This is a genomic window from Agathobaculum sp. TL06, assembly GCF_054658635.1.
This window is the reverse complement of the sequence record NZ_BAAGGY010000004.1, coordinates 110,110-163,982: the sequence shown is the minus strand read 5'-3', so window position 1 is coordinate 163,982 and position 53,873 is coordinate 110,110. Positions and strand designations below refer to the sequence as shown.

Below are 53,873 nucleotides of genomic sequence, written 5' to 3'. Positions count from 1 at the left end.
TCGCGGAGGCGGCGAAGCGGCTGTATGCGTTGGTGCTGGACATCGCGGGCGGCAGACCCTCCAAAACCGAGCTGCTGGGCTACCGTGAAATCGCCATCTTCAAAAACGGCGTTACGCTGTAAATAAACACGGCCGGCGCTTTTGCCGCCGGCCGGACTGTCGAAAGCGGATTGCAACGGGAGGAGGAAGGTGCTATACTGGTAAACACCATGTAGGGAAACATGAGGAGAGGAAGCGGTGTTTATGCCAGAAACCATCAAAATCCTGCATTTCAGCCCAACCGGCGGGACTCGGCGCGCGGCGCTGCTGCTCGCAAAGGGGATCGCACCCAACGTGCGGGAGTATGATCTCTGTGATCCGCAGGCTGAGCCGTCGGCATTTCATCCGGACGACGTGGCACTGGTTGTCGGCCCTGCTTACGGCGGGCGGCTGCCGGCCCTGATGACCGAACGGCTGAAAAAATGGCAGGGCAACGGCGCGCGGGCGGTGGCGGCCGCGGTGTACGGTGGCAGGGCCTATGAGGACACGCTGATCGAGCTGAGCGATCTGCTGCGCGGGCAGGGATTCCGCGTTATGGCAGCGGCTGCGCTGCTGGCGGAGCATTCGATCGTACATATTGCCGCCGGACGTCCGGACGAACAGGACGCGCGGCAGCTCGGCGCGTTCGGCAGGCAGATCGCGGCGAAGCTGGACCACGGCCCGCAGGAGGAGCCTGCCGTGCCGGGTAGCCACCCCTATAAGGAGTGGAGCGGCATGCCCGCCGCGCCGCAGGTGTCGGAAGCCTGCACCGGCTGCGGCCTGTGCGCGGAAAAATGTCCCGCACGGGCGATCCCGACCGGACAGCCGGATACGACCGACCCGTCGCGCTGCATCCTGTGCATGCGCTGTGTCGCCATCTGCCCGCAGCAGGCCCGCGCCCTGCCTGCCCCGATGCTGGAAGCGCTGCGGAGAAAGCTGGCGCCGTTTGACGCAGAGCAGCGTGAGAACGAGCTTTTTCTGTAAAAAAACACGGCTGACCCAAACGGTCAGCCGTGTTTTTGGTTGGGTTGGCATGATTCGCCGGCCGCCGCCGCGTCAAAGCAGGGCGGCAGCAGATTGGTCATGCTTCGCAGGCTGATGCCCAGGGTGGAAAGATTGTGCAGCATGGCCGACGCGGCCGGCATGAGCACGCCCGCCGCGCCCAGGACGATCAGCATGCCGTTGAAGCCGATCACGAACCGGTAATTGGCGTGGATGCGGCGCATCAGCCCCTGCGCGACCCGCCGCAGCGCGACCAGCTCGAACAGGCTGTCCGCCGCGATGGTGACGTCCGCGATCTCACGCGCGATCGCCGCGCCATCGCTGATTGCAATGCCCACGCTGGCGGCGGACAGGGCGGGCGAATCGTTGATACCGTCGCCCAGCATGATGACCGTGCGGCCGGCGGCGCGTTCGGCCTCTACAAAATGCGCCTTGTCCTCGGGCAGGACCTCTGCGCGGTAATCGTCCACCCCGACCTGCGCCGCAATCGCGGCCGCGGTGCGCTCGCTGTCACCGGTCAGCATGACGGTGCGCCGGATGCCGCGCGCGCGCAGCGCCTGTATCGCGGCCTTTGCCTCGTCGCGGAGTGGGTCCGCGATGCAGATAACCGCCGCCAGTTCGCCGCCGATGGCGAGATACAGGTGGGAGAATTCCGCGGGAAGCGCGTCAAACGCCGCCTGCTCTCCGGCGGGGATTACGGTTTTTTCATCCTCAAAGACAAAGTGCGCGCTGCCGATGATGACCTTTTCCCCGTCCACCGTGCTGGAGATACCGTGCGCGACCAGATATTCGACCTGGGAGTGCATTTCCTCGTGGGCGAGCCGGCGCTCCCTGGCGGCGCGCACGACCGCGTTGGCCATGGAATGCGGGAAATGCTCCTCCAGGCAGGCGGCGACGCGCAGCATTTCGGCCTCGCTGCGCCCGCCGAACGGAATGACCCGCGCGACAACCGGACAGGCGTGGGTCAGCGTGCCGGTTTTGTCAAACACAATCGTATCCGCGCCTGCGACCGCTTCCAGAAATTTGCCGCCCTTGACCGTGATATGGTAGGCGCTTGCCTCGCGCATGGCGGACAGCACCGCCAGCGGCATCGCAAGCTTGAGCGCGCAGGAGAAGTCCACCATCAGGACGGACAGCGCGCGCGTGACGTTTCGCGTCAGCAGGAAGCTGAGCGCGCTGCCGGCGAGCGTATAGGGGACCAGGCGGTCGGCCAGACGGGAGGCTCTGCTTTCCGCCGTGGATTTGAGCCGTTCGGACTGCTCGATCATGGAGACGATCTTGTCATAGCGGCTTTCGCCGGAATGCTGGGTGACGCGTAATACGCATTCGCCCTCCTCGACGACCGTTCCGGCGTAAACGGCCGTACCCGGGCGCTTGGCGACCGGCATGGATTCGCCGGTCAGGGACGCCTGGTTAACCATGACCTCGCCCTCGACGATCGTTCCGTCAATCGGGATCACGCCGCCCATGCGGACCGCAATGCAGTCGCCCGCGCCGATCTGACCGAGTGGGATGAGGGTTTCGGTATCGCCGTCCTTGCGCCAGACGCGGTCCACGCCCAGCGCCATGCAGCGGGCCAGGTCGTCAACCGACTTTTTGTGCGTCCACTCCTCCAGCAGCTCGCCCAGCTCGAGCAGGAACATAACCGAGCCGGCCGTGCCGAAGTCGCGGCGGGCGATCGAGATGCCGATGGAAAGCGCGTCGAGCAGTTCAACGTGCATGCGGCGGCGCAGCAGGCAGCGCAGGCCGCGCCGCAGGAAGGGAAAGGAAACCCAGCAGATCCGCGCGATTTGAAGCGGGGAGGGCAGGAACAGGCTGCAGGCCGCTTTGACCAGCACCTTGCCGACCAGCTTTTCCTGATACTGCCGGTTGAGCATGCGGCTGCTGTGCAGGGGGGCGAGCGCCGCGACGCGCGGGTCCTGATAGGAGAAGCGGCCGATCGCCTCCAGCACGGCTGCGCGGCCGCCCTGATAGCGGATCACGGCGCAGCGGGTGCGTTCATGGACTGCGGCCTGCGCCACCCCCGCGCAGGACTGCAGATAGGCTTCCAGCAGGTCGGCCTGCTCCGGCGTCATCCGCTTTTGGGCAAGACGGACGCGCAGGCGCCCGCTGCTTTCGTGTAAAATGGTTGCTTTCATTGCTTGACCTCCAAAACGGGAAAAAGAGGGCCGCCTATGCGCCCCTCTTTGACAAACGGGTTGTAATCAGCCCTGGGTTTCCGCGGCGGTATCCGCAACGGCCTCTTCCTGCGCCGTGCGGGCCTGGTTGATATCCTGCGCGGAGGCCAGGATGTCGGCCGCGTTCTCCTGCACGGTGTTGACCGTGGTCATGACCGATTCCTTCACCCGCAGCGCGGCGGCGGTGGCATGGGTATAAACGTTTTTGGCGTCCTTGCTGGACAGCAGTTTGATACCGGCCGAACCGAACAGCGCGCCGCCGACAAACAGGGCGATATCCTTGCAGTATTTCTTCATAAATGCTTCCTCCTTATCACTTGCGCCTGTAGCCTGTAATCATGACCATGACCATGCAGATCACAGCGCCCCAGGCCCAAAACCGATGTTGTTTCAAGGCGAACACCTCCTGGATGGGTCGTTTCCCGTTAGGGATAAGCATAGCATATCCGTTCGGCAAATTCCACCGGATTTGGACGGGGATAAACGGTTTTAGACATTTTTCTCGGCCGCAATGCGGCGGTAGCGGGAGGGGGGAAGATGGTACAGGCGGCGAAACGCCACGCCGAACTGGCTGACGCTGCCGTATCCCACGGCAACCGAAACCTGCATCACGGACAGGGAGGAGGAGAGCAAAAGCTCGGCCGCGCGCTGCAGCCGCTGCTGCTGGAGGTATTGGTGGAGCGGCTGGCCGTATAGCTGCCGGAAGCAGCTCTTGAGCGAGGTGGGGGAGATATGGAACTGCTGCGCAAGGCGGCTGATCGTCAGATGCTCCGCGAGGTGCTCCAGCATATAGGCATGAACCTGCTGCACGACGTCCGTCAGGTATTGATCGTAGTAGTCTGCGGCTGCCGGAGAGACCAGCGGGCTTTGGCGGCACAGAAGATACAGCAGTTCCACCGCCTTGAGTGTGCAGTACTGCCCGCGATCGGAAGCGGGCAGGTCCCTGAGCGCGGAGAACACCGCGTTGCCCCAGGCGCTGCCGCGCACCGCCGCGCAGTCGTGATGCGCTGCCATCAGCACGCCGACCTGGCGGGTGTCTAACGTCAGGCCGCCAAACAGGGCGCAAAGCTCCCGCAGGCTGTGCCGGGCCTCACAGCCGACGACCGAGACAAGGACGCCCGCAAAACGGCTGTCCGCAAACTGGACGGACCGAACCTGCGCGGGATCGGAAAGCAGCAGGATCTCCCGCGGTTTGAGCCTGACCTGCCGGCCGTCCGCCAAAGAAAGCAGCAGCCCGCCGCGGCAGCAGTACAGCGTTTCAAAGTGCGGATGTGTGGGGCGGGCGGAAAAGCATTCCGGCGGCGCGCAGTCAAAATCGCAGACGCGTACGCCGGACATGGGGGCGGTCCAGCGGATATGGCCGGACGAAAGTCCGGCATTCGATAATTGTTCCAACAGCGCTTCCAGCATGCCGATCCTCCACAGAAAAGTTCGCGGTGGCTAACTATTGGTTAGCTAAAACTAACTTACAGTCAGAATTATACGCCAAAACAGCGGGGCTTGTCAAGGATTGGATAATACAAAAAGCGGACGCCCCGATCGGGGCGTCCGTCTGGCCGTCTGGCTGCTTACAGGGTAAGGGAGGGAGCGGCGTAAACGCGCGCCTGCAGCTCGCTGTTGAGCATGTAGAGCGCCTTGGCGTCGCTGCCGAACAGCTCCATCTTGGTGATGAGGTCGGAGGAATTTTTTTCCTCCTCGCCCTGCTCCTTGACGAACCAGTCAAGGAACTGAACAGTGCGGAAATCGTTTGCCGACTGGGCGGCTCCATAAATGGTGTTGATTAGTGCGGTGACGTACTGTTCGTGCTCGTATGCGACCTGCAGCGGGTCCATCAGCGTGGAGAACGCCTTGTCCGGCTTGGCGATCGCTTCCAGCGTGACCTTCTGGTTATTGTTGTGCAGGTACTGATAGATCAGCATGGCGTGGTCCTGCTCCTCCCTGGCCTGGATTTCGTACCAGTTTGCAAAACCGTCTAGCCCTTTGTCGGAGTAGAAGTTGGCGATGTCAAGATACAGATAGGCGGAATAAAATTCCTTGTTGATTTGGTCGTTGAGCAATTCGGAAACCTTGCGATCCATTTTAAGTAACCTCCTCAGAGCGGGGATGGAATAAACCATCTCAAATATTAATTGATATTATATATCAATTATAACACATCCGCACCCGCTGTCAAGAGAAAAAACGGAAATACTGGCGCGGGAAAGAGAAGCATGAATTTATTTTACGAAATAAGAAAAATGTGGTATACTAAAAAAACAAGAAAAATGGAACGAGGGGAAATATGAAAGAAATACTCAAAAAATGGAATGACATCAGCCTGGTCAAACGGATTATCTGCGGTTTGGCGGTCGGCATCCTCCTCGGGGTGGTCGCGCCGCAGCTGACGGCGCTCTCCCTGCTGGGCGACCTGTTTGTCGGCGCGCTGAAGGCGGTCGCGCCGCTGCTGGTCCTGTTTCTGGTCATGGGCGCGCTGTCCAACCACAAAGAGGGCAAGCAGACCAACATGAAAAGCATCATCGGTCTGTATCTGCTGGGTACGTTCCTGGCAGGCTGCGTGGCGGTTGTGGCGAGCTTCCTGTTCCCGATCTCGCTTACGCTGGCGGAAAGCGCTTCCGATGTGGCGCCCCCGGGCGGTATCGGCGAGGTGCTGCACACTTTGATGATGAATCTGGTTTCCAACCCGATCAGCGCCCTGGCGGACGCCAACTATATCGGCATTCTGGCCTGGGCGGTGTTGCTCGGCATTGCGCTGCGCAAGGCTTCGGACGGCACCAAGCGTGCGATCGGCAATATTGCGGATGCGATTTCGCAGATCGTCCGGTGGATCATTAACTGTGCGCCGTTCGGCGTAATGGGCCTGGTTTTCACCACGATCTCCGAGCAGGGAATCGATGCCCTGCTCAGCTACGGCAAGCTGATCCTGCTGCTGGTCGGCAGCATGGCGTTCGTGGCGTTTATCGTCAACCCGATCATCACCTTTATCGGCATCCGCAAAAACCCCTATCCGCTGGTGCTGAAGTGCCTGAAGGACAGCGGCATCACCGCTTTCTTTACGCGCAGCTCGGCCGCGAATATTCCGGTCAACATGAAGCTGTGCGAGGAGCTGGGGCTGGACCGCGATACCTATGCGGTATCCATCCCGCTGGGCTCCACGATCAACATGGGCGGCGCGGCAGTCACGATCTCCATACTCGCGCTTGCCGCGGCGAACACCATGGGCATAGAGGTGGATTTGGCGTCCGCAATCGTGCTGAGCGTGCTCTCCGCGGTCAGCGCGTGCGGCGCATCCGGCGTGGCGGGCGGCTCGCTGCTGCTGGTCCCGCTGGCCTGCAGCCTGTTCGGCATCCCGAACGATATCGCGATGCAGGTAGTGGGCGTCGGTTTTATCGTCGGCGTGATCCAGGATTCCTGCGAGACCGCGATCAATTCCTCGACCGATGTGCTGTATACCGCGGTCGCGGAGTATGCCCAAAAGCGCAAGCTGCAGAAAAACTAAAGACAAGCCGGAAAGGGCCTGCTTTGCACAAGCAGGCCCTTTTTTGGCGAAAAACGATGAAAGGGTCAACCTCCTCACGATACTATGGAGCCTGCAAGCAGAAAAGGAATGACGATATAGAAATATCCTGATATAATGTGTGTAAATAGGAATTATGGAGGGGATAAAATGCTTGAAAATATGCCATCTCAATCAATTATGGCTGAATTGCTCGGACAATCTCTGTTTGAAGTCTGGCAAGCGTTATGCCTGACTATTGAAGAAAAATACGAAATGGAACGGGTATGGAATACTGGCGGTAAAAAGTGGGTCTACGAGTATAAATATCGCAGGGGCGGGAAAACGCTTTGCTGTTTATATGCAAAAAGCAACTGCGTAGGCTTCCTGATTATCTTTGGAAAAGAGGAAAGAGCAAAGTTCGAGGCGATAAGAGGTTCTCTTTCTAACGCTGTTTGCAGGCAATATGATGAAGCAGAAACCTATCATGATGGGAAATGGATCATGTTTGAACCGACGGATCCCGCTGAATTCGATGATTATATGAAATTATTGGCTATTAAGCGGAAACCAAATCGGAAATAAGAATTCCATATGGCAAAAGCGTTCTCCCAAAAGATGAAAATTTGCGGGAGGATGCATGTAATGAAAAAGCGACAGGGGACGGAAGCAGATGCTTCCGTCCCCTGTCTGGAAGAGAAGAGGATGTGCGGTGGAGAAGGGAGGCTTCAGGCGCCCCCAGGCTCCAGCAGAAAGTTCTGCACCGCGGTCGCGGCGCCGCCGATGAATTCCTTGCGGGGGGCGAGGGAGCTTTGCTCGAAAATGTCCGTGGACAAAAACGGGTTGATTTTGGACACCTGCTGGATGAACGTTTCCATCACAAAGGGGCATTCGAAAATCTCGCCGAACAAAATGACCTTATTGGGCGCGAAAACCGAGATGGCGTTGTTGATGCCGATGGAGAGGTCATAGATCAGGGTGGTCAGATAGCTGCGCAGCTCCGGACAGTCCAGCCCAAGGTATTTGCGGATGTTATGGATGGTCGGCTGGCCGTATTCGAGCAGGGCGCCGCGGATAACCGGCGAGCTTTCCTGCAGCGAGAGGATTTTTTCGGTGATCTGGTTTAAGTGGACGCCGGTTTCCAGGCAGCCGGTTTTGCCGCAGCGGCACACTGTGGTCGAGCCGCGGTAAAAATAGGTATGTCCGATCTCCGAGGACTGGTAATTCGCGCCTTTATACAGCGCGCCGTTGATCGACGCCGCCGAGCCGACGCCCGGCCCCCATTTCACGACCATGGTATTGGCGGTGTATTTTGCCGTGCCGTAAAGGTTTTCCGCGTTCAGGAACGAGCAGACGTTGCTTTCCACACAGACCGGAAACGGGAGCAGCTCCTCCAATATCTTCTGGATAGGCACCTCCTGCCCGTGAAAAACATGGAAAGGATGCAGGGCGATGCCCTCGTTGTGGTTGACCGGACCGAGGATTTCCACGCCGATGCCAAGGATATCCTTGTTTTTGAGCTTGGTTTTCCAAAGCAGCAGTACGATCCGGTTGGCAATATCCTGAAAGGCGTCCGGCACATCGAGCGCGGGGTCGATTGCGAAGTGTTCGAGCACAAGCGGCTCCCCCATCAAATTGGTGATCGCAATGGTGCTGCCGGTGTAGTGGATATTGACGGAAATAACGTATTTATAGGTCTGATTGATGGACAACAGGCTTTTTTTGCGGCCCAGACTGGAGGAGGCTTCTTTCCCCTCCTCGATGATGATGCCACGGCTGATGAAGTCGCCGCAGATCGAGGTCAGCGTGGCGGTCGTGAGACGGAGCCGGCTGGCCAGGTCGGTCCTCGACATTGCGCCTTCCGTCAGCAAAAGCCACAAAACATGGGAACGATTGACCTGTTTTACATTACTCATGTTGATTCCAAGAGGGCGCATAAGCAAATCTCCTAAGCTATCAATAGAATTCCGGCGCCGCGTCTGCGGCAGGGCAGGGATTACACACCGGCATAGGCGCTGAAGCCGCCGTCCACGGGCAGCACGATCCCATTCACATATCCCGCCGCCTGCGGGGAGAGCAGGAAGAGCAGCGCGCCCGTCAATTCAGAGATATCCCCGAACCGGCCCGCCGGTATGCCGGACAGGATCTTCTCCGCACGCGGGGTAAACGAGCCATCCGCGTGGAGCAGGTTGGGGCGGTTCTGGTTGGTGATAAAGAAGCCGGGGGCAATCGCGTTGACCCGAATGCCCGCCCTGGAGAAGTAGACGGCCAGCCATTGCGTGAAGTTGGAAACAGCGGATTTGGCCGCGCTGTAGGCCGGCAGCTTGGTCAGCGGCCGGATGGCGTTCATGGAGGAGATGTTGATGATGCAGCCATCTTTGCGGCCGGTCATGTCGGCGGAAAAAATCTGGGAGGGCAGCACCGTGCCGATAAAGTTAAGGTCGAACACCCGTCGGAAGCCGTTCAGGTCAAGCTGAAAAAAGGTTTTGAGCGCCGGCTCCACCGCTTCGGGGCGGAAATATTCGTCCTCCGTATTTCCATCCGGCTGGTTGCCGCCCGCGCCGTTAATCAGGATGCTGCAGGGGCCGTGCGCGGCCAGAATCTGCGCGTGTACGCTTTCGAGCTGCGCCTTGTCCAGCACATCGGCCCGATAGGCGTATGCACGGTATCCTGCGGCGGTCAGCGCGTCCGCCGCAGCCTGCGCCGCGGGCAGGTTGATATCCAACAAGCACACGGTCGCATGCGCCTGTGCGAGCGCGCCCGCGAAATGGCTGCACATGATGCCGCCGGCGCCGGTGATAACGGCGGTGCGGCCGCTCAGGTCCAGGGGGAACGGGTTGGGCGTGAGCATGAAATTCAGCTCCTTCTTTTGTTCTAATTTTATTATATCAATATAATTAAAAAAATCAACATAGCAGCTAATCAGAAAATCAAACGGAAATATTGTGCGGTATATACAAAAACATAAAAACAAATATATTGCTTTTGATAAATTGACACAAATGGAAAGAATCGCTATAATAAGAGCATACAAATTAGTTAATTCAATTAATTAATTTGAAACGAAATGTAGAGAAGGAAGAAGGAGGACACTATGAAAAGGTTAATCGCATTGGCATTATCACTCTCAATGGCAGTTTCTCTGACAGCCTGCGGTGGCGGAGACGACGCTGCGGGCGGCGATTCCGGAAGCCGTTCACTGACGGTCAGCGGCCAGCCCTATTCGCACACACTCCCCGCTTACATCGGCCTGGAGGAAGGACAGTTTGAAGAAGTGGGGCTGGATGTGGAACTGATTATGTTCACGGGCGGCAATGTGCAGAACGAAGCGCTCGGCGCGGGCGAATGGGACGTTGGCTGCTACGGTTCGCCCCCGTCCATCACCGGCGGCATTGCCTACGGCGCCAAGGTGATCGGCTTCGGCTCGCCGGATACGGAAGCGGTCACGATCTGGGCGAGAAGCGACAGCGATATCGCGCAGATTCAGGGTCAGGTCGCGGGCTATGACGAGATTTACGGCAATGCGGATACCTGGCGCGGCAAGACCATCCTCTGCCCGCTCGGTACCTCGGCGCACTTCACTCTGGTCGCAACGCTGGAAAAGCTCGGCCTGACGACCGAGGACGTCAGCATCATCGACATGGGCGTTGCCCAGGCGTACACGGCGTTTAAGGCCGGCGAGGCTGACATTGTCTGCCTGTGGGACCCGCAGGGCTTCGACGCGGAGAACGAGGACTGGGTCTGCATTTCCTCCGGCAAGGCGACCGGCGAGGACCAGCCGACCGTTATCGTCGCCTCTGAGGAAGCGATCGAGACCAAGCATGACGAGATTCTGGACTTCCTGGACTGCTATTATCAGATCTGTGAGAAGTACGCGGACGATCTGGACGCATACGGACAGTACATGATGGATATCGGTCTGGACAACGGTGTGGAGCAGACCCTGGAGATTGCCACCCGCTGCGCAGAAAAGCGCCCGCTGTCCACGCTAGACGACGAGATCGAATGGTTCTCCGGCGAAAAGGGAACCCGCTATGTCGATACGACGATGGAAAACCTGATGGACTTCTTCGTACAGACCGGCTCGATCGAAGAATCCGATAAGCAGTACCTGATCGAAAACAACTTTATCGACGACACCTTCATTCGAGAGCTTGCCGAGCGTCATGGCAAGACGATGAACTGACAACCCAAACACGTTTGTTGGCAAAGGAGGGGGGCTCTCCGCCCCTCTCCTTTTTGCAAATCATCAAGTGAGGCAGGCTGGTGGATTATGAAACAAAACAAAAAACTCAAGCTGGTGCTGTTGAGCATACTGGGCCTGGTCCTGTTTTTCGGCATATGGGAATGCAGCGTCCGGTTCGGCCTGGTATCCGAGCGCACGCTGTGCGCGCCCTCCACAGCGCTGGAAACCCTGTTCACCAAAATGGTCGAAAAGAAGCCGGACGGCGCGACCATTCCGGTGCATTTCCTGGCAAGCATCAAGCTTTCTTTGAGCGGCTTCCTGCTGGCGATCGTCATCGGCATCCCGCTCGGCTTGTTCATGGGATATTATAAGGTGCTGGACTCGCTGTTCACCCCTCTGTTTGAGATCATTCGCCCGATCCCGCCGATCGCATGGATCCCGATCATTATCCTGACCATGGGCATCGGCTTTAACGCAAAGGTATTCATCATATTTGTATCAGCGTTTGTGCCATGCGTGGTCAACTCGTATCTGGGTATCAAGCTGACCAACCAGACGCTGATTAACGTGGCGAAAACGTTCGGCGCCTCGCGATGGCAGGTGTTCACAAAGGTATGCATCCCCTCGTCCATGAACATGGTGTTCACGGGCATACGCATATCGCTCGGCAACTCCTGGTCCACGCTGGTCGCGGCGGAAATGCTCGCCTCCACGCAGGGCCTCGGCTATATGATCCAGATCGGCCGCTCGCTTAGCCGGCCGGAGATCATCATTGTCGGCATGGCGGTCATCGGCGTCACCGGCGCCATCATGAGCGGGCTGCTCAGCCTCTGTGAGAAAAAGGTTGCGCCCTGGAGGTATAAGTGATGAAAAATATCAAATGGGTGAATATACTGCTGTCCGTCTGCTCGATCGGCATTTTCGTTGTCCTCTGGGTGGTCCTGGCCGGACAGGAAGGCTCGATGGTACCGACGCCGGCGGCAACGCTGGAGAAATTCCTGCAGATCATGGCCGACCCGATCGCCAACGCGACGCTGCCGGCGCATATCTGGGCCAGCCTGCAGCGCGTGCTGATCGCGTTCTTCTTCGCGGTTGTGCTGGGCGTTGCGCTCGGCATCAGCATCGGCTGGAGCAAGGGCTTTAACGCGTTTTTCGGGCCGCTTTTCGAAATGCTGCGCCCGATCCCGCCGATCGCATGGATCCCCGTAATTATCCTGTGGTTCGGCATCGGCGAGCTTTCCAAATGGGTGATCGTATTCATCGGCTCGTTCGTGCCGATCGTGCTGAACACCAGCGCGGGCATCCGCGCGATCGACCCGCTGATGATCAGCGCGGGCAAGGTGCTGGGCGCGAACCGCAAGCAGCTTTTGGTTGACGTGGCGTTTCCGGCCACCATCCCCGCTATCCTGGCCGGCATCCGCACCGCGCTGTCGAGCGGCTGGATGTGCGTGGTCGCGGCGGAAATGATCGTAGCGCGGCAGGGCGTCGGTTTCCTGATCGTCCGCGGGCAGGAGAGCGGCGACACGGCGCTGATCGTCGTCTGCATGCTGGCAATCGGCGTGGTAAGCTTCCTGCTGTCCACGATACTGCAGAAAATGGAAGGAGTGCTTTGCCCGTGGCAGTTCTCAGAGACAAAATTGTGATCAAAAACCTCTCCAAAACATTCACTTCCAAAAAGAACTCGGTAGAGGTTTTGAAGGATATCAACCTGACGGTGAAGGAAAACGAATTCCTCGTGATCCTGGGGCCGGGACAATGCGGCAAAACCGTTCTGCTGAACATCCTTGCCGAGCTGGACGAGCAGACCTCGGGTACGGTGGAATTTGCGGACGGGCGGCCCAAAATGGGCGACCTGGGTCTGGTGTTCCAGCGCTACGCGCTTTTCCCGTGGAAATCGGTCATGGGCAACGTGGAGATGAACCAGAAGCTCAAGGGCGTGGATAAGGCCACCCGTCAGGCAAACGCGCAGAAATATATCGACCTGGTCGGGCTGCAGGGCTTTGAAAAGGCGCTGCCCAAGCAGCTCTCCGGCGGCATGAAGCAGCGCGTGGGCATCGCGCGCGCCTATGCCAGCGAGTCCGATATCATGCTGATGGACGAACCGTTCGGCGCGCTGGACGCGCAGACCCGCTATTCCATGGAGGACGAGATCCTCAAGATTTGGGAGAAGAACAAGCGCACGGTCATCTTCGTCACCAACAACGTGGAGGAGGCCATTTACCTGGGCGACCGGATCATCCTGCTCGGCGGCCATCCGACCAGCGTGAAGAAGGAATACATACCCGACATGCCCAGACCAAGAAACTATACCGATCAGGCATTCCTGCGGCTTCGTAACGAAATCGTGGCGGATACCGATCTGAGCCTGTAACGCAGGGAGGTATCCGTATGAGCGATCAAGTAAAGGTAAAGGTCAGGAACCTGACAAAATGCTTTGGCGACCTGAAAGTGCTGGACAATATCTCGTTCGATATCAATAAGGGCGACTTTGTCTGCATTGTCGGCCCGACGGGCTGCGGCAAAACGACGTTCCTCAACCTGCTCGTCAAGCTGATCGAGCCGACCGAGGGGCAGATCCTGATCGACGGCGAGCCGGCGGACCCGCAGAAGCACAACCTCTCGTTCGTGTTCCAGGAACCGTCCGCGTTCCCGTGGCTGACGGTCGAGCAGAACATCCGCTTCGGGCTGGAAACCAAAAAGGTCGAGGAAAAGGTGATCAAGCAGCGCACGGATGAAATTCTGGAGCTCCTCGGCCTGGAAAAGGCGCGCAACGCCTATCCGCATGAGCTGAGCACCTCGACCGAGCAGCGCATCGTTATCGGGCGCAGCTTCGCGCTGCACCCCGACCTGCTGCTGATGGATGAGCCGTACGGCCAGATGGATATTAAAATGCGGTACTATCTGGAGGACGAGGTCATCAAGCTGTGGCAGGCGACCGGAAGCACGGTCATTTTCATCACGCACAACGTGGAGGAGGCGGTCTACCTCTCCAACAAGTGCCTGATTTTGTCGCAGAAGCCGACAACGGTCAAGGAAGAGCTGAAGATCGACCTGCCCCGCCCGCGCGATATCGCGAGCGAGGAATTCATCCGCCTGCGCGAATATGTAACGAGCCAGATCAAATGGTGGTAAGGGGCGAGGCGACATGAAAGGAAGACCGGTCTTCCCCGTGCTGCTCCTTGCCGTGATCTGGGGTACCTATTATGTGGCGAGCCAGCAAACGGTGGCGGGCATGTCCGTGTTTTCGATGGGCGTATACATCCGCCTGATCGTCATGGTGTTCCTGACTGTGCTGATGGCGCTGCGCGGGGAGTTGAAGCTCCTGCTGCAGGTGCGCTTTGTCTGGCCCAAGCTGGTGACGATCGGCGTGCTGGGCTTCCTGCTGGATGCGACCGCGTTCGTGGGCCTGTCGCTCGGCAGCGCCAGCACGGGTACGGCGCTGCTCAAGTGCGATATCCTGATGGTGGCGGTGATCTCCGCCGTGATCTACAAGACGCGGCTGAGCTGGAAGCAGTGGTGCTGCATCGTGGTCATGCTGCTGGGCGTGTTCATCACGATGGGGCTGAACCCGGCCCATCTGGAGCTGTTCAACCTGGGCAACCTGTTCTATCTGCTCAGCGCGCTCTTTGTGTCGATCAACGCGTTTGTCATCAAAAGCGCGCAGCACGACAAGCGCAACCCCGTGTGCGACAATGTTGTGGCGTACTACAATAATTTTGTCTGTATGCTGTGCTTTATCGCGGCATCCGCCGCGGCGGGCAGCCTGGGCGAGATCATGAACTGTATCCGTACGCCTTATTATGGCTGGATGCTGCTGCTCGCCAGCGTGGGGCAGACGCTGGTCTACATTGTTTACTATTACGACCTGCGGCGGTTCCCCGTATGGTTTGTCAAGGTGTTCCTGCTGTTCATGCCGGTCGTGGCGTCGCTGATCTGCTTTTTCGCGTTCGGGGAAAAGCTGACCGCGGTGCAGCTTGGCGGCATGGCGGTCATCCTGGCCGGCGCGCTCGGTATCCTGATGGAGCAGCGCAAAAACGAGACGGGCAGCATGGAACCTGTTGAGGAAAGAGGGTAAATTTCAAAATGGAAAAAGCGTTTCATTACTACATGCCAGTCAAGATCCTGTTTGATTACGGGGTCTCGCAAAAGATGGCGTCGTACATTGCGGGCGAAAACGTGCTGATTATTTCCGACCCGTTCCTGTACCAGAACGGCGTGGCGCAGCGGATCGGCGAAAGCCTGATCGGCAAAACCGTCGGCTATTTCAGCGATATCGAGCCGAATCCGTCGTGTGAAAGCGTGGATGCCGCGGCCGCGGCCGCGCGCGCGCTGAAAGCGGACTGCGTGATCGGTCTGGGCGGCGGCAGCTCGATGGACGTTGCCAAGATCGTCGCCTGCCTGACGCGGGACGAGGGCAGTATCTACGACTATTACAGCGGCGGCACTAAGACCTTTTCCGAGCGCAAAACCATGCTGATCTGCGTACCCACGACCGCGGGTACGGGCAGTGAGGTCACGAACGTCGGCGTGTTTACGAATAAAAAGGCCGGCATTAAAATGCCGCTCGTTACCGACCGCTTCTGGGCGGATTACGCGGTGATCGATCCGGAACTGACCTATTCGCTGCCGCCCGCCGTGACCGCTTCGACCGGCATGGACGCGTTCTGCCACGCGATCGAGGCGTATTGGAACAAGGAGAGCCAGCCCATGTGCGATATGCTGGCGATGGGCGCGATGCAGCTCATCCTCCGCTTTATCAAGCGGGCGTACGACGACCCGAACGATCTCGAGGCGCGCGGCGCCATGATTAAGGCGAGCATGATCGCGGGTGTGGCGTTCAGCCAGACGCGCACGACCGGCATCCACGCGCTCAGCTTCCCGCTGACCACCGAGTACCACGCCAGCCACGGCACCGCCTGCTCGATCACCCTGCCGGCGTTCATCCGCCTGTGCAGGGAAGGGGCGGCGGAAAAGCTGCAGGCGCTGTCCGCCTACCTGGGCTATGCGGACGCGGGCGCGCTCGCGTCCGCGGTCGAGGCGCTGATGGAATCCATGGGCATGCCGACCCGCCTGGGGCAGCTTGGCGTACGGGAGGAAAACCTGGAGCATATCACCAAGGTCGGCCTGGGCGCGGCGATCATCCAGCTCACGCCCGCAGTAATGAATGAACAAACCGTATATGCACTGCTGAAAAGCATCCTGTGATAAAGAAGGGGAGGATACCTATGAAAAAGATTGTGATTGGTTCGGATAAGTCGGGCTTCCCGCTCAAGGAGGCGGTCAAGGCGCACCTGGTTGAGCTGGGGTACGAGGTGGAGGACTGCGGCACGCAGGATATGGAGCACGGCCAGCCGTATTACATGGTGGCGCCCGTGGTCGCGGAAAAGATCTCCAGAAAGGAGTATGAAAAGGGCATCCTGATCTGCGGCACCGGCATGGGCATGGCGATCGTGGCCAACAAATATCCGGGCGTTTACGCGGCGGTCTGCGAGAATACCTATGCGGCGGAAAAGTGCCGCGCCATCAACGACGCGAACATCCTGACTATGGGCGGCTGGATCACCGCGGACTTTGCGGGCTGCGCTATTGTGGATAAATTCCTGAACACCGCGTTCACCGAGAACCTGGAGCCGTGGCGCCAGGAGTTCCTGACCAAGGCGCGCGAGGAAGTCAAGGGCATCGAAAAGGGCATCTATCACAACTGAGGAGGGGAAAATATGGATATGCAGGCCAAAAAAGACCTCCAGAAATTTGCCGTTTCCATCCGGAAGGAGACCATGCGCGCGATCGGCACGCTGGGCGTCGGGCATGTGGGCGGCGCGCTGTCCATCTGCGACGTGCTGGCCGTGCTGTACGGCGGGGAAATGAACATCGATCCCGCCGACCCGCACAAGGAGGATCGGGACTGGCTGGTCTGCTCCAAGGGGCATGCGGGGCCGGCGGTATACGCCACGCTGGCGCTGAAGGGCTTTTTCCCCAAAGAGGAGCTGCTCACGCTCAACAAGCCGGGTACCAACCTGCCCAGCCATTGCGACATGAACCGCACGCCCGGCATCGACATGACGACCGGCTCGCTGGGGCAGGGTACCAGCTCGGCCGTGGGCATCGCCTGCGGCAACCGCAAAAAGGGGCTGGATAACTACACCTACCTGATCATCGGCGACGGCGAGAGCCAGGAGGGCCAGGTATGGGAGGCCGCGCTTTTCGCGGCGCAGCACAAGCTGTCCCGCCTGATCGCGTTTACGGATTACAACAAGTGCCAGATCGACGGGACGATCAGCGAGGTCTGCGAGCTGGGCGACCTGGCCGGCAAATACGAGGCGTTCGGCTGGTACGCGCAGAGCGTGGACGGACACGACGTGGAGCAGATCAGCGAGGCCATCCATAAGGCCAAGCAGCAGGGCGAGCGGCCCTCCATGATCGTGCTGAACACGGTCAAGGGTAAGGGCGTTTCGCTGGCCGAGGGCAAGGTCGGCTCGCACAACATGCCGGTCACCAGGGAGCAGATGGAGCAGGCTATGGCCGAGCTGGACAGCCAGCTCGCGGCGCTGTAAAGGAGGGGAGAGCCATGGGCGTAATAGTAGCTGATTTTCACAAGCACGGCGATGCCGAGCTGCGTAAGGTGTACTGCAACACCCTGATGGAGCTGGCGGCGGAGGACGAGCGCGTCTGCGTTCTGGACGCGGACCTGATGAACGCCTCCGCGACCAAGCCGTTTGCGGCCGCGTTTCCGGAAAATACGTTTGACTGCGGCGTGCAGGAGGCCAACATGCTCGGCGTGGCGGCGGGCCTGTCCGCGACCGGACAGATCCCGTTTACCCATACGTTCGCGCCCTTTGCGGCGCGCCGCGCCTGCGACCAGATCTTTGTCTCCTGTGCCTATGCCAAGCAGAATGTCAAGATCGTCGGCTCCGACCCCGGCATCACGACCGCGCTCAACGGCGGCACCCACATGCCGTTTGAGGATATCGCGATCATGCGCAGCATTCCGGAGATCACGGTCGTGGAGCCTGCGGACGCGGTCGCGGTACGCGAGGTCGTGCGCATGGCAAAGGAGGCGTACGGCGTCTGGTATATCCGCCTGCACCGCAAGACCGCGCCCGCGATTTACGAAGCGGGTACGACGTTCGAGGTCGGCAAGGCCAACCTGCTGCGCGACGGCAAGGACGTGACGATCATCGCCATGGGCTTCTGCGTGGCCGAGGCGCTCAAAGCGGCCGAGCTGCTGGAAAAAGAGGGGATACAGGCGCGTGTGCTGGATATGTTCTGCGTCAAGCCGCTGGACGAGGCGGCGGTCATCCGCGCGGCGCAGGAGACCGGCGCGGTTGTGACCGCGGAAAACCACAACGTCATCAACGGCCTGGGGAGCGCGGTCGCGGATGTGCTTGCATCGTCCTGCTGGGCGCCGCTGGAAAAGGTCGGCGTGCAGGACGAATTCGGCGAAGTCGGTCCGGTGGATTACCTGCAGGAGCGTTTCGGCCTGACGGCGCAGGCGATCTGCGAAAAGGCGAAAAAGGCGATCGCGCGAAAGTGAGGGAACGGCATTGAAAAACAGAAAAGCGCATATGACCGCGGTGGGCCGCATTGAGCTGGCCGACTGCCCGATGCCGGCGGCGGGCGCGGACGAGGTAGTCGTCCGGATGGAGTACTGCGGCATCTGCGGTTCGGACGCGCATTTTTACAAGGAGGGCCGCATCGGGAAAAAGGTGGCGCCGCTGCCGTTTATCCTGGGGCATGAGGTGTCGGGCTATGTGACCGAATGCGGCGCGGATGTGACCGGCCTGCAGCCCGGCGACCGTGTGGCGCTCGAGCCGGGCGTACCCTGCGGCAAGTGCGAGCTTTGCCTGACAGGAAAATACAACCTCTGTCCGGATGTGCATTTCCTCGCGGCGCCGCCGTATGACGGCGCGCTGCGTAAGTTCATGGCCTTTCCGGCAAAAATGTGCTTCAAGCTGCCGGACGATATGACCATGCAGGAGGGCGCCATGCTGGAGCCGCTTGCGGTCGGTATGCACGCGGCCAGGCGCGGCGGCGTCGGGCTGGGGAAGAGCGTCTGCATCCTGGGCTCGGGTACCATCGGCATTATGACGCTGCTGGCCTGCAAGGCCATGGGCGCGACCGAGATCATCGTGTCCGACCTGGTGGAGCACCGGCTGGAGAGCGCGAAGCGTCTGGGCGCGACGGTCACGGCCAACCCCAAAGAGGTGGATGTGACCGAGGCCGTATTGCAGGCAACGGGCGGCAAGGGCTGCGACGTGGTCTTTGAAACGGCGGGCTCGCCGGTGACAATGGCGCAGACCGGCCGGTATGTCAAAAGCGGCGGCGTGATCGTTGTGGTGGGCAATATCGCACAGGATGTCAGCTATAACTTTTTGGAGATATCCCGCAAGGAAGTGGAGATCCGCACGGTGTTCCGCTACCGCAATATTTATCCGCTGGCGATCGAGGCGGTCGAAAAGGGCTATATCGACCTCAAGGCGATCGAGCCGAAGGAATTCCCGTTTGAGCAGGCGGACGAGGCCTTCCAGTATACGATCACCCATGCGCAGGAGGTCATTAAGACCCTGATTAAAGTCTCAGACTGACCCAATATGGCGGCACGCAGGCAGTCGGCCCTGCGTGCCGCTTTTTTGCGCGGAGGAACACGGTGCCGCAAAAAATTACAAAAACAGCGCCGCGCCGCCGTCAGGTGTGCTATAATAGCAGCAGTGCAGCCGCCGTGCGGCTGCGTTGGGAGGGGATAACTATGGAAAAGGTAAAGGCGTTTCTCAAACGCAAGGACATCGTGATTTCGGTCCGGCGGTACGGCATCGACGCGCTGGGGGCAATGGCGCAGGGGTTGTTCTGCTCGCTGCTGATTGGCACAATTATCGATACGGTGGGTACGCAGTTCGGCATCCCGTTTCTGACCATGCCGGTCGCGACGGTGAGCGACGTATCCTACACGGTGGGCGGCCTGGCCTCCGCGATGAGCGGGCCGGCGATGGCGGTGGCGATCGGCTATGCGCTGCGCTGCCCGCCGCTCGTGCTGTTTTCGCTGATTACGGTCGGCTTTGCGTCCAACGCGCTGGGTGGCGCGGGTGGGCCGCTTGCCGTGCTGTTTGTGGCGGTTATCGCCGCCGAGCTGGGCAAGGCGGTCGCGGGCGAAACCAAGGTGGACATCCTGGTCACCCCGCTGGTCACGATCGGCGCGGGCATTGCGCTGTCCGCCTGGTGGGCGCCCGCGCTGGGCGCGGCGGCGATGCAGGTCGGCAGCCTGATTATGTGGGCGACCAACCTGCAGCCGTTCCTGATGGGGATTGCGGTGTCCGTACTGGTGGGCGTGGCGCTGACGCTGCCCATTTCCTCCGCCGCGATCTGCGCGGCGCTCGGCCTGACCGGTCTGGCGGGCGGCGCGGCGGTGGCTGGCTGCTGCGCACAAATGGTCGGCTTTGCGGTCATGTCGTTCAAGGAGAACCGCTGGGGCGGGCTGGTGTCGCAGGGGATTGGCACCTCCATGCTTCAGATGGGCAACATTGTCAAGAACCCGCGCATCTGGATCGCGCCTATCCTGACCTCGGCCATCACCGGACCGATTGCGACCTGTGTGTTCGGCTTGCAGATGAACGGCACGCCGGTCTCCTCGGGTATGGGGACGTGCGGGCTGGTCGGCCAGATTGGAGTCTATACCGGCTGGATGAACGATATCGCGGCCGGAACCAAGGCCGCCGTTACGGCGCAGGACTGGGTGGGGCTGTTGCTGGTGTCGTTCCTCCTGCCGGCGGTGCTGTGTCCGCTGATTAACCTGGTAGTACGCCGTCTCGGCTGGGTCAAGGACGGGGACATGAAGCTGTGAGTACGCGGCGGCGCCGATGCCCAACGCCTGCAGGAGCGGAGGGCGGATGCCTTTGCAATGATAGAGGACATTATAACTTTTGTGGAAGCACATGTAACATAATATCGGTATTGTGAACAAAATCACATGCTTCTGGTTGGACAAACTTACAGTTTTACCAGCTTTCCGAGCAAAGCTATTGACAAAAGCGCCGCAGTTATAGTATGCTTCCATCAGAAAATCATACAGGCTTGTGACTGGTATGGCAGGCAAGACCAAACAACCGAACGGGAAATATTATCCGTATTCGGGCGTTTGGTCTTTTTTGTTTTTAACAGCACAGTATCAGATTCAAAAGATGAAAGGGAGTTGCACTATGAAAACATTTCAGTATGAGATCACCGACCCCATCGGCATCCACGCACGTCCGGCAGGACAGCTTGTTAAGACCGCGAAGGCATTCCAGAGCAAGGTCATGGTGGAGCATAACGGGAAGCAGACCGAGGCTACCCGCCTGATGAGCCTGATGGGAATGGGCATCCGGCACGGCAGCGTGGTCACCGTTACCGTGGAGGGACCGGACGAGGAGGCCGCGGTGCAGCAGCTTCAGGCGTTCTTTCGGGAGACGCTATGACCGCGGCGGAGCTGGGCGGGCAGGAGGCCTACCGGATCAGCCGCGTCATTGGCAACAATTTTGTATGCATCATCGACCCTGATGGACGCGAGGTTATCCTGCGCGGCCTGGGGATCGGCTTCAAAAAGCAGCCGGGCGACCTTGTCCCCGCGCGCAAGGTGGAGAAGATTTACGACCTGCGCGATCCGGAGAAATCCTCCCGCCTGATGGAGCTGCTGGGCGATGTGCCGGCGGAATTTCTGGACGTCAGCACGGAGATCATAGAGGAAGCGAAAAGGATGACCGGCCGGCGGCTGAGCGAAAATATTTATATCACCCTGACCGATCACATCTGCTTTGCGGTGGAGCGTCTGCGCACCGGCACGGCGTATCCCAATCAACTGCTGTGGGAGATCACAAACTTCTATCCCACCGAGTTCGCCATGGGGATTCAGGCGCTCGATATCATCGAGCGGCGGCTCGGTTACCGTCTTTCCCGGGATGAGGCAGGGTTCATCGCGCTCCACATCGTCAACGCGGAGATCGACGGGCGCATGGCCGATATGGTCCGCATTACCGAGCTGATCAGCCGCATTGTCGCAGTGGTGCAGGCGTATTACGGCGTTGCGCTGGACGACCAATCCCTGGATTACGGGCGGTTCATCACCCACCTTAAATTTCTGGGACAGCGCATTACACAGGGCCAGTATGCACAAGATAATGATTCCGAGTTCCAGTCCATGATCGTCCGGCGCTACCGGTATGACTACCAGTGTGCCGAGCGCATCCGAGACGATTTGGCGCAGGCGCTCTCCATCCGGCTGCCGCCGGAGGAGATGACCTTCCTGACCATCCATTTGCACCGCCTTGCCATGAATATGGGTATATCTGATAAAGAGGAGTAAGGGTATATGAAAGATAAGATTTTTGGCGTGCTGCAGCGTGTCGGCCGTTCGTTCATGCTGCCGATCGCGATTCTGCCGGTAGCCGGCCTGTTCCTGGGCGTCGGCGGGTCGTTCACCAATGAAACCATGCTGGAAACCTACGGCCTGATGGGACTGATGGGACCTGGCACGTTCATCAACGCGATTTTGCAGGTGCTCAACGCGGCCGGTTCGGTCGTGTTCGACAACCTGCCGCTGATCTTTGCCATTGGCGTTGCCATCGGCATGGCCAAGCAGGAGAAGGAGGTCTCCGCCCTGTCGGCGGTCATCGCGTTCTTCGTTATGCACGCGACCATCGGCGCGATGATCGGCGACTTCGGCGCGCCCGACCTGTCCGGCGCGACCGCGAGCGTACTGGGCATCAATTCGCTGCAAATGGGCGTGTTCGGCGGTATTATCGTCGGCCTGGGTACGGCGGCGCTGCATAACCGCTTTTACAAGATTCAGCTCCCGCAGGTGCTCAGCTTTTTCAGCGGCACGCGCTTCGTGCCGATTATCTCGGCGGCGGTCTACCTGGTGGTGGGCATCGCCATGTATTATATCTGGCCGGTGATCCAGAGCGGCATCAACGCGCTCGGCGGCTTTGTCCTCGCGTCCGGCTACGGCGGCACCTGGCTGTACGGCTTTATCGAGCGCGCGCTCATCCCGTTCGGCCTGCACCATGTGTTCTATATCCCGTTCTGGCAGACCGCGCTCGGCGGCACGGCCATGGTCGGCGGCTCGTTGATTGAGGGCGCGCAGAACATCTTCTTTGCCGAGCTGGCCACCCCGGGCATCGAGCATTTCTCGGTTGAGGCGACCCGCTTTATGGCCGGTAAGTTCCCGCTGATGATTTTCGGCCTGCCGGGCGCGGCCTTTGCGCTCTACCGCTGCGCCAAGCCCGAGAACCGCAAGGCGGTCGGCGGCCTGCTGCTGTCCGCGGCGCTGACCTCCATGCTCACCGGCATCACCGAGCCGCTCGAGTTTACCTTCCTGTTCGTCGCGCCGGTGATGTATGTGGTACACTGTGTGTTTGCGGGCGCGTCCTATATGATTATGCACATCCTGAACGTCGGCGTGGGCCTGACCTTCTCGGGCGGCCTGATCGACCTGACGCTGTTCGGCGTGATGCAGGGCAACGCCAAGACGAGCTGGCTGTGGATTCCGGTGGTGGGCGTGATCTACTTTATCGTCTACTATCTGGTGTTCTCGTTCATGATTAAGAAATTCGACTACAAGACCCCGGGCCGCGACGACAGCGAAATCAAGCTGTACACCCGCAAGGACGTCAACGCCCGCAAGGAGGGCGAAGCGGCCGCGCAGGGCGGCGAGGACGCGCTCTCGCGCCAGATCATGATGGGCCTGGGCGGCAAGGCCAACATCTCGGATGTGGATTGCTGTATCACCCGCCTGCGCTGCACGGTGCATGACGCATCCAAGGTCGACCAGCAGCTTCTGAAGGAAACCGGCGCGTCGGGCGTCATCTGCAAGGGCCAGGGTGTGCAGGTGGTCTACGGCCCGCGCGTATCCAACATCAAGTCCGACCTGGAAGCCTTCCTGGCCTCCCCAGCGAGCGACCAGGCCGCGCCTGCGGCGCCCGAAGCGGCCCCCGAAACGGCTCCTTCCGCGCCGGCGGCCGGAAAGCCCATTGTCATCGCCTCCCCGCTCGCGGGCAAGGTCATCCCGCTTGAGGACGTCGCGGACGGCGTGTTCTCCGAGAAGATGGTTGGCGACGGCTTCGCGGTCGAGCCGTCGGACAATCAGGTCTATGCACCGGCCGACTGCGAGGTAGCGACCGTGTTCGGCACCAAGCACGCCATCGGCCTGGTGACGCCGGAGGGCTGTGAGCTGCTTATCCATCTGGGCATCGACACCGTGCAGCTAAACGGCGCGCCCTTCACCATCCAGGTCAAGGAGGGCGACACGCTCAAGAAGGGCGACCTGATCGGCAGCTTTGACGAAAAGGCCATCCTGGACGCAGGCTACCGCACGGTAACGCCGGTGGTGGTCACGAATTCGGATCAATACTCGTCGTTTGAACTGTGCAAAACCGGCGCGGTAACGCCCGGGGAAAACGTGCTCACAGTGGAATAACAGCGGAAAAATAAGAGCAGAGGCGGCATGCCGGAACGGGCGCCGCCTCTGCTGTTTTTTCGTTACGATGGGGAGGGAGACCGCGCCGGTATCCCTAAAGACAAAAAGGAAAGACCTGATTTCAAATGAAATCAGGTCTTTTATGGTTGCGGGGGCTGGACTTGAACCAACGACCTCCGGGTTATGAGCCCGACGAGCTACCAACTGCTCTACCCCGCGATATAAGCTCCTTGCTTTAAGGAGCCTATTAACTATACCATGATTTGAAAGGATTGTCAAGCGTGTGTAAAGAAAAAACGTCGACAATTTACGCGGGCGCATCCCGCTCCGGAAAATAGGGAAGCTCAAACCAGAAGGAAATGCCGCCCTCCACGTTTTCCGCGCCGCAGCTGCCGTGCAGCGTGTCCGCGATCGCGCGCACCAGGGACAGGCCGATGCCCGTGCCGCCGGCCTCGCGCGTGCGCGCGCGGTCGGTGCGGTAAAATTTCTCCCAGATTTTCGGCAGCTCATCCTCCGGCAGCCCGTCGCCCTCGTTGAATATGGCCAGCCGCATCCCGTTTTCGGTATAGGCGGCGGTGATCTCGATGCGGCCGCCGTCCGCCGTGTAACGGATCGCGTTGGACAGATAGTTCATAAGCACCTGCTCGAGCAGGTCGCCGTCCGTGCGGATGGTGACGTGCGTATCCGCATACCGGACGGTCAGGCCGCGGCTTTCGCACAAAACGGCGGTCTTTTCGACCGCGTCCCGACAGAGCGCGTACAGGTCGATATCCTCGTAATAGGTCTGCTCCGCGCCCAGCTCGAGCTTGGAGAGGTTCAAAAGCTGCATGACCAGCTTGTTCATGCGGTCGGCCTCGTCCGCGATCGTGTCACAGTAAAATTTCCGGTCCTCCGGATCGTCGGCCACACCGGCGGTCAGGCCCTCTGCGTAGCCTTGTATCAGCGCAATCGGCGTTTTCAGCTCATGCGAAACATTGACGATAAATTCACGGCGCATGTTGTCCACGCGTTCTTTTTCCTTGATTTCCAGCGCAAGCTGGTCGTTGGACTCCTGCAGCTCGCGGATCGTCTGCTCCAGGTAAGCGGACAAGCGGTTGAGCGACTGGCCGAGCTGGCCGATCTCGTCGCGCTCGCCGCCCTGATACTGGGTGGAAAAATCCAGCTCGCTCATCCGGTCGGCCACGCCGGCCATCGCGATCAGCGGGCGGGTGAACTGGCGGGAGATGAAAAAGCCGCAGACCAGGCAGATCAGCAGCGCGCAGCCGCCCGCGATCAGCAGGAAAACCAGGTTGAGGGAGGAGTTCTGCTCGATATAGGCGTACGGCATATAGGCGAACAGGCAGTCGCCCGCGTTGCGGTCAAGCGCACCGACCAGGCAGAGGTACTGGTCGTTATCCCAGAGGGAAACGTTCAAGAACTGGTAATTATGCTTGGCAATAAATTCGCGGTCCATGCTCTGCGCGATTGAGCTGAGGATGGCATAGCTACGGTACTGCTGCTCCACCCGATCGAAATCGGGGAGATGGAACTGCAGCGGTCTGTCCTCCTCCGGTCGAGCCGCGTCCGGAGAAAACGCGGAGGAATACAGCACCGTCCCGTCCGCACGGACCACGGACAGGCGGATGGCCGAGCGGCTTTCGTAGCTGTCCAGCACGGCCGCGATATCCTCCACGTTGCCGGTATAGCTGCCGCGCATGCCTTGATAGGCGTCGCGCAGCTCCCCGCGGCGCATCAGCATGTAATAATCCTCGTAAAAGAACAGGTTGAGCAGCAAAAGCACGCCGATAAAGACCAGCGCAACGGCGCTGATCGCGGCAAAAAACTTAAACCGGATCGAATGGCCCTTCATGTTGTATCCGTCATCCCTCAAAGCGGTAGCCGTAGCCGCGCACCGTCTCGATCATGGTGCCGCAGCCGCCCAGCTTGGCCCGCAGCTTTTTCACATGGGTGTCCACCGTGCGCAGATCGCCGAAGTAATCATAGCCCCACACGGCGTTGAGGATGCTCTCGCGGGACAGCGCGATGGCACGGTTGTTCTTGAAATAGATCAGCAGCTCGTATTCCTTGGGCGTCAGGTCGACCGGAACGCCGTCCACCAGCACCTCGCGGCGCAGCTCGTTGACGGAAAGCGCGCCCAGCTGCTCGACCGGCATGGCGGCGCGGCCCTCGCGCTTGAGCAGGGCGCGTACGCGCGCGGCCAGCACGATGGGCGAGAACGGCTTGGTCACATAATCGTCCGCGCCCTCCTCCAGCCCGCGGACCTGGTCGGCGTCCTCCGCGCGCGCGGTCAGCATCATGACAGGCAGGTGCTTGTCGCCGCTTTCCTGTGCGCGCAGCGCGCGGAGCACCTCGAACCCGTCCATGCCGGGCATCATCACGTCCAGAATCGCCAGGTCAAGCCCAGACTGGCGGTTTTCGATCATCTGCAGGGCCTCGCGGCCGTCCGCGGCTTCGAGGATGCTGTGGCCGTCCCGCTTGAGGAAATCGCTGACCAGGCGCCGGATGCGCGCCTCGTCGTCGGCAATCAATATCGTTGACATCAGGCTTTCACCCCTTGTATCGGATAGTACCAGTATACCGTGTCAGTTTGTCCGTTCTGTGAACAAAAAACAGGTTTTTATATATCCTGCTCCAATACATACCGGTACAGGGCGTTCTTCTTGACGCCGGTCTGCGCGGACACCGCTTTGACCGCGTCCTTCTGCGTCTGCCCTTCCTCCATCCGGCGGCGCACGGCCTCCGCCGCCGCAGCCAGCCGCTCCGGTTCGTCCGGCGCGGCGTCCGGCTCGTCGGGCGCGCCCTCGACGGTCAGCACAAATTCGCCGCGCGGCGGATGCGCGTCGAAGTACTGGACGGCCTCGTCCAGTGTCATGCGGAGCGTTTCCTCGTGGAGCTTGGTCAGCTCGCGGGACAGGGAAAGGCGGCGCGCCCCGCCGAAGGCGTCCGCAAGGTCGCGCAGGGTGGCGCACAGCTTGTGCGGCGCTTCATAAAAGATCATGGTGCGTTTTTCGTTTTGCAGCGCGTCCAGATGCGCGCGGCGCGCCTTTTTATTCACAGATAAAAAGCCCTCGAAGCACCAGCGTCCGGTCGGCAGGCCGGAGGCCGCGAGCGCGCAGACCGCGGCGCAGCAGCCGGGGATGGGTACGACCGGTATGCCGTGCGCCGCGCACAGCGCGACCAGGTCCTCGCCGGGGTCGGAAACGGCGGGCGTACCCGCGTCCGTGACCAGGGCGCAGCTTTCACCCGCGCGCAGCCTGGCCAGCACCTCCTCGCCGCGCGCGCGGCGGTTATGCTCATAATAGGAGATCAGGGGCTTTCTGGGTAGAGCGCAGGCGGTCAGCAGCTTTTGCGTCACGCGCGTGTCCTCCGCGGCGATGAAATCGACCGACGAAAGGATATCCCGCGCGCGGGGGGACAGGTCGCCCAGGTTGCCGATCGGCGTGGCGACCAGATACAGAATGGATTCACTCATTGTAATATTTCCTTAAAAAATTATTTTCCGTATATTCTGTTGTATTCCTCGCTTTGGACAAGCAGCGGCGGCTCGACCGAAAGGCCCTCCGCGCTGCCGCCCTTGCGGCATTCGACCAGCACCGCGCTGGGGACGGACTGCGCGGTCTGATGTACGAAGCGGAGCCGCTTGGGGACGAGACGGACACGGGCGAGCGCTTCCAGCAGCGTCCACATGCGCTCGGGACGGAACACGAACGCGGCCTTGCCGCCCGTATGCAGCACAAAGGAACAGGCCACGGCAAGGTCCTCCACCGTGCAGGCGCCATCCTGACGGGCGATGCGGCGTTCCGGCGCGGGCGCGCTTTTGCCCGCGTTCCGGTCGAAATACGGGGGATTGCACACCACATAGTCCATACTGCCGTGAGGGAGGAGCGTGCGGATCTCGCGCAGGTCGCCCTGCATCGCGGTGATGTCCACGCCGTTGTCGTGGATCGAGCGCCGGAACAGGGCGAGCGCGCCCTCCTGCAGCTCCAGGCCGGTCATGCGCAGGTCGGGGCGGTAAAGCAGCAGGGCGAGCGCGCCCGTGCCGCAGCCGAGGTCGAGCACGCGCGCGTTCCGGCGCGGCTTGGCAAAGGAAGAAAGCAGCACGCTGTCCTGTCCGAGCTTGAAATACCGGTCGTCCTGATGCAGCAGCAGACCGTTGGGAAGCCGTTCGGTTGTCTGCGCCATAATACCTCCTTATCCGAAAACAGAAAGAGCCGGTCCGTGACGGACCGGCCGCAGGTGCGTTTGGTTTATCTGCTGGCTTTCGCGCCGTGCTGCTGCGCATGCTCCTTGAGCTTGGCAAAGGTTTCCGCGCTGATGACATGCTCAATGCGGCAGGCGTCCTCGGCCGCGGTTTCGGGCGAAACGCCGAGCATGGTCAGCAGCTCGGTCAGCACGGTATGGCGCTCATAGATCGTTTCCGCGATCGTGCGTCCGGCGTCGGTCAGGCACAGCAAGCCGTTCTGATCGATGGAAACATAGCCGTTGTCCCGCAGCAGGCCAACAGCGCGGCTGATGCTCGGCTTGGAAAAGCCGGTGTAGTGGGCAACGTCGATTGAGCGGACCGACCCTTTTTGGTGCTGCAGAATCAGGATCGCTTCCAGATAGTTCTCAGCACTCTCCTGCACTTTCATCGTGCCTTGTCCTCCTTTTTTCTCTTTTCCATGTTTTTTATTTTAGCATATCCGGCTGATTTTGGCAATATAGCGATGCTTGCAAGGCCGCGCAATTTTGGGTACAATGGGGAAGACGGAGGGATGTCCCATGAAAGTATTTTTATCCCCGGCGAAAAATATGCGCGCCGCCGCGGCGTCGCTGCCGGATGTGACAGCGCCGCGCTATCTGCGGCAGGCGGAAGCGCTCGCCGCGGCCCTGCGCGCCAAAGCGCCGTTTGAACTGGAGAGCATCCTGCAGACCAGTCCGGCGATCGCGCTGCGGGCGGCGGCGCTCTACCAGGACTGGACGGGCGAGGGCGGCGTACCCGCGATCCTGGCGTATGATGGGCTGGCCTATAAATATCTGGAGGCGGAAACGCTCACGGCGGCAGAGCTGCGGTTCGCGCAGGACAGCCTGCGGCTGTTTTCCGCGTTTTACGGCCCGCTGCGGCCGCTCGACGCGATCCGCCCCTACCGGCTGGAGCTGGCGCACCGGCTGGATGGACGCAGCCTGTACGAGTTCTGGGGCCGTGCGTTTTACGACGATCTGTTCGCTGCGGGTGAAACGGTGGTCAACCTCGCTTCCAATGAATACAGCAAGGCGGTGCGGCGCTACCTGCAGACAGGCGACCGGATGGTGACCTGCGAATTCCTGACCTACCGCAAGGGGAAGCTGCGCTGCCTGCCCACCATGGCGAAAATGGCGCGCGGCCGCATGACGCGGTATATCCTGCAGCACCGCATCGCGTCGCCCGAGCAGCTCACTTTGTTTGACTGGAACGATTTCCGGTATGAGCAAAGCCTGTCGGACAACCAAACGCTGACCTTTATCGTCCGCGCGTGACGGGGAAGTGCCGCGAAAAGCTGCCCTGAAGCGGGAAAGGCCCCGCCTGTCCTTTGGGGGACGGGCGGGGCTGAGGTATGACGTTACTGCGGGGGATTGTCCTGCGGCTGGGGCGGCACGGGCGCCTGCTCCGGCGGCTGGGGCGGGACAGGGGGCGCGGCCTCCTGCGCGGGTGCCTGCGGCGCGGCTTCTTCAGCGGGCAGGGGGCCCAGCTTGCGGTTGATTTCCTGCGTGTTGCGGCATAGCACGAGCAGCAGCAGCGCATACTCAAACGTGATGCGTGCGACAAGATTGCCGACCACGAACACGAAAAGCGCGGCAAAAAAATGCGAGAACAGCAGCATGACGCTGTATACGGCGATGGCGACCGCGGCGATGCAGTACAGGACGCGGATCAGCTTTTCGGTGAAAAAGGTGCGGAACGTGAGAATATCGTGCAGACTGGCGGCGGGGCCTTTATAGGTGTTGGGCTTGCGCACGAAAAGGAAATACAACGCAAGGCCGCCCGCCACAATGACAAGCAGCGCCAGCACGGGCATCACAAGGCTGAAAAACGGCGTGTAGGAATAGGTCTGCGTATATAGATAAGGGTAGCTGCTCATGGTTTCCTCCTGAAAAAACATTGAAGCATTTGTATATTTAGTGTAACATATGCGGGAAAGCGTTGCAAGTTAAATCGAAATGTTGTACGCTATAAGGGAGAAAACGATACGGAGAAACGACAATGAGGATTTTACACACTTCGCCCGCACAGGACGGATTTTTTATGCCCGCGGAGTTCGCGCCGCACGACGGCTGCCTGATGATCTGGCCGGAGCGCGGGGATTCCTGGCAGTATGGAGCCTATGCAGCGCGGCGCGCGTTTATTCAGGTGATGCGGGCGATCGCGGAAAGCGAAAAGCTGACCGTGCTCTGCTCGGAGGGGCAGTATGACAATGCCCGCGCCCAGCTTCCGGATGCGGTGCGGCTGGTTGTGATGGAGACGGACGACGCCTGGGCGCGCGACGTGGGGCCGACCTTTGTGATCGACGGCAGAGGCGGCCGCCGCGGCATCGACTGGGGCTTTAACGCCTGGGGCGGCGCGGTGGACGGGCTGTACCCAAGCTGGGAAAAGGACAACCGCGTGGCCCGCAAATTTTGCGACCTGCTGGAAAACGACTGCTATGACAAGCGGGATTTTATCTGCGAGGGCGGCTCGCTCCATGTGGACGGGGAGGGGACCGCGCTCGTCACCGAGGCCTGCCTGCTCTCCGCGGGGCGCAACCCGTCCCTGTCGCGGGAGGAGATCGAGCGCACGCTGTGCGCGTACCTCGGCGTCTCCAGGGTGATCTGGCTGCCGCGCGGCATCTACCATGACGAAACCAACGAGCATGTGGACAACGTGTGCGCGTTCACAGCGCCCGGCGAGGTCGTGCTCGCGTGGACGGACGACGAAAGCGACCCGCAGTATGCGCTCTCCAGGGCGAGCCTGGACGCGCTCGAGGCGGCGGTGGACGCAAAGGGGCGCCGGCTTCGGGTGCATAAGCTGCCGCTGCCCGCGCCCGTGACCATCACTGCGGAGGAATGTGAGGGGCTCGACCTGTGCGAGGGCGAGCCGACGCGCACGCCGGGCGAGCGGCTGGCGGCAAGCTACGTCAATTTTTATATCGCCAACCGGACGGTCGTCATGCCCGCGTTCGGCGACCCGATGGACGAAACGGCGAAAGAGATCCTGCAGGGCCTGTTTCCGACGCGCAGGGTGGTCGCCATCCCCGCGCGCGATATTCTGATCGGCGGCGGGAACATCCACTGTATCACGCAGCAGATCCCCCGCGCGTGAGCGCGGGAATCACCAACCGTATGAGGAGTGCAGACACATGAGCAAAGTAACCGTAGCCGCGGTGCAGATGACCTATGGGCTGGAAACCGCGGTGCAAAGGGTTGAGGAGGCGGCCGCGCAGGGCGCGCAGGTCATCCTGCTGCCCGAGCTGTTTGAAAACTGGTATTTCTGCCAGGAAAAGAGCTATGAAAACTACCATCTGGCGACAACGCTGGAGGATAACCCCGCGGTGAACGCGCTGCGGACGGTCGCGCGCGACTTTCGGGTCGTGCTGCCGGTCAGCTATTACGAGCGCGTGGGCAACACCACATTCAACACGGTCGCCGTGATCGACGCGGACGGGACGGTCCTTGGCCAGTACCGCAAGACGCATATTCCGGACGATCATTTCTATCAGGAGAAATTCTATTTCACCCCCGGGGACACGGGCTTCCGCGTGTGGGACACGGCCTATGCCAAAATCGGCGTGGGCATCTGCTGGGACCAGTGGTTTCCGGAATCCGCGCGCTGCATGGCGCTGATGGGCGCGGAGCTGCTGTTTTATCCGACCGCGATCGGCTCCGAGCCGATTCTGGAATGCGATTCCATGCCGCACTGGCGCCGTTGCATGCAGGGCCACGCGGCGGCGAACATCATGCCGCTGGTCGCGGCCAACCGCATCGGTACGGAAACCGTGACCCCCTCGCCCGACAACCAGAACCAGTCGTCCTCGCTGACGTTTTACGGCTCGTCCTTCATCGCGGATGAGACCGGAGCGCTGGTCGAGCAGGCGGATCGGGAAAACGCCTGCGTCCTGACGCATACGTTCGATCTGGACGGCATCCGCGAGCTGCGCCGCAGCTGGGGGACGTTCCGCGACCGGCGGCCGGAGATGTACGGCGCGCTGGGACGCTTCGGATAACCGCAAAAAAGGACAAGGCAGGGCCTTGTCCTTTTTCTATTGCACGCCGTTGCGGTCCAGAATATCCCGAATCGCTTCAACCTGTTCCGTGGTCAGGTCGGCCTGGGCGCCGTCGTGCCGGACATAGCAGCCGGTCAGGCTGACGCCGTAATCCGTGCCGAACTCCGTGTCCACGGTGTACTCCGGCAGACAGCGGCAGACCTCGCCGCTGTAATCCAGCGTCAGCAGCAGGTCGGTCAGCGCAATCGAATCGCTGCCCCAGAACGCGGTCTGGGCGTCGCCGTCCGGCGCGGCGTTGAATGGGCGCACCTGCGTAAGGGTGTTGCCGCAGTAACCGCCGGTCGGGCTGTCCGCGATCAGCTGCGGCTCGTCCGTGGGCTGGTGCTGGTGGGCCTCCTCCGCAGCGGGGGACGGCGGTGCCTCCGGCTGGCCCGCGCCGCTGGCCGGAGCCGTTCCGCAGCCGGACAACAGGAGGAAAAGCAGCGGCAGGAGCAGAAAAGAACGATACATGGCACAACCTCCTTTTCCAGCTTAGACGGAAGCGGAAGACGGAAGGTTCCGCGCCTCAGTCCGGTTCGGCGCTGCCGATTTCCCGCAGAAGCCGCTGGCGCGTGTCGTCAAACAGCAATTGCTTGTTGTGCGCGAAGTAGGCTTCGCAGCCGAAATTCTGGATAAACCAGGAGGTAAAGTAATTCGCGGTCAGCTCGGTGGCGAACAGAACAAGCTCCTGGCTGTTCGGGATGGCCGCGTCGAGGAAGGCAAAGACGTTCGCTAACTGCCGGTCCATGCGGTCCGCCGCGTCCGCGCGCGCCTGCACATCCTCCTGGAACAGCGCCTTGAGTCGCTCGAACGCCTGCCCCTTAGGCACCTTTTCCAGCGCGAGCGCCTGCTGGAAAGCCGCGAGCCGCTCGGCCTCGCGCGCGGCGGTAAACAGCGCGTCCTTGTCGGTCGAGCCTGCGTCGCGGCGGCGCGTGAGCGCGGCCTGTTTTTCGTCCAGCAGGGTGCCGAGCATTTTTTCGCCCTCGCGGATATGGACGAGGTCCTGATGCAGCGCGTCGGTGAGCCGGTCCAGCCGGTATGCCTCGCGCGCGCCGTCCGCCAGCCGCGCGAGCAGCAGGCCGAGCACGCCCAGCTTCTCGTCGAACGCCGCGTCCGCCAACTCGGAGGCGCGCACCTTTTCCCAGGCGCCGTCCAGGATCTCCTCTACGCGGTAGACGCGCCTGTATTTTTCATAAAGCTGCAGGTAGTTGGCGAAATCGGCCGCCACGCGGGGGAGCTGCAGGTATTGCCCGACCACCTGGCGGTCAACGGGCAGGCCGAGCGTTTCGTATACCTGCATCAGCTCGGACAGGTCCTCCCAGCCGCGCGCGGTGACGAACTGCAGCCCGTCCGCGGTCGCCTCCACCCGATAGAAATGGTCGCGCCGGATCTCAAGATAGGAGAGGATCGCGCCATGGACGCCGCGCCGGTAGGCGTATTCCTTCCAGACCGCGAAGTCCTCCTCGACGTCGATGCGCTTGACGCGGTCGAGCGTGACCACGTCGAACTCGCGCACGGATTTGTTGTATTCGGGCGGGTTGCCGGCCGCCACGACCATCCAGCCGTCCGGCAGGCGCTGGTTGCCGAAGGTTTTGCACTGCAGAAACTGCAGCATCATGGGCGTGAGCGTTTCCGAGATGCAGTTGATCTCGTCAAGGAACAGGATGCCTTCCTTGGTACCCGTGCGCTCCATCTCGCGGTAGACCGAGGCGATGATCTCGCTCATGGTGTAGGCGGTGACCGTGCGTTCCGCGCCGCCGAGCTGCACGGTTTCGATAAAGGGCAGGCCGAGCGCGGACTGGCGCGTGTGGTGGGTCAGCGTGTAAGACACCAGCCCCACGCCGGTCTCCTCCGCGATCTGCTCCATGATCTGGGTTTTGCCGATGCCCGGCGGCCCCATCAGCAGGATGGGGCGCTGCCGGATGGGCGGGATGCGGTACGCGCCGAACGCATCCCGCGCAAGATAGGCGCGCAGTGCGTTTTTGATCTCGTTTTTTGCTCGTTTGATATTCATAAAGCATTACCTCGTGCGTTATCCGTTGGTGTAAGGGGACGGGCAGGCCGCCGCTATCCGGCGGAGAGTTCGCTTTCCCGCAGGATCAGCCGGATGCCCCACGGCGGGACGTTGTCGGGATAGGCCTCGCCCTCCAGCATGACGAACGCCGCGTCGTATCGGGGGCGTTTTTTCGGATAGATGCCCAGTCCGTCGGTGAAATAGAGCAGGCCGCGCAGGTGATGGAACGCGCCCTCGCTGACCAGCCGGTCCACATGCGCGAATACCGGCCGGAAATCGGTGGCGGACTGGCCGATCAGCTCAAAATGCTCCATATACTCCCGCAGCTCGCGCTCGCAGGTGATGCGCCTGTCCGCGCGGAGCTGGTCGTCGCACTGCAGGATGCGCAGGTTGAAGCGTCGGAAAAAGCTCTCGTTTTCCCGCAGCAGCGCGTAGGTGTGCGATAAAAAGCCGCGCACCAGCTCGCCCGAGGTGGACATCGAGGTGTCGATCGCGATGACGAAATCCTCGATCCGGCGCACCTCGCGCGTTTCGAGCGGCTCGATCAGCGGCATGTTGCCGAAGTGCCGCAGGCCGTAGGCGTAGTAACCGTAATCGAACGAGTCCGCGTCCACCGCGACCTCCTCGCGCAGCGCGGCAAAACGGCGCAGGAACGAACGGTAGTCCGCGGTCCCGCGCGCGGAGACCGCGAGCTGCTCGCGCACGGCCTCGCCGCCGGCCGCCTGGTTCGAGAATACGGTTTCCATCGCGGTCTGGGTCTGCTCGGCGGCGCGCTGCCACTGGCGCTCCTGCTCGTCGTCGCTTTCCTCCGGCCAGAGCGCGTGGTCGTCCACATGGAATACGCGGGACAGCGCCGCGCAGTCATAAAGCCCCGCCCGTTCACGCCGGAATTGACGGTAAACCGCCTCGGCAGTCAGCACGGGCATGCTTTCGCGAAGCTGTCGGTACAGGTGCTGCCGGCGCACGGAGGGCTTGTCCGCCTGCAGGCAGCGGTAGTCGAGCGCGTCCAGCATGCTTTCAACCGCCACGTCGCAGGCAAGGTCCCACAGCGCGCGGTCGCGGCCGCGCGCCTTGGCGGGGTGCCGCAGCAGACAGTGGAACACCGTATGCAGATACGCGCGGCACACGTTTGCGCGCGAGCGCTCGTATTGCTGGGCGAGCCACGGGCCGCTGTAATACAGCGCGCGGGAATCCGTTGCGAGCGTCGCGGTATCGTACCCGTCCGAGACGGCCAGCGCGGCCAGCGCCGTATCCAGAAAGGGCAGGCTCATATACAGCTCGGTGCGGGCGGAAAACAGAATTTCCCGCCCGATTTTTTGCCAGCGTTCACTTTGTGCCATACAAGAACCCCTATTTCGTAACCCATTTCCGATCCAGATCGCCTCGGACAAAGAAGCGAACCGCCGTGCCGCAGTCCAGACAGAAATCAACGCCCCACTCGGAAACCAGGCTGACCGGTCCCTTTCGGTACAGCGGCCCGCACCCGCTGTGAAGATCGATCACGGCGTTGCACAGGATGTTTTCACTTCCACAATACGGACATTTCATGGGAACCCCTCCTTCATAAGTCGAACGTTTTTGCGCGCCCCTTGGGGGATGCCTGTCCGGCGGCGAGCAGCACGGACAGCGCGGCGGTTTGCTCCTTCTCGCGGGCGGTATCGCATGCGGCGTCGATCTCAGCCGGAGACAGCACGCCGAGCGACAGCAGGAAGGTGAGCGCCGCGCTTTCGCCCGCGGCGGCGCAGCGGCGGGCGAGCGTGCCGCCGTGGGCGCGCAGGCAGTCCAGACAGGCAGCGCGGGCAGCGTCCGACAGGCCGAACGGCGTTGCCAGCCGCCGTATGGCGACGCGGGCTGCGACAAGGAAATCGTGCCGTTCGAGCAGGCCGGACAGCGCGCGGTCATACTGGTGCGTGCTGAGCGTGCCGCCGTCAAAGCATTGGCGGTAGCCGTAGCCCGCGCCGTGGATGCGCCGCTGGAAGATATGCGCGGGCGTGAGCGCCTCCAGATCCTCGGAATAGGCGGGGAAGAGCAGGCGGTACACTGTCCCGTTCCAGAAAAAACGCACGTCCAGCTCGCCCGCGTGCTCGCCGAGCAGCTTGTACAGGCAGGTGGGGGCGGAGGGGTCGGCATACAGCCGCACCTCGCGCAGCGCGCGGCAGTTCATCAGCGCGCCGCCGCCGAAATCGGTCGCCGCGCCGGACAGCGTGAGCGTTTCCAGCCGGCGGCAGTTGTAAAACGCATAGCTGCCCACGCTTTGAAGCGGCCGCGGCAGCGTGACCGAACGGACGGCGTTTGCGTCGTGCGCCGGCTCCGGCCCGCCGCAGGTCACGCGGACGGGAAAAACGTCCTGCCCGCGCAGGTCCGGCGCGCGTTCGCTGAGCGCGTAATTCCCGAGCGAGACCACCGGTGCGCCGCCGATCTCGTCCGGCAGGCGCACGCTGTCGTCGCGCGTTTCGCAGCGCAGGATGGCAACGCCGTCCGGCGTTTTTCCGCAGGTCAGAAGCAGTTCGTTTTCACCCTCGACCGTGTACATGGTGCGTCTCCTTTCACGGGTTTTCTGTTCGGCTTCGATTATAGCACAGACGCGGCGGGGCGGCAATAAAAGTGACGCGGTTTTGTCTATCTTGCAGATTGACCGTCTGTTGACCATCTGTTAAGATAAAGAAAAAAGGTGGAATGCGGGATGAAAAAGCTCAGGACATTTTTGGGGTTCTATGTCGTCTGCCTTTTGGCAACAGGGGGCTTTATGTTCGCTGTATATGCGTTGGAGGAGTTGTATCCGCTACTGGGGTTTTTCCTCCTTTTCGTTCCGCTTACCCTGCTGGTTTGGGCGCTGTACGGTCTGATTTGCCGTATAGAGGAAATGGAAAAGCGCATTGATGAGTTGACCGGTCAGCCGGCGAAAGCGGAAACAGAGGATTCTTGTGATAAGAAAATATCACCATAATAATTTATGAAAAATCTCAAAATTCCCTTGACAAATCCATTCGCTGCGAATATACTGTGACCATACCGAACAAACCAATGACGAAGACGAGTAGCAGGGAGACCGAACCTCCAAGAGAGCCGCGGGCGGTGGGATCGCGGCAGGCAAGGGCCTTGTGAATGGACTTCACCAGGGCAAGGCGAAAGGGCGTTCCGCCCGAGTAACTGCGACGGGGACTCCGCCCGTTATCAGGGGAGCGCGCATTGTCGGATGCGCGGAAGCGAGCGGGCGCGTCAGCGCGTCAACTTGGGTGGCACCGCAAGGGTTTGTTTACAAGCCCCTGTCCCATGGATTTGGGACGGGGGCTTTTTTATTTTGTCCATTCATTCATAAAATATAGAAAAAGGAGAGAACCTACCATGGCTAAGATTCCGCACAGACTGTATTTGACCGAAGACCAGATGCCCAAGCAGTGGTACAACCTGCGCGCCGATATGAAAGAACAGCCCGACCCTCTGATCCATCCCGGCACGCACCAGCCGCTTCCGGAGGAGGCGCTGTATCCGATTTTCTGCGAAAAGCTCGCCCATCAGGAGCTGGACGGGAAAACGCGCTATATCGATATTCCGGAGCCGATCCTCGATATGTATAAGTTGTACCGCCCATCCCCGCTGTGCCGCGCGTATAACCTGGAAAAGGCGCTCGGCACACCCGCGAAGATCTATTACAAGTTCGAGGGCAACAACACCTCGGGCTCGCACAAGCTCAACTCGGCCATTGCACAGGCGTATTACGCCAAGGAGCAGGGGCTAAAGGGCCTGACGACCGAAACCGGCGCGGGCCAGTGGGGTACCGCGCTCTCCGAGGCGTGCGCGTACTTCGGGCTGGACCTCAAGGTGTTCATGGTCAAGGTGTCCTATGAGCAGAAGCCGTACCGCAAGGCGGTCATGCAGACCTTCGGCGCGGATGTGACGCCCTCGCCCTCGAACACCACTGAGGCGGGCCGCGCCATCCTCGCCCACGACCCGAACACCGGCGGCTCGCTCGGCTGCGCGATTTCCGAGGCGGTCGAAATGGCGACGACGCAGGAGGGCTACCGCTATGTGCTCGGCTCGGTGCTCAACCAGGTGCTGCTGCACCAGTCCATCATCGGCCTGGAAAGCAGGCAAGCCATGGAACTGCTGGACGAATATCCGGACATCGTCATCGGCTGCGCGGGCGGCGGTTCCAATCTCGGCGGCCTGATCGCGCCGTTCATGCAGGATAAGCTGACCGGCAAGGCCGACCCGCGCATCATCGCGGTCGAGCCTGCCTCCTGCCCGTCGTTCACACGCGGCAAATACGCATATGACTTCTGCGACACCGGCCACGTCACCCCGCTGGCGCGCATGTATACGCTGGGCAACGGCTTCATGCCCGCCTCCAACCACGCGGGCGGCCTGCGCTACCACGGCATGAGTCCCATCCTCTCCAAACTGTACCATGACGGTTACATGGAGGCGACCTCGGTCAAGCAGACCGATGTGTTCGACGCGGCGGTGCAGTTTGCCAAGGTCGAGACCATCCTGCCCGCGCCCGAGTCCAGCCACGCGATCCGATGCGCGATCGACGAGGCGCTCAAGTGCAAAGAGACCGGCGAGGCCAAGACCATCCTGTTCGGCCTGACCGGCACGGGCTACTTTGATATGTCGGCTTACGAGGCATATCATAACGGCACGATGCGCAACCATGTGCCGACCGACGAGGAGCTGCAGACCGGCTTCGACACCCTGCCCAGCCAGCCGGAATAGCTACATAACAACCGGAAAGGGTGTGCGTCTGCTTGCCGTGGGCGGATCAGGTGCTGGATACCATCGTGTCGTGGGCGATACTGCTGTTTGAATATGTGGGCGTGGGCGTGATCGTCGCGTCTGGCGTGCGGGGCGCGGTGTGTTATGTCCGGCGCGATCCGGAAACGCGCCTCAAGCTGGCCAAAGGCCTGGCGATGGGGCTGGAATTCAAGCTGGGCAGCGAGATCCTGCGCACCGTGGTCGTGCGGGAGCTTCGGGAGATCCTGCTCGTCGGCGCGATCATCCTTCTGCGCGCGGCGCTCACGTTCCTGATCCACTGGGAGATCACAAATGAAGAGAGGACCGCTGGGCATCCGCCCGCGGAGCCTTGAGCAGGCCGCGCCGCGCGATCGGCGCGGCCTGCTTTTTCCGTTTTCGCGGTGTGCCAAACATGGCGAGCGAAAATATTAAGAAATTCCCTCGGTTTTTCTTAATATTTGTCTGGTATCCTGAGACAAAGGAGGGATACGGATGCAGAACCTTTTACTTCTGGCCTATGAAGCGGCGGCGGTTTTGCTGCCCGGCCTTGTACTGTGCGCGGCGCTGTACCGGCGGGGCGGGAAAACGGGACGGGCTGCGCCGCCTTTGCTGCTCCTGCTGTTTGCCATATACCTGTTTGGGGTGTTCCATGTGACCGGCGCGGGAACGCTGTACGACGCGCTCCAACGCGGGCTGGAGTGGAACGCCGGTCAGGTCAACCTGCTGCCGTTTTCACGGGAAGCCGATCCGATGGGTTATGCGCTGAATGTCGTGCTGTTCCTGCCGTTCGGCCTGCTGCTGCCCCTGCTCTGGCCCGCGCTGGACAGGCTGGGACGCGTGGCCGCGGGCGGATTTGCTTTTTCTCTGCTGATCGAGCTCAGCCAGTTGCTTAACAACCGCCGGACGGATGTGGACGACCTGCTGATGAACACGCTGGGCGCGGTGCTGGGGCTGCTGCTGTATCGGGCATTGGCATGGGCGGGGCAGCGCCGCGGGCGGGAGAGAGGGGAGGCTTGCGGGCCGGCACCCGCGCTGTACATCGCGGTGCTGTTCGCCGGGCGTTTCCTGCTGTTTCATGAGCTGTGGGCGGCAGGGCTGCTGTACGGCTTTGCCGGATGAAAACAAAAAAGCCGGTTGCGTTCCGGCGGAATATACCGTATACTGTCTTTCATGAGACAGGAGGACGGTATACATGGAAACGCGGGAACGGAAACGGCTGCTGCTGCATATTCTACTGGCGGTCCTGCCGTTCTGGCTGCTCGACCTGACGCTGCGCACGGCAACGGGCGGCGCGGCGTGGTATCCGCTGTACGCAGCCGCGCCCAACCTGTTCTCCCTTGGCTTCAGCGCGCTGTTCACCGCTTTGGCGCTGCTGCCCCCGCGCCGCTGGGGACGCCTGCTTTACGGGCTGGTTTACGCGGTGTGGGCGGTCTATGCCGTGGTGCAGTATGCCGTATGGCGCATCCTCGACCGCGTTTTATTCCTCTCGGATTTCCTGTTCGCGGGGGAGGGGCTGGATTTTGCCGGCTACGCCCGCCAGATCATCGACGGGCGGTTCGCAGCGGTCGCGCTGCTTTTGCTGCTGTGGGGCGTGCTGGGCGTCCGGTCGCTGCCCGCGGGGACGGAACGGCGGCAGGCCCTCCCGCTGCTGGCGGCGTTCCTGCTGGCGCAGGGAATCGCGCCGCGTCTGTACGCGCCGGTGCCGGAAACGCTGGACTGGGATGCGTGGGAATCGAGCGGGTATGAATACGAACGCTTTTCTTCGCCCGTTTACGACCTGGCGCTGACCGGACCGTACCAGTTTGTGCTGCACGACGCATGGCTGTCGGTCGCGCCCGATCCGGACGGGGCGGAAAAGCGGGCGCGGGTGGATGCGTTTTTCGCGGAGCGGCCCGCCCATCAGGAAAACGAGATGACCGGCCTGCTCGCGGGCAAAAACCTGATCCTGGTGCAGCTGGAAAGCATTGACGATTTCGTCCTGAACGAGCAGAACACGCCCACGCTCGCGCGCCTGCAGCGTGAGGGGATCTGTTTTTCCGAGTTCTATACCCCTCAGTATTCCAACGGCTATACCTTTAATACGGAATTTGCCGCGCAGACCGGCCTTTATCCCTATGCCAACGGAAACGTCGCCTATTCGCTCAGCCGCAGCGCGTTTCCCGATGCGGCCGGCAGCCTGTTTGGGGACGCCGGTTACACCGCGAACTCCTTTCACAAGAGCGAGGCCAAGTTTTACAACCGCGGCGCGATGCACCAGGCGTTCGGTTATGAGCAGTACCATTCCGCGCTGCACTATGCGTCCGGCGAGCTGGAGGCGGGGGTGGACCGCTTCCTGGTGGACTGCGACGAGCTGTATGCGCGCATGATCGACACGGAGCCGTTTCTGGACTTTTTGATCACCTACAGCGGCCACCTTGGCTATGACGAGATCGACGCGCTGACCACCTATGCGCTCGAACAGTATCCGGAATATGCGGATGACAGCCGACCGTATGAAATAAACGGCCTGTTTGCCAAGGCGCGCCTGACCGACGATATGTTTGCGCGCCTGCTCGAGCGGCTTGCGGAGGACGGGCTGCTGGAAAACACAGTGCTCTGCGTGTACGACGACCATTATGCCTACGGTCTGACCGACCGCGCGGTGCTGGAGGAATATTCCGCGGCTGCGGGCGGCCGCCTGCTGGAGCGCACGCCATGCTTTATCTGGTATGAGGGCTGTACGCCGCGCACGGTGGACAAGACGATGCAGACCGTTGACCTGCTGCCGACACTTGCGAACCTGTTCGGTCTGCCCGCGCCCCGTACCCTGGGGCGGGATGCCTTTGACCCGTCATACGCGGGCTGCGCCATTTTTCCTGACGGCACCTGGCTGACCGACGACGCCTATGTCCAAAATGGGAAGGTCGTGTGGAACGACGGGATGACCGAAGAGGAGGTTGCGGCGATGAACGCATACGCCCGCCGCTTCCAGGAGGTCAACGACGCGATCCTTGACACGGATTATTATAGAGAGACATAATACAAACCGGCTTCCCTTGGGGGAAGCCGGTTTGTATTTTCAGGAGATCGTGAGGCGGAACACGTCGCCCGCCGCACCGCAGAACACGACCGACCCGCCGCCGGACAGGATGGCGCTGGTGTCGCCAGTGGCTGCGCTCTGGTTAACAGTCTGCCCCGCCGCGTCAAACAGAACGAAGCCCGCGCCGGCCGGCATCTGGACGGTCATGGTCTTACCGTCCAGCGACTGCGGCAGGTTGTACCAGCGGTTGTAGCCATCCGGCTGGATGGTCAGGTGGGAGCGGGGGCCGGTATGGATGTCCGGCACGGCCGAGGCATCCATATACAGTCCGTCTGTGGAATGCATATACTCCGTGCCGCCGATTGTTTCGACCCAGTAAGGCGTGGTATCGCGGCCGCCCATCATGGGGATCTGCACCGCAACGTCCGCGCGCGTGCCGTCGGTCAGCGGATTGGAAACCAGATACCCGTCCACAGTGCCGATGCCGAGCATGGGAGGACCGTACAGGAACAATTGCGAGCTGGCCTTGTCGGTCACGGAGACATAGGCCTTGCCCTGGCGCGCGCTCCAGTCGGCCTGCGTCTGTGCGGATACGGGGTTTTCCGGCAGCTTCTGCAGATAATAGCTTTCGGAAACCAGGTCGCACAGGATGCGGACCGAGGAATAGCCGCGCGCGGTCAGATAGGCGTTGCCGTTCTGCTCGATAAAGCGCAGTTCAGCCAGGCCGTTTTCCGATTTGAATACCCCGTCTCCGCAATAAAGGTAGGTAGAACGCTGCAGGGGAGAATAAGCGTTGGACAGGGTAAGCGTACCCGCGTCCTCCATGGTCAGGCGCATGAGCGAGGTCGAATCGCCGTACAGGCCCTCATACCGTTTAAGCCCGCTGTCCAGTGCTACCTGGCGGGCCGGTGTGAACGTATCCGCAGCGCTTTTGCGTTCGGTGATGACGCCCTTTTCCTCCAGCCGGTCGAGCAGGAGGCTGGAGGCGAGCATCTGGCAGTACAGGCTGCTGCCGCCCGAGGTGGAGACCGCGGCGCTCAGGCCGTATTCCGGCAGGACGATCAGCGAATTGTGCATCAACAGGCTGTCCCCGCCCTTTGTGACCGCCTGGATGCCGTACAGGCTGAACGGATACAGGTCAACGCTGTCCCAGCCCAGGCCATAGCCGATCACATTGCTGTCCGCGTCCAGCCATTGCCCGTTTTGGTACTCCTTATGGAAGGTTGCCGTGCGCGCGCGGTCGGACAGGATATCCGCTTCGCCGGTGTAGAGCTGCGCGAAGCGGCACAGGTCCTCGGCGGTCGAGTAGATGCCGCCCGTACCGATGATGTTGACCGAGTCGGTCGGTGTTTCCTGTTCCGGCGCGTTGGGATGGTAGGTGCGCACGATGGCGGAACGGTCGAACGTGTCCTGCATGGTTTTGGTATGCGCCATGCCGAGCGGGCCGGTGATCTCCTGATGGATGAATTCGGTGAAGGACTGACCGCTGACGCGCTCGATCAGAAGCTCCGCGAGGGAGAATCCGTCGTTGCAGTACACGGAGAACGCGCCGGGATCGGCTTTGAGCGTTTGTCCGGCAAGGTCGTCAAGCAGGGAATCGTGTGCCTGGGTGTCCGCGTCGTCAAACAGAATGCCGTTGCTGTAGGTGCTGCCCATCAGGCCGGAGGAATGGTTGAGCAGCATACGCACGGTGATATCGCGATAGCGTTCGTCCGCCATCCGGAAATCCGGCAGGTACGCGGTCACAGGGGCGTCCAGCGCAACCTTGCCCTGGTCAACCAGGCGCAGCAGAGCGGCGGTGGTGAACATTTTACTGGTCGAGCCGATGCCGTACAGATTTTCCGTGGTCAGCAGGCGGTTTTCGCGTTTGCTGTACACGCCGGCGACGCCGCTTTCGATAAAGTCGCCGTGGTCCATCATGGCGTACTGGATGCTGGCGATGCCCATGCTGGGGTCGAGCAGAAGCTGGGTGCGCTGCTCCAAGGTGGACGCGCCGGCGCTCTCCGGCATATCGGCGCGGGAAAGCAAACCTTCCGGAAGGCTGGAAAACAACGGGTCCGGCAGCGGGCTGAGCGAGGCGGGCGCGAGAGGGTTACTCGGCCCTGCGGCAAGCGCCGCGGGGGAGACCAGCAGCGCGGCCGTGAGCGTGCCTGCAAGCAGGCGGGACAGGAATCGGTTCATGGAAGCTCCTTTCTGTTGCTGTGGATTATATTTAGAAGATGATCTAAATATAATGGAGATGGGGTGATCTGTCAAGGGATATCCGGAACTGTACAGGGAATATCTGTTTTTTATTTTGACATGATTTGTGTCAAAAGTCGATGACAAGATTCCTGTCACCATATAATAACCGAGAGGTGGTGCGCATGGATATTGGTGAACGGATGAAATCCCTGCGGCAGGACCGCGATATCAGGCAAAAGGAGATCGCGGCGGCTCTGGGGCTGTCGCGAAGCGCATACAGCAATTATGAAAACGGCTATAACGCGGTGCCGCTGGATATCCTGGCGGCGCTGGCACGGTATTACCATACGTCGGCGGACTATCTTTTAGGTCTGACGGATAATCCCGCGCCGCCGCAAAAATGAAAGGCTTCCCAAAAACGGGAAGCCTTTTGTTTTGTGACAGCGGTCAGTTGAAATACACCAGCTCCTCCGCCGGCTTGTCGGCGGGGACGACCTCGACCGCATGCAGCACAGGGCCTTCGCCGCGGTACTGGGGCAGGGCCTCGACCGTGACCGAGGCGGTCACGCGCACCCAGTCGCGCAGCTTGAGGTCCTTTGCGTTGGGATAGCGGCACAGGAAGCCGAGGAACGTGACGTCGTCCGCGCAGCAGACCATGCCGAACCGGCCGGGGACGAACGATCCGGATGGCACGTTGCCGCCGACATACACCTGCGCGCGGAAGCGGATGGTCTTGCCGTCGTACTTGCTCGGATCGCCGGTGGCGTCGATATACCACAGGCCGTAATCCTCATCCCCGATATCGATGATATCCGCGTTGAGATCGAACGGCAGGGGCATGTTGCGGGCGTAGTCCTCGCTGTTTCCGTCCACGTCGTCCAGATAGATGGTCGCACGCGGGTTCATGGCGCGGATGTTCTTCTGATAGAGCATCTCCTTGAGCGCATCGGTGCAGCGGTTGAACACCACCAGGTCGGCGGTGGTGATATGCTCGAACATCATCGGCCCCATATTGGCCGAGTACAGCGCAAAGGTGGAAGCGTCCACCGTTGTGACGATCTGGTACAGCTCCCAGCGGGCAGGGAAAGCGGCGGTCAGGTCGTCCAGCTTCCACATGCCGTTGTATTCGATCAGGATGCGGTCGGGGTCGTATTTCTGCTCGACGCGCTTGAGGATATTGGGCGTCAGCCGGCTGGCCGATTCGATGGAGACGAGCGCTGTGCCATAGCGCAGCAGCTCCTGCTCGTCATACTCCTCGATGCCCTCCTCACAGAGCAGGAGCGCGGTGCGCTCGTTCTCCGTGAAGCCGGGGTCGGCGAGAATCTCTTTGATAAAACGGGTTTTGCCGCTTTCCAGAAAGCCGGTAAACACATAAACCGGTATCGGGTCCTTTTTGGGCATAAGGCTCCCTCCTCAGGCGAGGCCGAACAGGGAAGCGATGCGCTCCTCGTCCAGCTCGGCGCCGATCACACACAGGCGGCCGGTATAGTCGGCCGCGCCGCGGCGGATATCGGGCGCGCCGGGAACATAGTCAAAATGCAGCCACTGGCCGCCGTCGGCCGCGGGTACGATGCCCTTGGCGCGCAGCACGGTGCCGAGCGACAGGTCGCCCAGGCCGGTCAACGCATTCTGCAGGTCCTCCTCCGTGTACGGATGCGGGGTTTCCACGCCCCAGGAGGTGAACACCTCGTCCGCATCGTGGTCGTGGCCGCAGCCGCAGTGGTCGTGCTCGTGGTGATGGTGCGCGTGGCCATGCTCATGGTCATGGCAGCCGCAGGTGCAGTCCGGACCATGTTCGTGGTGGTGTTCCTGGTCATGCTCGTGCTCATGGTGATGGTCATGCTCGTGTTCGTGGTCGTGATGGTGTTCGTGCGCATGCTCGTGGTGGTGATGCGCATGATGCGGCTCGCGCGCGATCTCGTCGAGCACCTCCTGCACCAGGTCGCGGCTGCCCTCCATAGTTGCGAGAAGCTGCGCGCCGGTCAGCTCCTTCCACGGCGTAGTGACGATACGGGCGTGCTCGTTCAGGCCGCGCAGCAGGGCGACGGTTTCGTCCAGCCGCCGCGCCGGACACTCCGCCGTGCGGGAAAGCAGGATCGCGCCGGCATGCGCGACCTGATTTTCAAAAAATTCGCCGAAGTTTTTCAGGTACATTTTCGCCTTGAGCGCGTCGACAACCGTGACGAACGAGTTGAGCGTCACATCCAGATGCGCGTTCTGCACGGCGGCGATCACGTCGGACAGCTTGCCGACGCCCGAAGGCTCGATCAGGATGCGGTCCGGATGGTACTGGTCTACCACCTCATGCAGCGCTTTGCCGAAGTCGCCAACGAGCGAGCAGCAGATGCAGCCGGCGTTCATTTCGTTTACCACGATGCCGGCTTCCTTGAGGAAGCCCCCGTCGATGCCGATTTCTCCGAACTCGTTTTCAATCAGCACGACCTGCTCGCCCTGCAGGGCGTCCGCCAGCAGGCGCTTGATGAGCGTGGTCTTGCCCGCGCCGAGGAAGCCGGAAACGATATCAATTTTTGTCATAGCTTTCGCCTCACCAATGTAAAATTTATGGGATGAACATAGTATACCACGTTTTTGCAAAAAAGAAAAGTTTTAGGGTTAGCTTTTGCTAATCGAAGTGCAAAAGGCACGATTTCGCCGTGGGAAAGCCTGGGAATGCTGTGCAAAAAAACGATAAAACCGTGCAAAAATAAAATGCACAATGGGAATGCGACACATCAAAGACAGATGTCTAAAATGGGGAAAAGCGCTTGTATGGGCAGTTTGCCTGTGCTAAAATGGATACATCTTGTGAAAAAGATGGTCATTGTCACAAAAGAGAGGGAATCCGCTATGAAAATAACTGCACAGTGGATCGCGGAGCAGTGCGGCGTGTCGCGCGGCACGGTCGACCGAGTGGTCAACGGCCGGCCGAACGTTGCGCCGGCGGTGCGCGAACGGGTGCAGAAAGTCATTCGGGAATATGGGTACACCACGCCGGCGCAGCGGCATGCGCTGCGCGCGGAGGGGACCTGCCGCATCGGCGTGCTGCTGCCGGGCCTTGATGCGCTGCTGAGCCGGAAAATACGCGAGGGGCTGCGGCTGGCGGCGCGGCAGTGCGGCGCTGCCGATGTGGACCTTTGGGTGGAAGAGCTGAAAAGCCGGTCGCACCGCTCGTATTTTGAAGCGATCGGCCGGATGGAGGAAAAAGGCGTCAGCGGCCTGATCGTCGCGGCGCCCGACACGGTCGCCATGGCAGAGGAGATCGACCGCCTTGCCGGGCAGGGTGTGCCGGTGGTCGCCTGTTACGCGGATGTGCGGCGCAGCGGGCGGCTGTGCTATGTCGGCGCGGATATGGAAAAGTCCGGCCGCGTCGCGGCAGGGCTGATCGCCCCGTTCGTCGCCGGAGGCACGGTGCTCGCGCTGTCCGATCAGCGGGAGTTCGCCGGACGGGAGGCGCGCATGCGGGGCTTTCTGGAACGGATGCGCGAGCTGGCCGGCGGACGGTTTCACGTTGAGCTGGTGGAAAGCGCGGGCGCGTTCGACCGCTCGTGCGAAGGGCTGCTGCAGCGTCATCCGCATGTCCGCGCCATTTATATGCCCTGCGAACTGGCAGGGGTATGCCTGGAGGACCCCGCCTATTTGCGGCGGGCTGGCACGATACGGACCGTGTGCCATGGGATGACCGCGGCCGTGCAGCAATATCTGGAGCGGGGGCGGCTGGACTTCGCAATAGACCAGAACCCGCTTTTGCAGGCCGCGCGTGCGGTCGAGATACTGGTGCGGGCGCTGCGGACGGGGGAGCCGCCGCGCCGGAAAGAGGAATATATGGATACACGCATTATCACACGCGAACTGCTGTGACAGGAGAGGAGACAAACGGAAAGACCATGAATCGAAGAGTAATCGGCGCGCTGCTGGCCGGCGCGCTGTGTATGGCAACGGTCGTGCCGGCCGGCGCCGTGAACAGCGGCGGGACCGCCGCCGTGCAGGAGGAGGCGCCGCCGGAAGCGCTTACCGTCAAGCAGATGGGACTGCGGGCGGTCGAGCGCGCGGTATCGGAAAACAACGCGAGCGTACAGTCGCTGCGCAAGACCGCGGCCGGTATGGATACCGGCTCCAGCATGTCCGAGCAGTTTGAGGCACAGGGCGGCGCGCTGGAACTGCAGATCAAGCAGTACCAGGAGATGATCGGCAAAATGGAAGAGGCGATGGAGCAGATAGCTGATAAGGAGAGCGACCTGTATAAGACCTACGAGGCGCAGAAAAAGCTGCTGGAAAACCAGCGGGACAGCCTGCAGCAAAGCGCGGCCAGCCTGCCGCTGCAGGGCGCGGCGGTGGTCATGCAGATCGAGGATGCGGTCTACCAGATCAGGAAGCAGGCGGATAACGTGGCCGACCAGATCACCATGGCCGCGCAGACGCTGCTGATCTCCATTCAAAACCTGCAGTATTCGCAGCAGAAGCTCGAACGGCAGCTTGCCTCGCTGGACCGCAGCCTGGATGTAATGGAAACGCAGCTTTCCCTTGGACTGGTCAGCCAGTACCAGATGGATACCGTGCGCAATCAGCGGGATAACCTTGCGCTTGGCATCACAAACCTACAGACGCAGTGCAACAACCTGGCAAGCAGCCTTGCGCTGATGTGTGGCTATGACGCCGGAACGCTGGTGATGCCGTCGGCTTTCGCGGCGGTGACGGAAAAGGACCTGAAGGCGATGTCCTACGAAGCGGATCTGGAAGAGGCGCTGAAGAACAGCTTTTCCATCTGGCAGAAGCGCAATACGCTGCGGCAGGCGCAGAACGTGTATGACGACAGCTACGACAGCAGCGTGTATGCCGTGCAGTCCGCGCGCGAGGCGCTGGCGGCCGAGCAGGAAAGCGTGGAATCGGCGTTTGCCAGCACGTTCCAGTCGGTGCAGGACTCCCGCGGCACCCTGCAGGCCGCGCAGACCGCCGAACAGCAGGCGGAGCTGGATTTCAAGACCAGCCGGCTGCAGTATGAGCGCGGCATGCTTTCCCGTCTGGACTACCTGCAGGCGCAGGATACGCTGGAAAACGCAAAGCTGGATGTGCAGACCGCGGAGCTTGGCCTGGTGTCCGCTTTTAATCAGTATGAATGGGCCAAGCGCGGGCTGACCACTGCCATCGCGTGAGAGTGAGAGAAAGGAGAACAGGATGAAAAGATATATTGCCGCCGGGCTTTCCGCACTGCTCCTGTGCAGCATGTGCGCGCCCGCGTATGCGGCGGATGCCGGAAGCGGGGAGCAGGCTGCGGAAGCGGAGGAAAACGCGCCGGTCAGCCTGACCTTTGACACGCTGGAGCAGACCGTGCGCGAAAACAACGTGTCCATCAAGTCGTATAACAATACGGTCAAGAGCGAGGAAGAAACCGATGTAAGCGTCGATTACGATATGGATTACATAACGATCGTCAACCAGATCTCCTCCTACAGGCAGCAGATTGCAGACCTGAAAGACGCGATCGATGACCTGGGCGATGACCCCGAGCAGGCGGCGCTCAAAAGCACGCTGCAGGCCCAGCTTAGAACGCTGGAAAGAAACCTGCAGGCGGCGCACAGCTCGTACAACGACCTGGACGACAAGGAGGACGACGCCAAAGAGGACCAGCAGAAAACCGTGGTCAGCACAAGGCGCGAGATGCAGAACGCCGCGGACCAGATCTGCAAGGACGCGGAGAACAACTATATCTCGCTGGAGGCCCTGCAGTATTCCCTGAATGAGACCGAACGCAGCCTGGCCCAGCTTGACCGCAACATCGCGGCCGTGGAGAAGCAGGTCGCGCTCGGCATGGCAGGGCCGAACCAGCTCAAGAGCCTGCAGAGCCAGCGGGAGACCCTGCTGGCCAGCCAGACCACCCTGAACACCCAGTATGAGAGCCTGAGCAACACCCTGGCCATCCAGTGCGGCTACCATACGGGTACCGTGTTCCGGACCGCGGCGCTGCCGGCCGTGACGCAGGAGCAGCTCGACGCCATGGACTACGAGGCCGACCTGAAGGAAGCGGTGAAGAACAGCTATTCCATCTGGGCCAAGCAGGACACGGCGGACAGGGCTTCGGACGACTATGAGGACAACGTGACCAACAACCTGTACGCATATGAGGCGGCCAAGATCGCGCTGGACGCGGAGAAGGAGAACGTGACCGCGTCGTTCCGCAAGCTGTACAAGGATGTGCAGGAGAAGGGGGACGCGCTGCGCGCGGCCAACGCCGACCTGGAGCAGGCGGAAAAAACGTTTGCCGTGCAGCAGGTCCAGTATCAGCGCGGCATGATCTCGCAGATGGCCTTTGCGGACGCGCAGGATGCTCTGGAGGCGGCGCAGGAGGCGGCTGCCGCGGCCGAAATCAATTTGTTTACCTCGTATAATACATACGAGTGGGCGAAGCGCGGCGTGATGGACAGCGCAGCCTGACAGAACAGCCGGAAAATCAGACCACAATGGAGGACCAAATGAGACGTAAACGTATTTTTGCCGCGGTGCTCGCGGGCGCGATGCTGTTCAGCGCGGGCTGCGGCAAGGAGGAAACGGTGGAAGAGGAGGCGGCGCCAGCCGGCACCGCCGTCGAGGTGATGGAGGTGCAGGCGGGCGAGATGAGCGCCGAATACGCGGTGACCGGCAAGGTCGCGGCGGTCAATGAGGTGCAGGTGTTCCCGCTTTTGGCGGGACAGGTGATGACGCTCCCCGTCAAGGAGGGGGATAAGGTGAGCAAGGGACAGACCCTGTTCACCGTGGATACCACCACTGTCACCTCGACGATGGGCGCGCTGCAGCAGTCCTACAGCGCCACCAAGACCGCGACCGACCGGGCGATCGAATCCGCGCAGATCGGCGTGGAGCAGGCGCAGCGGACGGTGGATAACACGCAGGCGCTGTTTGAGGCGGGCGCGGCCGCCGAGCAGGATGTTACCAACGCCAAGCAGGCGCTGGTGCAGGCGCAGGCGGCGGTTGCGCAGGCGCAGGCGCAGCAGGCGGCCTCGCTCGCCCAGATACAGGCCTCGATGGACCAGATCAACTCGCAGGCCAAGCTGGGTACGGTGACCGCGCCCTGCAGCGGCACGGTGACCACGGTCAACCTGGTGCGCGGCGGCATGGCCTCGTCCGCGCAGCCGGGCGTGGTCATCGCGGAGGACGGCAAGGTCGAGGTGCAGACCTCGGTCGCGGAGGATGTGTACACCAACATCAAGGCAGGGGACGAAGCGGGCGTTGTCATCTCGGTCCTGTCGGACGATATGACGCGGGGTACGATCGCCTCCCTGCCCGCGGCGGCCAATGTGCAGACCAGCCTGTATGATATCTCGATCACGCTCCCGTCCAACGTCAATCCGCCGATCGGCGCGTTTGCGACGGTCACTTTCTATACCAACCGCAGGGAAAACACGCTCTCCGTGCCGACCGAGGCGATCCTGACCGGCGCGAATGAGGAGCAGTATGTTTTCGTGGTGGATGACTTCGGCAGCGGGGACACCGTGACGCGCGTTACGGTGGAGACCGGCCTGGTCAGCAAAACGGATACCGAGATCCTTTCCGGCCTGGCCGAAGGGGATGTGGTGGTCGTGAAAGGGCAATCCTACCTGTCGGACGGCGCGATGGTGCGCGTCGTGACCGGTGAGGACAGCGTCCTGAACGAGACCGAAGGGTCGGACGATGTGCCGGCCGCCGCGGATGGGGAGGGCTAACTCCTTATGAAAATCGCGGAAACCTGTATCAAGCATAATGTAATGACCATACTGACGTACATCCTGATCGTCGTGTTTGGTTTTTACTGCTTCCAATCGCTGCCGCTCGCGCTCATGCCTGAGATGGAGCTGCCGGTGGCGATCGTATATTCGACCTATGCGGGCGCGGGACCGGAGGATATCGAGCAGCAGGTCACAAAGCCGCTGGAGTCCGCGTGCGCGGGTCTGGCGGGCCTGGATACGCTGATGTCGACTTCGGCGGAGAACATGTCCATGGTCATTGTACAGTTCGATTACGGCACTGACCTGGATGAAACGCTGACCGATATGCGCGACAAGGTCGATATGGTGAAATCCCAGCTGCCGGAGGACGCCTCCGACCCGACGGTCATGTCCATTGACATCGACTCCATGCCGGTTATCATGGTGGCGCTCACAGGCAGCGACCTGGCTACGCTGCAGTCGATCGCGGAGGATGAACTGGAGCCGGCGCTCGAACGCCTGGAGGGCGTGGCGTCGGTAGACATCATGGGCGGCTATGAGAATGAGGTCGCGGTCAAGACCGATGCGGCCCGTCTCAAGGGCTTCAACCTGACCGTGTCCTCGGTCGCGCAGCAGATCGGCGCGGACAACATGGCCGTGCCGGGCGGCGAGCTGGACAGCGGCTCGCAGACGCTGTCCGTGCGCACGGACGGCGAGTATCAGTCGGTGGACGATGTGAAAAACGCCCTGATCTCGCTCCCCACGGGCGGCACGGTGCGCCTGAGCCAGATCGCGGACGTATCCATGCAGCCCAAGGACCAGGACGCGCTGGCAAAGGTGGACGGCAAGGAATGCCTGCTGCTGTCGGTCAACAAGCAGTCCGGTTCGAACACGGTGGAGATTGCCGAGCTGGCGAAAAGCGAGCTGGATATCCTGACCGCGGACTATGAGGCGCTCGACTGGAGCCTGGTCATGGACCAGTCGGATTACATCAACATGACGGTGGATAACACCGTGTCAAACATCTGGATGGGCGTGCTGTTCGCGGCAGTCGTGCTGCTGCTGTTCCTGCGTGACCTGGGCGCAACGGTCGCCATTTCCGTGGCGATGCCGTGCTGCATCCTGTTCACTTTCCTGATTATGTTCGCGCTGGATATCACGCTGAACATGATGTCGCTGGGCGGTATCGCGCTCGGCGTCGGCATGATCGTGGATAACTCTATCGTTGTGCTGGAAAACATCTTCCATTACCGCACGGACGGGTACGACCGCTGGGAATCCTGCACCAAGGGTACAAAGGAGGTTGTGACCTCGGTCACCGCCTCTACCCTGACGACGATCGCCGTATTCCTGCCCATCGGCCTGTCGGGCGGCATGACCGGCATGATGTTCAAGGAATTCTGCATCACGATTGTGGCGCTGCTTTCTTCGTCCCTGATTATTTCGCTGACGCTGGTGCCGCTGCTGTGCTATATCCTGCTCGACCGCGGCGGTGTACACCGTATTGCCGGCGGCAAGCCCGGCACGCGGGAGCAGGTGATGGGTGACCGCCCGTTTGCACGGATGTATAAGAAAGCACTCAAGCTGTTCATCACCCGCCGCGCGGTGGGCATCCTGCTCACAGTGGTAATCTGCGTCGTTTCGGTATTCAGCATGGGCATGGCCGGCATG

The 53,873-nt window shown here is 61.1% G+C and carries 52 protein-coding genes and 1 tRNA gene (1 of these 53 running past the window's edge); 32 read left to right on the top strand and 21 right to left on the bottom strand.

Annotated elements, in window-relative coordinates; all coding sequences use genetic code 11:
• The first annotated feature begins 243 nt into the window (after positions 1-243).
• Positions 244-1,002 carry an EFR1 family ferrodoxin gene (locus ACYQ3S_RS04005; RefSeq protein WP_459687438.1) on the top strand — a complete coding sequence of 253 codons (759 nt, stop codon included), beginning with the start codon at positions 244-246 and terminating at the stop codon, positions 1,000-1,002.
• Positions 1,003-1,025: 23 nt separating this feature from the next.
• Here the strand turns inward: ACYQ3S_RS04005 and ACYQ3S_RS04000 are convergent, their stop codons facing one another.
• From ACYQ3S_RS04000 to ACYQ3S_RS03985, 4 genes are all read right to left on the bottom strand, one after another.
• Complete coding sequence (locus tag ACYQ3S_RS04000; protein ID WP_459687437.1) at positions 1,026-3,158, bottom strand: heavy metal translocating P-type ATPase; 2,133 nt, start codon at positions 3,156-3,158, stop codon at positions 1,026-1,028.
• A gap of 66 nt (positions 3,159-3,224) precedes the next feature.
• Complete coding sequence (locus ACYQ3S_RS03995) at positions 3,225-3,494, bottom strand: DUF6110 family protein (RefSeq protein ID WP_459687436.1); 270 nt, start codon at positions 3,492-3,494, stop codon at positions 3,225-3,227.
• A 192-nt stretch (positions 3,495-3,686) separates the two neighbouring features.
• Positions 3,687-4,607 carry a helix-turn-helix transcriptional regulator gene (locus tag ACYQ3S_RS03990; RefSeq protein WP_459687435.1) on the bottom strand — a complete coding sequence of 307 codons (921 nt, stop codon included), beginning with the start codon at positions 4,605-4,607 and terminating at the stop codon, positions 3,687-3,689.
• Between the two features lie 158 nt (positions 4,608-4,765).
• Entirely contained in the window at positions 4,766-5,275 is a 510-nt protein-coding gene (locus ACYQ3S_RS03985; RefSeq protein ID WP_459687434.1) for a ferritin, read from the bottom strand.
• Positions 5,276-5,478: 203 nt separating this feature from the next.
• Here ACYQ3S_RS03985 and sstT point away from each other — a divergent pair, with 203 nt between their 5' ends.
• Positions 5,479-6,693, top strand: coding sequence for a serine/threonine transporter SstT (gene sstT, locus ACYQ3S_RS03980; protein WP_459687433.1), 1,215 nt, complete (start codon positions 5,479-5,481; stop codon positions 6,691-6,693).
• A gap of 168 nt (positions 6,694-6,861) precedes the next feature.
• Positions 6,862-7,275, top strand: coding sequence for a DUF3788 domain-containing protein (locus ACYQ3S_RS03975; protein ID WP_459687432.1), 414 nt, complete (start codon positions 6,862-6,864; stop codon positions 7,273-7,275).
• A 143-nt stretch (positions 7,276-7,418) separates the two neighbouring features.
• On the opposite strand, the gene ACYQ3S_RS03970 is transcribed toward ACYQ3S_RS03975, so the two are convergent.
• Positions 7,419-8,627 carry an ROK family transcriptional regulator gene (locus tag ACYQ3S_RS03970; protein WP_459687431.1) on the bottom strand — a complete coding sequence of 403 codons (1,209 nt, stop codon included), beginning with the start codon at positions 8,625-8,627 and terminating at the stop codon, positions 7,419-7,421.
• 59 nt (positions 8,628-8,686) lie between these two features.
• On the bottom strand, positions 8,687-9,541 hold the full coding sequence (locus tag ACYQ3S_RS03965; protein ID WP_459687430.1) for an SDR family oxidoreductase: 855 nt from the start codon (positions 9,539-9,541) through the stop codon (positions 8,687-8,689).
• A 243-nt stretch (positions 9,542-9,784) separates the two neighbouring features.
• On the opposite strand from ACYQ3S_RS03965, the gene ACYQ3S_RS03960 reads away from it, so the two are divergent.
• From ACYQ3S_RS03960 to ACYQ3S_RS03890, 15 genes are all read left to right on the top strand, one after another.
• The gene (locus ACYQ3S_RS03960) at positions 9,785-10,876 is read left to right on the top strand and encodes an ABC transporter substrate-binding protein (RefSeq protein ID WP_459687429.1); all 1,092 of its coding nucleotides are present in this window, start codon (positions 9,785-9,787) and stop codon (positions 10,874-10,876) included.
• Between the two features lie 87 nt (positions 10,877-10,963).
• Entirely contained in the window at positions 10,964-11,743 is a 780-nt protein-coding gene (locus tag ACYQ3S_RS03955) for an ABC transporter permease (RefSeq protein ID WP_054327543.1), read from the top strand.
• Positions 11,743-12,519, top strand: a complete 777-nt coding sequence (locus ACYQ3S_RS03950; RefSeq protein ID WP_459687428.1) for an ABC transporter permease — start codon at positions 11,743-11,745, stop codon at positions 12,517-12,519. The genes ACYQ3S_RS03955 and ACYQ3S_RS03950 overlap by 1 nt, the downstream gene beginning before the upstream one ends.
• A complete protein-coding gene (locus tag ACYQ3S_RS03945; protein ID WP_459687427.1) occupies positions 12,492-13,247 on the top strand; it encodes an ABC transporter ATP-binding protein in 756 nt (251 codons plus the stop codon). The genes ACYQ3S_RS03950 and ACYQ3S_RS03945 overlap by 28 nt, the downstream gene beginning before the upstream one ends.
• Positions 13,248-13,264: 17 nt before the next feature.
• Positions 13,265-14,008, top strand: coding sequence for an ABC transporter ATP-binding protein (locus ACYQ3S_RS03940; RefSeq protein ID WP_147574168.1), 744 nt, complete (start codon positions 13,265-13,267; stop codon positions 14,006-14,008).
• 13 nt (positions 14,009-14,021) lie between these two features.
• The gene (locus ACYQ3S_RS03935) at positions 14,022-14,951 is read left to right on the top strand and encodes a DMT family transporter (RefSeq protein WP_459687426.1); all 930 of its coding nucleotides are present in this window, start codon (positions 14,022-14,024) and stop codon (positions 14,949-14,951) included.
• A gap of 8 nt (positions 14,952-14,959) precedes the next feature.
• Positions 14,960-16,081, top strand: coding sequence for an iron-containing alcohol dehydrogenase family protein (locus ACYQ3S_RS03930; protein ID WP_459687425.1), 1,122 nt, complete (start codon positions 14,960-14,962; stop codon positions 16,079-16,081).
• 20 nt (positions 16,082-16,101) lie between these two features.
• Positions 16,102-16,581, top strand: coding sequence for an RpiB/LacA/LacB family sugar-phosphate isomerase (locus ACYQ3S_RS03925; protein WP_054327539.1), 480 nt, complete (start codon positions 16,102-16,104; stop codon positions 16,579-16,581).
• Between the two features lie 12 nt (positions 16,582-16,593).
• A complete protein-coding gene (locus ACYQ3S_RS03920) occupies positions 16,594-17,430 on the top strand; it encodes a transketolase (RefSeq protein WP_459687424.1) in 837 nt (278 codons plus the stop codon).
• Positions 17,431-17,444: 14 nt separating this feature from the next.
• A complete protein-coding gene (locus ACYQ3S_RS03915) occupies positions 17,445-18,410 on the top strand; it encodes a transketolase family protein (protein ID WP_390125528.1) in 966 nt (321 codons plus the stop codon).
• A gap of 10 nt (positions 18,411-18,420) precedes the next feature.
• Entirely contained in the window at positions 18,421-19,461 is a 1,041-nt protein-coding gene (locus ACYQ3S_RS03910) for an NAD(P)-dependent alcohol dehydrogenase (protein ID WP_390125531.1), read from the top strand.
• A gap of 161 nt (positions 19,462-19,622) precedes the next feature.
• Positions 19,623-20,711, top strand: coding sequence for a PTS transporter subunit IIC (locus tag ACYQ3S_RS03905; RefSeq protein ID WP_459687423.1), 1,089 nt, complete (start codon positions 19,623-19,625; stop codon positions 20,709-20,711).
• Positions 20,712-21,066: 355 nt separating this feature from the next.
• Positions 21,067-21,324, top strand: a complete 258-nt coding sequence (locus ACYQ3S_RS03900; RefSeq protein ID WP_459687422.1) for an HPr family phosphocarrier protein — start codon at positions 21,067-21,069, stop codon at positions 21,322-21,324.
• Complete coding sequence (licT, locus tag ACYQ3S_RS03895; RefSeq protein ID WP_459687421.1) at positions 21,321-22,208, top strand: BglG family transcription antiterminator LicT; 888 nt, start codon at positions 21,321-21,323, stop codon at positions 22,206-22,208. The genes ACYQ3S_RS03900 and licT overlap by 4 nt, the downstream gene beginning before the upstream one ends.
• Before the next feature lie 6 nt (positions 22,209-22,214).
• The gene (locus tag ACYQ3S_RS03890; protein ID WP_459687420.1) at positions 22,215-24,320 is read left to right on the top strand and encodes a PTS transporter subunit IIABC; all 2,106 of its coding nucleotides are present in this window, start codon (positions 22,215-22,217) and stop codon (positions 24,318-24,320) included.
• Positions 24,321-24,463: 143 nt separating this feature from the next.
• Here ACYQ3S_RS03890 and ACYQ3S_RS03885 read toward each other — a convergent pair.
• The 6 genes from ACYQ3S_RS03885 to ACYQ3S_RS03860 all read right to left on the bottom strand — a co-directional run bounded on the left by ACYQ3S_RS03885 (position 24,464) and on the right by ACYQ3S_RS03860 (position 28,951).
• Positions 24,464-24,539: transfer RNA gene (locus ACYQ3S_RS03885), tRNA-Met, on the bottom strand.
• An 88-nt stretch (positions 24,540-24,627) separates the two neighbouring features.
• Positions 24,628-26,169: a sensor histidine kinase gene (locus ACYQ3S_RS03880; RefSeq protein ID WP_459687419.1), complete on the bottom strand. Its 1,542-nt coding sequence runs from the start codon at positions 26,167-26,169 to the stop codon at positions 24,628-24,630.
• 10 nt (positions 26,170-26,179) lie between these two features.
• The gene (locus ACYQ3S_RS03875) at positions 26,180-26,860 is read right to left on the bottom strand and encodes a response regulator transcription factor (RefSeq protein ID WP_459687418.1); all 681 of its coding nucleotides are present in this window, start codon (positions 26,858-26,860) and stop codon (positions 26,180-26,182) included.
• Between the two features lie 77 nt (positions 26,861-26,937).
• Positions 26,938-27,792, bottom strand: a complete 855-nt coding sequence (gene rsmI, locus ACYQ3S_RS03870) for a 16S rRNA (cytidine(1402)-2'-O)-methyltransferase (RefSeq protein ID WP_459687417.1) — start codon at positions 27,790-27,792, stop codon at positions 26,938-26,940.
• 20 nt (positions 27,793-27,812) lie between these two features.
• Positions 27,813-28,502 carry a tRNA1(Val) (adenine(37)-N6)-methyltransferase gene (locus ACYQ3S_RS03865; protein WP_459687416.1) on the bottom strand — a complete coding sequence of 230 codons (690 nt, stop codon included), beginning with the start codon at positions 28,500-28,502 and terminating at the stop codon, positions 27,813-27,815.
• Positions 28,503-28,567: 65 nt separating this feature from the next.
• Positions 28,568-28,951: a metal-dependent transcriptional regulator gene (locus tag ACYQ3S_RS03860; protein WP_459687415.1), complete on the bottom strand. Its 384-nt coding sequence runs from the start codon at positions 28,949-28,951 to the stop codon at positions 28,568-28,570.
• Positions 28,952-29,081: 130 nt separating this feature from the next.
• Here ACYQ3S_RS03860 and ACYQ3S_RS03855 point away from each other — a divergent pair, with 130 nt between their 5' ends.
• The gene (locus ACYQ3S_RS03855) at positions 29,082-29,816 is read left to right on the top strand and encodes a YaaA family protein (protein WP_459687414.1); all 735 of its coding nucleotides are present in this window, start codon (positions 29,082-29,084) and stop codon (positions 29,814-29,816) included.
• Between the two features lie 83 nt (positions 29,817-29,899).
• Here ACYQ3S_RS03855 and ACYQ3S_RS03850 read toward each other — a convergent pair whose 3' ends face one another.
• Positions 29,900-30,418 carry a hypothetical protein gene (locus ACYQ3S_RS03850; protein ID WP_459687413.1) on the bottom strand — a complete coding sequence of 173 codons (519 nt, stop codon included), beginning with the start codon at positions 30,416-30,418 and terminating at the stop codon, positions 29,900-29,902.
• 122 nt (positions 30,419-30,540) lie between these two features.
• On the opposite strand from ACYQ3S_RS03850, the gene aguA reads away from it, so the two are divergent.
• The gene (gene aguA / locus ACYQ3S_RS03845; protein ID WP_459687412.1) at positions 30,541-31,635 is read left to right on the top strand and encodes an agmatine deiminase; all 1,095 of its coding nucleotides are present in this window, start codon (positions 30,541-30,543) and stop codon (positions 31,633-31,635) included.
• 37 nt (positions 31,636-31,672) lie between these two features.
• Positions 31,673-32,536 (top strand): N-carbamoylputrescine amidase, encoded by an 864-nt coding sequence (gene aguB, locus ACYQ3S_RS03840; protein WP_459687411.1) that lies wholly within the window; start codon positions 31,673-31,675, stop codon positions 32,534-32,536.
• A 36-nt stretch (positions 32,537-32,572) separates the two neighbouring features.
• Here aguB and ACYQ3S_RS03835 read toward each other — a convergent pair whose 3' ends face one another.
• The 5 genes from ACYQ3S_RS03835 to ACYQ3S_RS03815 are packed head-to-tail and all read right to left on the bottom strand — an operon-like array spanning position 32,573 to position 37,122.
• Positions 32,573-33,046: a hypothetical protein gene (locus tag ACYQ3S_RS03835; RefSeq protein WP_459687410.1), complete on the bottom strand. Its 474-nt coding sequence runs from the start codon at positions 33,044-33,046 to the stop codon at positions 32,573-32,575.
• Positions 33,047-33,101: 55 nt separating this feature from the next.
• A complete protein-coding gene (locus ACYQ3S_RS03830) occupies positions 33,102-34,589 on the bottom strand; it encodes an AAA family ATPase (RefSeq protein ID WP_459687409.1) in 1,488 nt (495 codons plus the stop codon).
• A gap of 53 nt (positions 34,590-34,642) precedes the next feature.
• Entirely contained in the window at positions 34,643-35,929 is a 1,287-nt protein-coding gene (locus tag ACYQ3S_RS03825; RefSeq protein WP_459687408.1) for a vWA domain-containing protein, read from the bottom strand.
• A gap of 10 nt (positions 35,930-35,939) precedes the next feature.
• Positions 35,940-36,137, bottom strand: a complete 198-nt coding sequence (locus tag ACYQ3S_RS03820) for a hypothetical protein (RefSeq protein ID WP_459687407.1) — start codon at positions 36,135-36,137, stop codon at positions 35,940-35,942.
• Positions 36,138-36,150: 13 nt separating this feature from the next.
• Positions 36,151-37,122, bottom strand: coding sequence for a leucine-rich repeat protein (locus ACYQ3S_RS03815; protein WP_459687406.1), 972 nt, complete (start codon positions 37,120-37,122; stop codon positions 36,151-36,153).
• 150 nt (positions 37,123-37,272) lie between these two features.
• On the opposite strand from ACYQ3S_RS03815, the gene ACYQ3S_RS03810 reads away from it, so the two are divergent.
• The 5 genes from ACYQ3S_RS03810 (at position 37,273) to ACYQ3S_RS03790 (ending at position 42,342) form a co-directional block, all read left to right on the top strand.
• A complete protein-coding gene (locus ACYQ3S_RS03810) occupies positions 37,273-37,536 on the top strand; it encodes a hypothetical protein (protein ID WP_459687405.1) in 264 nt (87 codons plus the stop codon).
• Positions 37,537-37,934: 398 nt separating this feature from the next.
• A complete protein-coding gene (locus tag ACYQ3S_RS03805) occupies positions 37,935-39,305 on the top strand; it encodes a TrpB-like pyridoxal phosphate-dependent enzyme (RefSeq protein WP_459687404.1) in 1,371 nt (456 codons plus the stop codon).
• 32 nt (positions 39,306-39,337) lie between these two features.
• Positions 39,338-39,676: a DUF1622 domain-containing protein gene (locus ACYQ3S_RS03800; RefSeq protein WP_459687403.1), complete on the top strand. Its 339-nt coding sequence runs from the start codon at positions 39,338-39,340 to the stop codon at positions 39,674-39,676.
• Positions 39,677-39,815: 139 nt separating this feature from the next.
• Positions 39,816-40,442 carry a VanZ family protein gene (locus ACYQ3S_RS03795; protein ID WP_459687402.1) on the top strand — a complete coding sequence of 209 codons (627 nt, stop codon included), beginning with the start codon at positions 39,816-39,818 and terminating at the stop codon, positions 40,440-40,442.
• 73 nt (positions 40,443-40,515) lie between these two features.
• Entirely contained in the window at positions 40,516-42,342 is a 1,827-nt protein-coding gene (locus ACYQ3S_RS03790) for an LTA synthase family protein (RefSeq protein WP_459687401.1), read from the top strand.
• Between the two features lie 39 nt (positions 42,343-42,381).
• On the opposite strand, the gene ACYQ3S_RS03785 is transcribed toward ACYQ3S_RS03790, so the two are convergent.
• Positions 42,382-44,523 (bottom strand): serine hydrolase domain-containing protein, encoded by a 2,142-nt coding sequence (locus ACYQ3S_RS03785; protein ID WP_459687400.1) that lies wholly within the window; start codon positions 44,521-44,523, stop codon positions 42,382-42,384.
• A gap of 185 nt (positions 44,524-44,708) precedes the next feature.
• Here ACYQ3S_RS03785 and ACYQ3S_RS03780 point away from each other — a divergent pair, with 185 nt between their 5' ends.
• Complete coding sequence (locus ACYQ3S_RS03780) at positions 44,709-44,930, top strand: helix-turn-helix domain-containing protein (protein WP_459687399.1); 222 nt, start codon at positions 44,709-44,711, stop codon at positions 44,928-44,930.
• 43 nt (positions 44,931-44,973) lie between these two features.
• On the opposite strand, the gene ACYQ3S_RS03775 is transcribed toward ACYQ3S_RS03780, so the two are convergent.
• Both ACYQ3S_RS03775 and ACYQ3S_RS03770 read right to left on the bottom strand, forming a co-directional pair.
• Positions 44,974-45,927 (bottom strand): TIGR03943 family putative permease subunit, encoded by a 954-nt coding sequence (locus tag ACYQ3S_RS03775; protein ID WP_459687398.1) that lies wholly within the window; start codon positions 45,925-45,927, stop codon positions 44,974-44,976.
• Between the two features lie 12 nt (positions 45,928-45,939).
• Positions 45,940-47,061 carry a CobW family GTP-binding protein gene (locus tag ACYQ3S_RS03770; RefSeq protein WP_459687397.1) on the bottom strand — a complete coding sequence of 374 codons (1,122 nt, stop codon included), beginning with the start codon at positions 47,059-47,061 and terminating at the stop codon, positions 45,940-45,942.
• A gap of 312 nt (positions 47,062-47,373) precedes the next feature.
• Between ACYQ3S_RS03770 and ACYQ3S_RS03765 the strand changes: the two genes are divergently transcribed.
• The 5 genes in view from ACYQ3S_RS03765 to ACYQ3S_RS03745 are tightly spaced (at most 38 nt apart) and all read left to right on the top strand, a layout consistent with a single transcriptional unit that may run on beyond the window.
• Positions 47,374-48,384 carry a LacI family DNA-binding transcriptional regulator gene (locus ACYQ3S_RS03765; RefSeq protein ID WP_459687396.1) on the top strand — a complete coding sequence of 337 codons (1,011 nt, stop codon included), beginning with the start codon at positions 47,374-47,376 and terminating at the stop codon, positions 48,382-48,384.
• A 26-nt stretch (positions 48,385-48,410) separates the two neighbouring features.
• A complete protein-coding gene (locus ACYQ3S_RS03760; RefSeq protein ID WP_459687395.1) occupies positions 48,411-49,676 on the top strand; it encodes a TolC family protein in 1,266 nt (421 codons plus the stop codon).
• A gap of 22 nt (positions 49,677-49,698) precedes the next feature.
• Positions 49,699-50,955 carry a TolC family protein gene (locus ACYQ3S_RS03755; RefSeq protein ID WP_306488602.1) on the top strand — a complete coding sequence of 419 codons (1,257 nt, stop codon included), beginning with the start codon at positions 49,699-49,701 and terminating at the stop codon, positions 50,953-50,955.
• Between the two features lie 38 nt (positions 50,956-50,993).
• On the top strand, positions 50,994-52,220 hold the full coding sequence (locus ACYQ3S_RS03750) for an efflux RND transporter periplasmic adaptor subunit (protein WP_459687394.1): 1,227 nt from the start codon (positions 50,994-50,996) through the stop codon (positions 52,218-52,220).
• A gap of 6 nt (positions 52,221-52,226) precedes the next feature.
• Positions 52,227-53,873, top strand: partial view of an efflux RND transporter permease subunit gene (locus ACYQ3S_RS03745; protein ID WP_459687393.1) — the 5' portion only. It continues 1,470 nt past the right edge of the window; only the first 1,647 of its 3,117 coding nucleotides appear in the window; it begins with the start codon at positions 52,227-52,229; the stop codon falls past the right edge of the window.

Bases quoted from the DNA above. Each gene is read 5' to 3' on its own strand.
- rsmI (WP_459687417.1), bottom strand. From the start codon at position 27,792: ATGAGTGAATCCATTCTGTATCTGGTCGCCACGCCGATCGGCAACCTG.
- ACYQ3S_RS03810 (WP_459687405.1), top strand. From the start codon at position 37,273: ATGAAAAAGCTCAGGACATTTTTGGGGTTCTATGTCGTCTGCCTTTTG.
- sstT (WP_459687433.1), top strand. From the start codon at position 5,479: ATGAAAGAAATACTCAAAAAATGGAATGACATCAGCCTGGTCAAACGG.
- licT (WP_459687421.1), top strand. From the start codon at position 21,321: ATGACCGCGGCGGAGCTGGGCGGGCAGGAGGCCTACCGGATCAGCCGC.
- ACYQ3S_RS03985 (WP_459687434.1), bottom strand. From the start codon at position 5,275: ATGGATCGCAAGGTTTCCGAATTGCTCAACGACCAAATCAACAAGGAA.
- ACYQ3S_RS03900 (WP_459687422.1), top strand. From the start codon at position 21,067: ATGAAAACATTTCAGTATGAGATCACCGACCCCATCGGCATCCACGCA.
- ACYQ3S_RS03790 (WP_459687401.1), top strand. From the start codon at position 40,516: ATGGAAACGCGGGAACGGAAACGGCTGCTGCTGCATATTCTACTGGCG.
- ACYQ3S_RS03960 (WP_459687429.1), top strand. From the start codon at position 9,785: ATGAAAAGGTTAATCGCATTGGCATTATCACTCTCAATGGCAGTTTCT.
- ACYQ3S_RS03775 (WP_459687398.1), bottom strand. From the start codon at position 45,927: ATGCCCAAAAAGGACCCGATACCGGTTTATGTGTTTACCGGCTTTCTG.
- ACYQ3S_RS03830 (WP_459687409.1), bottom strand. From the start codon at position 34,589: ATGAATATCAAACGAGCAAAAAACGAGATCAAAAACGCACTGCGCGCC.
- ACYQ3S_RS03970 (WP_459687431.1), bottom strand. From the start codon at position 8,627: ATGCGCCCTCTTGGAATCAACATGAGTAATGTAAAACAGGTCAATCGT.
- ACYQ3S_RS03780 (WP_459687399.1), top strand. From the start codon at position 44,709: ATGGATATTGGTGAACGGATGAAATCCCTGCGGCAGGACCGCGATATC.
- ACYQ3S_RS03750 (WP_459687394.1), top strand. From the start codon at position 50,994: ATGAGACGTAAACGTATTTTTGCCGCGGTGCTCGCGGGCGCGATGCTG.
- ACYQ3S_RS03805 (WP_459687404.1), top strand. From the start codon at position 37,935: ATGGCTAAGATTCCGCACAGACTGTATTTGACCGAAGACCAGATGCCC.
- ACYQ3S_RS03880 (WP_459687419.1), bottom strand. From the start codon at position 26,169: ATGAAGGGCCATTCGATCCGGTTTAAGTTTTTTGCCGCGATCAGCGCC.
- ACYQ3S_RS03940 (WP_147574168.1), top strand. From the start codon at position 13,265: ATGAGCGATCAAGTAAAGGTAAAGGTCAGGAACCTGACAAAATGCTTT.
- ACYQ3S_RS03785 (WP_459687400.1), bottom strand. From the start codon at position 44,523: ATGAACCGATTCCTGTCCCGCCTGCTTGCAGGCACGCTCACGGCCGCG.
- ACYQ3S_RS03795 (WP_459687402.1), top strand. From the start codon at position 39,816: ATGCAGAACCTTTTACTTCTGGCCTATGAAGCGGCGGCGGTTTTGCTG.
- ACYQ3S_RS03915 (WP_390125528.1), top strand. From the start codon at position 17,445: ATGGGCGTAATAGTAGCTGATTTTCACAAGCACGGCGATGCCGAGCTG.
- ACYQ3S_RS03975 (WP_459687432.1), top strand. From the start codon at position 6,862: ATGCTTGAAAATATGCCATCTCAATCAATTATGGCTGAATTGCTCGGA.
- ACYQ3S_RS03760 (WP_459687395.1), top strand. From the start codon at position 48,411: ATGAATCGAAGAGTAATCGGCGCGCTGCTGGCCGGCGCGCTGTGTATG.
- ACYQ3S_RS03770 (WP_459687397.1), bottom strand. From the start codon at position 47,061: ATGACAAAAATTGATATCGTTTCCGGCTTCCTCGGCGCGGGCAAGACC.
- ACYQ3S_RS03990 (WP_459687435.1), bottom strand. From the start codon at position 4,607: ATGCTGGAAGCGCTGTTGGAACAATTATCGAATGCCGGACTTTCGTCC.
- ACYQ3S_RS03755 (WP_306488602.1), top strand. From the start codon at position 49,699: ATGAAAAGATATATTGCCGCCGGGCTTTCCGCACTGCTCCTGTGCAGC.
- ACYQ3S_RS04000 (WP_459687437.1), bottom strand. From the start codon at position 3,158: ATGAAAGCAACCATTTTACACGAAAGCAGCGGGCGCCTGCGCGTCCGT.
- ACYQ3S_RS03930 (WP_459687425.1), top strand. From the start codon at position 14,960: ATGGAAAAAGCGTTTCATTACTACATGCCAGTCAAGATCCTGTTTGAT.
- ACYQ3S_RS03815 (WP_459687406.1), bottom strand. From the start codon at position 37,122: ATGTACACGGTCGAGGGTGAAAACGAACTGCTTCTGACCTGCGGAAAA.
- ACYQ3S_RS03825 (WP_459687408.1), bottom strand. From the start codon at position 35,929: ATGGCACAAAGTGAACGCTGGCAAAAAATCGGGCGGGAAATTCTGTTT.
- ACYQ3S_RS03965 (WP_459687430.1), bottom strand. From the start codon at position 9,541: ATGCTCACGCCCAACCCGTTCCCCCTGGACCTGAGCGGCCGCACCGCC.
- ACYQ3S_RS03925 (WP_054327539.1), top strand. From the start codon at position 16,102: ATGAAAAAGATTGTGATTGGTTCGGATAAGTCGGGCTTCCCGCTCAAG.
- ACYQ3S_RS03855 (WP_459687414.1), top strand. From the start codon at position 29,082: ATGAAAGTATTTTTATCCCCGGCGAAAAATATGCGCGCCGCCGCGGCG.
- ACYQ3S_RS03850 (WP_459687413.1), bottom strand. From the start codon at position 30,418: ATGAGCAGCTACCCTTATCTATATACGCAGACCTATTCCTACACGCCG.
- ACYQ3S_RS03875 (WP_459687418.1), bottom strand. From the start codon at position 26,860: ATGTCAACGATATTGATTGCCGACGACGAGGCGCGCATCCGGCGCCTG.
- ACYQ3S_RS04005 (WP_459687438.1), top strand. From the start codon at position 244: ATGCCAGAAACCATCAAAATCCTGCATTTCAGCCCAACCGGCGGGACT.
- aguA (WP_459687412.1), top strand. From the start codon at position 30,541: ATGAGGATTTTACACACTTCGCCCGCACAGGACGGATTTTTTATGCCC.
- ACYQ3S_RS03920 (WP_459687424.1), top strand. From the start codon at position 16,594: ATGGATATGCAGGCCAAAAAAGACCTCCAGAAATTTGCCGTTTCCATC.
- ACYQ3S_RS03955 (WP_054327543.1), top strand. From the start codon at position 10,964: ATGAAACAAAACAAAAAACTCAAGCTGGTGCTGTTGAGCATACTGGGC.
- ACYQ3S_RS03820 (WP_459687407.1), bottom strand. From the start codon at position 36,137: ATGAAATGTCCGTATTGTGGAAGTGAAAACATCCTGTGCAACGCCGTG.
- ACYQ3S_RS03935 (WP_459687426.1), top strand. From the start codon at position 14,022: ATGAAAGGAAGACCGGTCTTCCCCGTGCTGCTCCTTGCCGTGATCTGG.
- ACYQ3S_RS03995 (WP_459687436.1), bottom strand. From the start codon at position 3,494: ATGAAGAAATACTGCAAGGATATCGCCCTGTTTGTCGGCGGCGCGCTG.
- ACYQ3S_RS03890 (WP_459687420.1), top strand. From the start codon at position 22,215: ATGAAAGATAAGATTTTTGGCGTGCTGCAGCGTGTCGGCCGTTCGTTC.
- ACYQ3S_RS03905 (WP_459687423.1), top strand. From the start codon at position 19,623: ATGGAAAAGGTAAAGGCGTTTCTCAAACGCAAGGACATCGTGATTTCG.
- ACYQ3S_RS03950 (WP_459687428.1), top strand. From the start codon at position 11,743: ATGAAAAATATCAAATGGGTGAATATACTGCTGTCCGTCTGCTCGATC.
- ACYQ3S_RS03865 (WP_459687416.1), bottom strand. From the start codon at position 28,502: ATGGCGCAGACAACCGAACGGCTTCCCAACGGTCTGCTGCTGCATCAG.
- ACYQ3S_RS03765 (WP_459687396.1), top strand. From the start codon at position 47,374: ATGAAAATAACTGCACAGTGGATCGCGGAGCAGTGCGGCGTGTCGCGC.
- ACYQ3S_RS03860 (WP_459687415.1), bottom strand. From the start codon at position 28,951: ATGAAAGTGCAGGAGAGTGCTGAGAACTATCTGGAAGCGATCCTGATT.
- aguB (WP_459687411.1), top strand. From the start codon at position 31,673: ATGAGCAAAGTAACCGTAGCCGCGGTGCAGATGACCTATGGGCTGGAA.
- ACYQ3S_RS03835 (WP_459687410.1), bottom strand. From the start codon at position 33,046: ATGTATCGTTCTTTTCTGCTCCTGCCGCTGCTTTTCCTCCTGTTGTCC.